Raw genomic sequence first — 43,013 nt, forward strand, 5'->3', positions numbered from 1 at the left:
GTAACAGATTGCTGCTGGGCGTGCGATGAAGTGTATTTTAGACCTAAAATCCAGAAAATTTGCTGGGTAATTGCTTCATATTGTTCAATGGAAATCAAATCTTTTTTCTGATGTAAAAGAATCAGCCGACTCAATTGTTCAGTGACGGTGGCCAACTCCTGTGGGTCAGGGTAAAGACTCTCCAGTACAGCGTATAAATCTGCTTCTGCATTTGCCACTAGCCCCGCACCCTCATAAATGACAGGCTTGAGAAGTGGCTCGTATTGCCGCAACAATCGCCGCAGGTAATAGATCATTGAAATTGATAAGCCGGGAATTGCCACTGAACCAATCTCCTTAGTTCTGAGTTAGGGAACAGGAAAATTACTGACTAATCCTTGAGTCAGCAATAATTACAACAATTAAATCTTGCACCTACGCCGATAGTTGTTACCTAAGCTACAACTCCCCCCCATACTATCAACTGACTCACAGCCTAACCTTGAACTCAGGGAAGCCATTTTTAGACTAACCTCGATAATTGTTCAACGACAATAGTCTAGGAATTTCCTATAGTTCTGTCAATTAGTTTTTGTGTTAGGGAATACCAAGCAACTCTACTTTTAGAAAGCTTAAGATTTAATTAATATTCTATAGGTGGCTTAATTGACATTCATTAATTGATCCGAAAAATATCCATTAAATGATCTAAATAATTAATTTTGAGATGTTTGAGTCTCACCTTGAGATTAATGATCATTTATTACTCCCCTCGCTAAAGCATAAATTTAATCTCGACAGAAAATTTATCAATCCAAAGCTGGCCAAAAGAGCACTTCAACTTTGGGATTGTTTCTAAATTATCCTAGAACTTTGATCACTCATTCTTCAACACTGCACGGCCATTCTTGTTTTTTAATTAATAACTGAGATAAGTGAGCGGTTAAATAATTCAGAATTATTTAAGCTTCCTAGGATCCTTAACTATCTTCCTTCCGCGAATATTCCACCGCCAAGGAGAGGTCTTAAATTTGGCTGAGACCTAGCGGCAAAGTCTGCCGAGCAATCTAGCTCACTTTAGCTTTCAATTGGTGGCCAGAAGAGAAAAGCTTTCTGGCTCTCTGCTGTATCCATAGCCATTTACGTTAAATTTTGGCAGGGCACACTAGTGTACAAAAAAGCCCACAATTAGCAGCGGAATAAAAAGACTCAGCGCCACAATCAGCAGTAAATTTTCTGGCTCGACATTGATGATCATGGGTTGATTGTTCTTTTTTTGGGGGTCAAGATCAGTCATCGCAGGATACCCAAGGGATACCCCTACCCTAACAAACGCTGTCGCAGTCTTTGCAAATGTTAAGCAGCCCTTGCAAATGTCAATCACTCGCAAGAATCCGCTATGATACTGTCAGGTGCCTAAATAAGCGGGGATCCCTATGCAGTGTCCCTATTGTTGCCATACGGATAGTCGCGTTCTGGAGTCTCGATCGGCAGAGGGGGGTCAAAGTATTCGACGGCGTCGGGAATGCCTTAAGTGTGGCCGTCGCTTTACCACCTACGAGCGGATTGAGTTTGTACCCATCACGGTCATTAAGCGCAATGGCGATCGCGAGTCCTTTGATCGCTCGAAATTGTTGCGGGGGATTATAACTGCCTGTGGCAAAACAAACATTCCCCAGCAAAAAATTGAAGCTCTGGTGGATGATATTGAAGCAGATTTACAGTTGCGATCGCGCCGCGAGGTCACGAGCGCAGAAATCGGGGAGGCAGCACTCCAGCGGCTGCGCCATCTCAGCGAAGTGGCCTATGTCCGTTTTGCCTCTGTTTATCGCCAGTTCCAAGGGATTAGTGATTTTGTTGCCGAATTAGCTCATCTGCAACAAACACCCGCCTCTCCAGAGTTGGTGACGGCCTCCCGCTCCTAGAGAGACTTCATGGGTAAATCGGCATTGATGGTCTCAATGAGGCGTTGTTCTTCGTTATTGATTTCGCCAATGTAATGATCAAAAATTTGGGCTAGGCGCGGTTCATAAAAGCGGTGCAGGCTATAGTTGGGGGTAGCGGGGAAGCCTCGCCGTTTTTTATGTCGTCCTCCTGCGCCGGGGTCAAAGCACTGAATCCCCTGGGCGATCGCCCACTCAATGGGTTCGTAGTAGCAGGCATTAAAGTGAAGGCAATCAATTTCACGGGCACTGCCCCAATAGCGACCGTAAAGATTAGTCCCCTTGGTAATACAAAAGGACATGGCAATGGGGTGCTGAGCACCGCCGTTGGGATAGGCAGCAAAGAGCACCACTCGATGGCGATAGCGATCGGCGAGAGCCTCAAAAAACTGCCGTGTCAGATACTTGCTCCCCCACCAGCCAAATTTGTCGCAGGTATCGGCATAGAAATCGTACATCTGTCGCAGGAGGCTGCGGCTCACCTCCTCTCCCTGATGCACCCGAAACGTCAGATCCGCTTGGGCAACGGCCTTGCGTTCCCGCTTGATGTTGCGGCGTTGGTTAGCATTGAAATCCGCAAGATAATCGTCAAAGGTTCGATAGTTACGATTGCGCCAAATGTAGCTGTGGTGTAACCACGCCCGATAGCCATAGGCTTCCACAGCAGGCTGCCATTGGGGATCAACGTAGAGAAAGTGGCAACCGGAAAGGTGGTGACGCTGGCAAAGGCGATCAATTTCATGCAGCATCACCCTTGTGATCAGGTCTGCGTCCACATCCTCTGCCATGAGAAAGCGATAGCCGACCGCCGGCGTAAAGGGCGCCATCCCTAAGAGTTTGGGGTAGTAGCGAATGCCTAGCCGCAGAGCCAGATCCGCCCACTGGTGATCGTAGACAAATTCCCCCTGACTGTGGCCTTTGATATAGAGGGGAGCAGCGGCTACCAGTTCCCGCTGTCCTTGGCGATCGCGCCAAACCAACAGATGATGGGGGAGCCACCCCGTTTGCGGTGTAGCGCTGCCGGAAGCCTCAATTTGATGCAGCCATTCCCATTCAAAGAAGGGGGTTTCTAGAGGTAGAGCCAGGGCATCCCACTGCTGTTGGGGCACGCTGGCGATCGCATTTACCCACTGAATCGTTAGCTCTGGTGCCAGTGTCGCTGCAAATTCTGCCATGGTTCTCAGGGAAACCGCGCCTCTGTTGTACTATAGCAAGCCCTTTATAGAAAGACACTGCCATCGGGCATAACAGCCTCCTCCAAGCACGCCCCCAGCAACAGCGCACTACTGAGATCGGCGCGCATTAGGTTGGCTTGGCGCAAATTGGCGCCCTTGAGATTCGTGCGGGCAAGGTAGGCATCAATGAGGCGAGCCTCCTGTAGATCAGCCCCTGTTAAATCCGCACGCCGCAAATCCGCCTTATTCAGCACTGCTTCCCGCAGGGTTACCCCTTGGGCCTGAGCATCATCAAGCCGTGCCTCTGAGAGAATTGCTTGACTTAAATCCGCTTGATTGAGAATTGCTCCCCGCAGATCCACTTGAGCCAGCCGTGACTGCCGTAAATTACTGCCCACCAGATTCGCTTGATAGAGAATGGCACGTGTGAGAATGGCTCCCTGAAGATTGGTATTTTCTAGATTCCCTTGGGCAAGGCTGACGCTGTTGAGGTTGGCCTCCTTGAGATTCGCCCCCTTGAGGTTAGCCCGCGATAAATTGGCTCCCGCCAAGTTCGTTCCCTGCAGATCCGCTTGGCGTAGGTCGGCACCCGCCAAATTTGCCGCTTCCTGGTAGTTCTCTTTGCGAAAATTCGCGCTGCGCAAACAAGAGCCGGCCAAAACGATATGACTTAAATTCGCTTGTCGCAAGTCACTGCCGAGGAAGTTGCAATCTCGAAAAACTGCTAACGTGAGATCCGCTCCCTGTAAATCGGCGCGATCAAACACGCAGCCATGACATTGGGCCTCATGAAAATGACTGTCCTGAAAAGTTGCTTGGGTAAAGTTACACCCCTCCAGCCGTGCGCCGGTCAACAGGGCATAGCTAAAGTCCGCACGGCCAAAGTGACAAAATTGGAAATGTACCCCCTGCAAACTGGCGCCTCGTAAATCAATGCCAATCAAATCAACACCTACAAGACGAACGCCCGCCAGATTTACCGTTTGAAAATCGGTTTCGCCCTTGGCATAGCGAGCGAGCAACTCTTCAGCGTCCATGTCAATCTCAAGTAGGGAGCAACGCTGTTATTCCAGAAACGCCTATGATTAACATTGCCAGCCACCATGCTGGAGAGCGTAATAGTGCAAAATTTCCTCAAGTCGTGTTTGCGTCTGTGGCGAAGAAGTGGGGGACACGGTCACGGCAATCCCTTCAATTTGACTCAGATCATAGTCAAAGTGGGAACAGGTTTGGGGTAGCAGCCGCACAGACACCCCCTCCAAGAGCTGCAGGTGAGCCGCCAATTCGCGATAGACGGCTAAGGGCATCCGCGGGTTATAGTACACCTGTTCACTCATGGGGTTGCTTAGGGGGGGTGGGCAACGCACAACAATTGACATCATTCAAGCAAACTTTACCCCATGCTAAAGCCCAACGCACGAGTGCCACGCGATTCTCCGATTTTGTTTTCATCAGAATATTACTGATGTGGTTATCTACCGTGCGCTTACTGATGTCTAGTTTGGCGGCAATATCCTGGTTGGTTAGTCCCGCTGCCACCAGTTCTAAAACCTGTAGCTCACGCTCCGACAGCAGTGAATACTCCAGTCGATCGTCTTGCGGTATAGACATCCCTGAATCCGTATAATTACTTAGACCCCTCTATTAATTGTAGTTGACAACTTCTCTCCTTGCTGCTCTTTTAGCCCAAAACCACACAATTCCCTTCCACGTGCCCGGCCATCAACGGGGTCGAGGCATGGAGTCGCTACTGCGCGCCCTTTGGGGAACGGCCTTAGCCCAAGACTTGAGTGAATTGCCTGCTCTCGACAACTTGGCTCAGCCCACGGGCGTGCTGCGGGAGGCACAGGCGGCGGTGGCGGCTACGGCGGGGAGCGATCGCGCTTGGTTTTTGGTGAATGGAGCCACGGGTGGTCTTTTGGCGGCACTGTTAGCGACACTGCATCCCGGCGATCGCGTTCTTGTGGGTCGCAATGTGCACCGCTCGGTGATTGCAGGACTGGTGTTAACGGGGGCCAAGCCCGTCTATTTGGGGGTGAGGGTTGATCCGCAGTGGGGGCTGCCACTGCCGGTGACTAGGGAGGTGGTTGCCGCCGGTTTGGCCGCCTATCCCGACGCTAAGGCGGTTGTGCTTGTCAGTCCCACCTATGAAGGGCTGTGCTCACCCTTGCGAGAGATTGCCCAGTGCGTCCATGAGCACGGCCTGCCTCTGATTGTGGACGAGGCCCACGGCAGCCATTTTCGTTATCATCCGGCATTTCCCGTTGCCGCGTTGGCGGCGGGAGCCGATGTGGTTGTGCAATCGTGGCACAAAACTCTGGGAACCCTAACCCAAACGGCTGTCCTCCATCTGAAGGGGGAGCGGATTGCCCCTGAGCGCCTAAGTCAAGCCCTAAACTTGGTACAAACCACCAGCCCCAGCTATTGGTTTCTGGCGGCGCTTGAGCGGGCGGGCTATCAGATGGCTCAGCAGGGACGGGAAATTTACGAAAGGCTTCTCCAGTGGGTCAACCGCTATGAATGGTGCCTGCCCCGTTGGCAGCCCACAGGCATCCCTCAGGATCCGCTGCGATTGACCCTAGGGACTTGGCCAATTGGTCTGACGGGCTTTGAACTAGATGAGTTGTTGCAACCCCAGATTATGGCTGAGTTCCCCGCTGGGCGATCGCTCACCTTTTGTCTGGGGCTTGGCACCACACAGGCCATGCTTGCAACTTTGGCCGATCGCCTGAACACCATTTACACCGAATACCGCCACCATGCGCCTCTGGCGCCCCTGTCTCTGCCGCCGAGTTCCAGCCTTCAAGAAAGCCCCTGCTCACCACGGGACGCCTACTTTTGTCCTCAGGTCTCGGTTCCCCTCAAGTCGGCTTTGCATCAGATCAGTGCCGAGACCATCTCTCCCTACCCGCCGGGAATTCCCACTGTGATTGCGGGCGAGGAAATCACGGAGTCAGTTATTGAAAACTTGCAATACCTCAAGGAGCTTGGTGCAGAGATGGTAGGGGCTGCCGATCCCACCCTACAAACCCTGAGGGTCTGCAAAGTCTAATCTTCCCAGTCCTCCTCTTCCAGTAAATGGCTCACCAGGTGCTGCTCCAAGAGGGGTTGCAGGTGCTGAAAGTCTTGAGGGGAGAGAAGTTCCGGTTCTTGGCCAGGCACTAGCCGAGCAACGTAAAGGGTGGGACTCAGGGGCGTATAAACGCTGTATTCCCGTGTCCCACAAAAGAAGCTACTGCCGAGGGGTTGATACTCCTCAATGTCTTCGTCGGCTTCCACCTCCACCCTGAGAACGTCCTCTTCATCGAGATCAGGGAGGTCACCGGACACGGTTAAGGTCAACGCTGTGCGCTTGAGGGTGAGGTTTTGTTCTTCAAGGATGGCACGGGCTGTATCAAAGACCGCATCAATTTCATGCTCCTCTAGGGGCATCAGGGTTTCTTCTTCGTCGTTTTCCGCCACAACCGTAAAAATTTCGACGGGATAGTCTACCGGACGCAACAGCGCATAGGTTTCCCCTTGGACATTCAGGCGGAACTCGATGTAGCAGTCTAAGAAGCGACCTGCCTCATCGTAGAGGCGAAGCTGCTCCATCTCTTCTTCAAAGTCTTCGTCCTCCCAGGGCTGCTCATTACTATTTTGCTGGTTTTGATAGTTTGAACCCATGCTGCTTCAGGAAAAACTACTTGGGAAAGATTCCCTATGGCATTGGAGCATACCATGCAGCGGGTCATCGTGGGGCATTCCTTGGGGCAGCTTTGGCTGATTTTTCTCCAAAAACCTAAAATTAGGGGGTCTCCAAAGCGGCAAATAGTGCTGCCACTACCTGTGCTGCCTTCTGATCCAACTTGTGCCAGTCCACTTCCCCAGCAGCATCAAAGAGGCTGAGATCCGCTTCCACCTCCCCCACCTGAAAGTCATGGATGCCGCTGTAGTCGAGTTGGGGAGTGTACTGCTGAAAACAAATTTGGTAGCACAGCTCCCACAGGTTTACCCGCTGTTGGCGATCGCCCTGCCGTAAATGCAACCAGTAGAGAATTTGGGGTTCTGCGTCCCCGCAGGGAATCTCAACGGTTTCATAGCTACCCTGCCAAGGAGAGGTTTCCAGCGATCGCCGCAGATGATCTAAAAGGCGAATCAGCGCCGGTTGCATCAGTTGCGCCGCTGCATACCAAGGGTGGTCAGTGTTGGCAGTCATGGGGTTAGGCCTTTGGTTTCTTCACATTGTAGGCTTCGTGGGACAGGACGCTGCGGGGTTCAATGCGATCGCCAGTGTCGTAGCAAATGAGACGGTAGTGATAGTTGAGGGGAATACTAATGACACGGCGATCGTGATTGAGGCGCTTGCCCTTGAACCGGCGATAATCAGCGCCCGTAAGAATCTCGGCAATCACTTGGCGTGCCTTAAGCACAATTGACTTGGGTAATCCCTCCAAATCAATCACATCTTGGGCAAAGGAGGCTGCCCATTCCTGTCGCGCTGCGCGCGCTTGCTCGCGAACCGTTACTTCTGGCGTCTTTGCCTGCAGCTCCTGAGCGCAGCGATGACATGTCTGACCATAGCCTTGATGACCGCAGGGAAATCGTTTCCGACGACGGGACATAGGGCATTCCCCAAAAAACAAAATAGGGCAGAAAGTTGTACCCCCTGCCCTGCTCATCTAGTTATATTCTGTGCCTAAAGAGGTAGCCTGAGCAAGTTAGCCCAGAAGGGCATTGGCCTTGGCCACCACATTCTCCACAGTGAAACCAAATTTCTCCATGAGGACATTGCCCGGCGCCGAGGCGCCAAAGCGGTCGATTGACACTGTGGCATCGGCATAGCGACACCAACCAAAACTGGTGGCCGCTTCCACCGCAAGCCGCTTAACCCCCGTCGGCAGCACACTGGCTTTGTATTCAGGGGACTGCTCCTCAAAAAGTTCCCAAGAAGGCATGGACACCACTCGCACTTTCTTGCCGTTGGCAGTCAGTACTTCGGCGGCTTTGACACAGAGGGAGACTTCTGAACCTGTGCCGATCAGGATCAAGTCGGGGGTACCTTGGCAATCCACCAGTGTGTAGGCTCCCTTGGCCACATTGGCGGCAGAAGTACCGGCCAAGTTAGGCACATTTTGGCGGGTAAGCGCGAGGAGGGTCGGCTGCTTACGCCGTTGGATTGCCACTTGGTAGGCACCCGAAGTTTCATTGCCATCGGCAGGGCGGATCACCAAAAGGTTAGGAATTGCCCGCAGGGAAGCTAAGGTTTCTACGGGTTGGTGAGTGGGGCCGTCTTCGCCAAGGGCAATGGAATCGTGGGTCATGACATAAATGACCCCTGCTCGGGAGAGGGCTGAGAGGCGTAGGGCAGGCCGCAGGTAATCGGCAAAGACCAAGAACGTAGCACAGTAGGGAATCAAGCCGGAATTGTGGAGGGCAATGCCATTGCAGATGGCGGCCATGCCGTGCTCGCGCACCCCAAACCGAATGTTGCGATTTTGGTACTGGCCTTTTTGGAAGTCACCGGAGCACTTGAGTTCCGTGAGGTTGGAGTGGGTCAGATCCGCAGACCCACCGATGAGTTCCGGCAGCTTAGGGGCGATCGCATTTAGGCAAATTTCCGAATGCTTGCGGGTGGCCACAGCCTTGTCTTCGGGCGTATAGCTCGGCAGATCGGCATCCCAATTGGCGGGCAACTCCCCGCGCAGTAGCCGTTCAAACTCGGCGGCCTCCTCAGGATATTTCTGGCGATAGGTGGCCAAAGTTTGGTTCCATTCGGATTCATAGCTAGCACCCCGCTCAATGGCTTTGCGGAAGTGATTCAGCACCTCTTCAGGAACCACAAAAGGCTCATAGGGCCAACCGAGGTTTTCGCGGGTGAGCTTGACTTCCTCAGGCCCTAGAGCCGCGCCATGCACTGCGGCAGTATTGGCTTTGTTCGGAGAGCCATAGCCAATGGTAGTGGTGATCTTGATGAGGGAAGGTTTGTCGGTTACCGCTTTGGCGGCTTCAATGGCTTTGGCAATGCCTGCGAGATCCGTATTGCCATCGGCCACGTGCTGCACGTGCCAACCGTAGGCCTCAAAACGCTTGCAGACATCCTCCGTAAAGGCAATGTCGGTGGAGCCGTCAATGGAAATATGGTTATCGTCGTAGAGGGCAATGAGTTTACCCAGACCCCAGTGACCGGCGAGGGAGCAGGCTTCACCGGAAATGCCTTCCATATTGCAGCCATCGCCGAGGATGACATAGGTGTAGTGATCCACTAGTTTGACATCGGGCTTGTTGAAGCGAGCCGCCAAATGCGCCTCGGCCACTGCTAAGCCAACGGCATTACAAATCCCTTGACCGAGAGGACCTGTGGTTACTTCCACACCGGGGGTTTCAAAGTTTTCGGGGTGACCGGGTGTGCGCGACCCCCATTGGCGAAACTGCTTGATGTCCTCAATCGTAACACTGTCGTAGCCCGTAAGATACAGCAGGGCATACTGCAACATACAGCCATGACCCGCTGAGAGGACAAAGCGATCGCGATTGAACCACTGCGGATTTTTGGGGTTATGCCGCATGAACTGGTTCCAGAGCACATAGGCCATGGGTGCTGCCCCCATGGGCAGACCGGGGTGCCCAGAGTTGGCCTTTTGCACCGCATCGATCGCTAGGAACCGAATGGCATTAATACAGAGTTCATCAAGGGATTGAGTCACCGCAGGCATTGCTTCCTCTCTCTAATTGGGTTTGCAGCAGAAGTTAACGGTCGGGAGTGTATTTGCGGAAGGCCAACGTTACGTTATGCCCACCAAAGCCAAAGGAGTTGGACAAAGCCACCGTCACCGGACAAGCCCGGCTCTGATGGGGAACATAGTCCAGGTCGCAAGCAGGATCTGGCTGTTCCAAGTTAATTGTAGGGGGGATGCGATCGTGGGCAACTGCCATCACCGTAGCGATCGCCTCAATGCCCCCCGATCCCCCCAAGAGATGCCCCGTCATGGATTTTGTCGAACTCACAGGAACACGACGGGCATTTTCCTCCCCAAGGGCGCGCTTAATGGCGGCGGTTTCCGTACTGTCGTTGGCGGGGGTACTGGTGCCGTGGGCATTGATGTAGCTCACCTGATCCGGGGTAATTCCCCCATCCTTAAGGCAGGCTTCAATGGCACGGGCGGCCCCTTCGCCCCCCGGTGAGGGAGCGGTCATGTGGTAGGCATCACAGGTGAGGCCATAGCCCACCATTTCCGCATAAATGCGTGCCCCGCGGGTCAGGGCAAATTCCAATTCTTCCAGAATTAGGATGCCGGCTCCTTCGCCGAGGACAAAGCCATCACGGCTGAGGTCAAAGGGACGACTGGCATGCTGGGGGTCATCGTTGCGGGTGGACAGGGCACGCGCAGCCGCAAAACCGGCCACTGACAGGGGCGTGATTGCTGCCTCCGTACCACCGCAGATCATTGCCTTAGCATAGCCATGTTGCACCATGCGGAAAGCATCGCCGATGGCATTGGATCCCGCTGCACAGGCAGTCACGGCACAGGAATTAGGCCCTTTGGCACCGGTGTGAATGGCGGTGAGTCCAGCAGCCATGTTGGCAATCATCATTGGAATCATAAAGGGACTGCAGCGACTGGGCCCCTTGGTGAGATAGATCTCCTGCTGCTCCTCCATCACCTTGATTCCCCCCACACCAGTGCCAATAATGATGCCAATGTCCGTGGCATTGCTGTTGTCAATGGTTAACTGGGCATCCGCAAGGGCTTGCTTGCTGGCAGCCACGGCAAATTGGGCAAAGCGATCCATACGCTTGGCATCTTTGCGATCCATGTAAAGGGTGGGGTCAAAGCCCCGCACCTCACCCGCTATGCGGCACTCATGGTGACTGGCATCAAAGGCCGTGATGTAGTCAATGCCGTTGCGACCGGCCATTAACCCTTCCCAATACTCCGCAAGGGTGTTCCCGAGGGGGGTAATTGCTCCCATCCCCGTGACAACTACCCGTTTTTGGTGCGCCTTTGCCATGGACCTATGCAGCTACCTTACTATTGATAAAGTCAAGGACATCTTGGACGGTTTTGAGTTTCTCTGCCTCTTCGTCCGGAATCTCTACGCCGAAGGCTTCCTCAAGGGCCATGATCAGCTCCACAGAATCGAGGGAGTCGGCATTGAGATCTTCGGCAAAACTGGCTTCGGGCACAACTTTTTCTGGATCAACACTCAGTTGATCGGCAACAATTGCTTTGACCTTTTCGAGAATTTCAGATTGATTCATAGATGCCTGAACTGATGGACAACGATGGAGAACAGGAATTGATGCGGGCGATCGCCATTCCTCAAATCTAGGATGTTTCGTGCCCAGAATCAACGCGCCACAATTATAGGACAAAATGGGGATCCCCTAAGAGACTTCTGCAACTGTGATAAGCTACAGTTTGGATACTTGATACCAACAACGCTACATCCGCTGTTGCCCTTCCTTCACCGAGTTACCGATGCATTTTACGATTGCGAGTCTGCTTGCCAACTTTAGCGAAGATAAATTCGTTGCCCCCAAAGTTCTCGAAAAAAAGCTCGGCTGCGATGATCCTGAGAGCCAGCGAGAACTGGAAATTGCCCTTGATGCCCTAGAACGCATTGGCCTCCTGATCAAAGAACGGGGCAAGTATCGCCGTGCCGGTGATGAGGGCTTGATTGAAGGGCGGCTGCGCTGCTCCAGCAAGGGCTTTTGCTTTGCTATTCAGGAGACCGAGGGCGCTGAAGATATTTTTATACGCGAGCATCAACTCAGTACTGCTTGGAATGGCGATCGCGTGCTGGTGCGGGTCACCCGTGAGGGCCGCCGCAAGAAATCTCCCGAAGGGGAAGTGAAGCTGATTTTAGAGCGGGGAAATCCCTCGGTGATTGCCCGGGTTAAACAGACGGAAGACGGTTTTCGGGCTATCCCCCTTGACGATCGCCTGCTCTTTGAAATTGCCCTTGAGCCAAATGACCTCGTGCCCGATCTATCCACCGTCGTGGATCAACTGGTGCATGTAAACATTCGCCGCTATCCCTTGGGGGGATACTTGCCCATAGGAGAAATTGGCCAGATTTTAGGCACGGATGCCCAATCGGCCCCTGTCTTAGACCTGATTTGCTGCAAGCATAACCTCGTGCGGCAATTTAGCCCAGCGGTGCGCACAGCGGCAGCAACGTTGAATGCCCAGTTGGCGGATTTGGATTTAAGCGATCGCCAAGACTTGCGGGAGTTGGTCACCATTACCCTAGTTGCCCCCGGTCAAGAACCCCAAGTCGCTTTTTCCCTTGATCCCCTCACGCCGAACCTCTGGCAGTTGGGAATTCACATCAGTGATGTGGGAGGTCTGCTCCCCCGCGATGAATTGCTGGATCGGACGGCACGGCGACTGGGCATGACCTTGGCCACCCCTGAACTGAGTCTGCCCCTCCTCCCCCAGGAGCTGGAGATGCTGCGCCTCCTGCCAGGGAGCGATCGCGCGGCAATTTCCCTCCTAATTGCAATTGACAACAGCGGCACCGTCCAGTCCTACAAGATGTACCGCAGTCGTATCCGCGTGGATGCCTGTGTTACCAGTGAGCAGGTCGCGGCCACCCTTGCCTTGGGAGATAGTTCGGGCGATTGGCTGCGTGCCCTGATTCACCTTGCCCAGGCCGTCAGTCAGCAACGCCAGCAACGGGGCAGTATTGAAATCCCATTTGCGGATGCCTTGAGTCTTGCCTATGCAGACGAGGGTCTAGCACCCGCTATTTCCCTACCCCAGGTTACCCCTTGGACAAGTTTAGTCGTTCTTGCCAATGAATTAATTGCCCGTCATCTAAGGAAGTTGGGTGTGCCTGCCCTCTACCGCATCCAGCCTGTCCCCGAACTCTACGCAGTGCAGGATTTTCTCAAGCTCTGCCAAAATCTGGGCTTGCCCTTGAGTCTAGAGAATCCCTCCCAAGTTACCCCACGCGACTGTCAGCGCTTTATGGCCCAGTTGGCCACCTCAGATTTGGCACCGCTGTTGCAAGAACTCTTACTGGATAAACTCAAACCCGCCAGTGATGCCAGTGTGCCACTACCCCACTTTAGCTTGGCCACTGGGGAAGGCTATGGCCACTTCTGCTCTCCTTTGCAACGCTACACCGACATTGTCAATCAGCGCATTTTGCATCTTCTGCTCACGGAGGGGCGCGATCGCCGCGGTCCACGGGCCAAGGAGCGCGTTAATCTCGGTGACTCCGCTTGTTTAGAGCAAGTGAACTGGTCGGTTTTCACCACCGATGTCCAGCGCGAGGTGGATACCCTCCTGAACGAACTGGTTCCCCACCTCCAAGAGCGGGAGCGGCAAACCTACACGGCTTGGAAAGATTTGGTGGGTCTGCAACGGGTGCGTCAAGTCCAAGCCTGCATCGGTGAAGTGCGTCCCGGTATTATTACGGGGGTACAGTCCTATGGCTTCTTTGTCGAACTGATTGATTTTAATGTTGAGGGCTTAGTTCATGTCAGTTCCCTCAAAGATGACTGGTATGACTACCGCGCCCTTGCTCAAACCTTGACGGGCCGACGCAACCGATTGCGTTACCGCTTGGGCGATCGCGTTGAAGTGCTGATTAAAAATGTGGACTCCTATCGTCAGCAGGTGGACTTGATGGTAATTAGTGGTGGCTCCCAAGCCTCAGAAGAAGACCTCAACGGCAGCGGTGATGTTGGGGAAACCGCTATCCCTCCCGAAGCAGAAGCCCCTGACGATCTCTAAACCAGCAGTGGATGTTTCGCAGGGAGTGGGCAGCGGTTGAAAATCGTCTATTTTGGCACACCAGAGTTTGCCCTTCCGCCCCTACAGCGGCTGCTGGAAACGGAGGCCCATCGGGTCTTGGGGGTGGTCACCCAGCCTGATCGGCGGCGGGGACGGGGCAATCAAGTGTCTCCTTCGCCGGTGAAGACCTTAGCCCTCAACCACGGCTTAGCGGTCTGGCAACCTGAGCGGCTGCGTCGAGAGGCAGAGTTGCCTGACATCCTGCGATCGCTGGCCGCCGATTTCTTTGTGGTGGTTGCCTACGGTCAACTTCTGCCCCCGTCAATCCTTGAGATTCCCCGCTACGGCTGCCTCAATATCCACGGCTCACTGTTGCCCAAGTATCGCGGTGCAGCTCCCATTCAGTGGGCACTCTACTACGGTGAACGGGAAACCGGTGTAACCACAATGCTCATGGATGCCGGCATGGACACAGGCCCGATGCTCCTGAAGCGAACAGTGACCATTGAGCTAGGGGATAACGCCGCTACCCTCAGTAGGAAGCTCAGCCACATTGGTGCCGATCTGCTGCTGGAAACGTTGCAGCAATGGGGGCAACTTCACCCCGAACCGCAAAACGAGGCTGAGGCCACCTATGCTCCCCTCATCCAAAAAAGTAACTATGCCATTGATTGGCGGCGATCTGCCCTCGCCCTCCACAACCAAGTGCGCGCCTTTTATCCCTATGCCTACACTCAGTGGCAAGACACCCCCTTGAAACTGCTACAAACGTGGCCGTTAGTACCTGAAGTTGCTGCGGAATTACCCGAACCCTTACGGTCTTTTGTCGGTGCGCCCGAGGTGTCCGCTGCTCCTGGCACCGTGGTGGAGCTGATTAAGGGATGGGGACCTGTTGTCCAGACGGGAGAGGGGCGGCTGCTGTTGAGTCAAGTGCAGTTGAGTGGCCGCAAGGCCCAGTCAGGGTGGGATTTTGTCAATGGTGTGCGGCTGGCGATCGCCACCCAGTTCGGGACGGCACCATCACTCCTGTAACTGAGTTTTAAGCAAGCGGGGCTTAATGTAACTAAATATTACGATTTTGCCGTTTTGACAGCACTGTGCCTTGACACCCCTTGGAGTGGCTCACTACACTGACACACATACCTAGGTACGTCTCTAACCCCTATGGAAGATAAGCAAAAGGTTACGTTGTATCTGTCCCCCGATGTGCACCGCCAGCTAAAAATTGCCGCTGTGATCGAGCAGGAAACGATGTCTACCCTTGCGGAACGTGCCATTGAATTTCTGCTGGCTCACCCAGAAGTCTTCGCGGAATACGCAGAGCAAAAGCACGGTAATGTGCATCGGGTCTATCACTGCCCAAAATGCGCCAGTGCCCTTGTCCTACGGGGGGATGAGCTAACGGCCTTGGTCGATCAGCCGACGGTGATTGATGAAGATAGCCTCAGTGTTCCCTCGCTCTCCGTGGAGTTGGTGTCTGCCCGCTAAGCTAAGGGCGGGGGTATCGGGTCAACCTTGAAAAAAGGAGGTGATGGCTGTGCAAGAAGAGTTGAGTATCCTAATCCAAGCGCAATATCCACTGATCTACCTCCTGACCTCCGAAGAAGAGCGGGCTGAGCAGGCGATCGCCAGCATTGCCCAAAGCCAAGTCGGGTCTCAAGGGCGGTCTCCCCGCAAGCTCTACATCTGGACGGTGACCCACGGCATGGTTGAGTATGGTCATCCCCGCAACAACAGCCACCATAACACTGTCTCACCGGAGGCCGCGATTCAATGGGTTGTTCACCAACGGGAACCGGGCATCTACGTCTTTAAGGATTTGCACCCCTTCATTGATTCACCCCCTGTAACTCGCTCCCTGCGGGACGCGATCGCCAGCTTCAAGAACAGCCACAAAACCATTATTCTCATGTCCCCGGAAGCGGCGCAGCGGATTCCCGTCGAACTGGAAAAAGAAATCGTCGTCGTTGACTATCCCTTGCCAAGTATCAACGAACTGGATCAAGTCCTAGGGGAGCAACTAGATCCTCGCAGTCGTCGCCTCACCCCCGAAGCCCGCGAAAAACTGGTTAAAGCCACCCTTGGCCTGACGCGGGATGAAGCCGAAAAAGTCTTTCGCAAAGCCAAAGTTACCGCCGGTCGCCTCACCGAAGCCGAGGTGGACATCATCCTTTCCGAGAAAAAGCAACTCATCCGCCGCAACGGCATCCTGGAATACATGGAAGTGGATGAAACCATTGATTCTGTGGGCGGTCTAGAGGAACTCAAAACTTGGTTGCGGCAACGCGCCAATGCCTTTAGTGAAAAAGCGCGGGAATACGGCCTACCCCAACCCAAGGGGATGCTCATTTTGGGCGTGCCCGGCTGCGGGAAGTCCCTCATTGCCAAAACCACCTCTCGCCTTTGGGGTCTACCGCTGCTGCGCTTGGATATGGGGCGGGTCTATGACGGGTCAATGGTGGGACGCTCCGAAGCAAATTTACGCAACGCTCTGAAAACTGCTGAATCCATTTCCCCTGCCATTCTCTTTATTGATGAAATGGACAAGGCCTTTGCCGGTGGAGCAGGCTCTTCGGACTCCGATGGCGGTACCTCTAGCCGTATCTTTGGCTCCTTCCTGACTTGGATGCAGGAGAAAAAGTCTCCCGTCTTTGTCTTGGCGACGGCCAATCGCGTCGAGCGCCTCCCCGGTGAATTCTTACGCAAAGGCCGTTTTGATGAAATTTTCTTTGTGGATTTGCCCAATGCCGAGGAGCGCAAGGAAATCTTTCGCATTCACCTGAGCAAGCGTCGCCGTGATATCGATCGCTTTGATCTAGAGCAACTGGCCAATATCTGTGATGGCTTTTCCGGTGCCGAGATTGAGCAGGCCATCATTGCCGCCATGTACGAAGCCTTTGCTCAAGGGCGCGAGTTTACCCAGTTAGATATTATTGCCGCCAGCCGTGCCACTCAACCCCTTTCCAAGACGATGCAAGAGCAGGTCACGGCACTTCGCGATTGGGCACGCCAACGGGCGCGTCCGGCGGCTGCTTCAGTGGCTGAATACCAGCGACTGGAGTTCTGACAAGCTTCCTTCTGTCTGCCCTATGCAGACGGGAGAAAGACCCGACCACAGGGGTTTGGTTCGCCATAAATTGTGGTTCATTCAGTCCAATGTTTCTGTCTCAATCTGGAGGAAATCCACATGTCTCACTTCAGCACCCTGCGTACGAAAATTACCGATGCTGAAATCCTAAAAGCCTCTCTGCGCGATTTGGGCATTGCGGTGAAAACCGATGCCGACGTGCGGGGTTACAACGGCCAACGTGTGCGCGCCGACATCGTCGCTGTTCTTGACGGCGAGTACGATCTGGGCTGGTCCCGCAACGCCGATGGCACTTTTGATCTGATTGCCGATCTCTGGGGTGTGGCCAAAAAACACAACCAAACTGAGCTAATCAACTCGATCAACCAAAAATATGCCATCAACAAAACCTTGGCTGAGGTGAAGCGCCCTGGCCTTCAGAACGCCAACGTCAAGCTCGTGGTGCATAGCTAATCCTGTTGCCAATTGCTTTGTACGGTCTAGCGCGCGTTCCCAAGTAATCCGCCGGCCGACTCCCCAGGGGTCGGCCTCTTTTTTATCTCCATTTGGATTCATGTTGCATTCATGAACTGGCGATCGCCCGCTTGAGATGATTTTGCAGGGTTTGGCTGGGCAGGCCACTCTCCAGATGCTGCCACGGTAAGATAGTCTCCACTGGCCAATTGGCAGTGACGTAGGCTTCAAAGTCCGGCAACTGTCCCCGCAGCTCCTTAAAAGCACGGCGATAACTGCCGAGGGAAGTGCCATAGTGGCGAACCCGCTCTAGGAGGGGAGCCAGCCGGCGATCGCCCCGCGAAATTAAAGCTTGAATCAGCGAGTCACTATAGGATTCGGGACGAAACTCTACCCCCAATTTGGCCAACTCTTTTTTTAGAAACTTGAGGCGTTTTTCGGCCACAGGTTGAACGCCCCACCACTGAAAGGGAGTGTGGGCTTTGGGCACAAAGGTACTACAGCCTAGGGTGAGTCGCAGTCGCGGCGCTATTTTTTTCAATTGGCGAAAGAGATCCACTGTGGCTGCAACATCGGCATCAGTCTCTGTGGGCAGTCCCACCATGCCATAGAACTTCAGCCCCTTGAGGCCACCGGCTTGGGCATGGCTGGCGGCAGCAAGAATCTCATCGGTCTCAAGCTTTTTGTTAATCACTTGGCGTAGGCGTTCAGAGCCTGTTTCAATAGCAATTGTCAGTGACTGACTGCCCCGTTGACTCAAGAGTTGGGCAAGGGATTCCGTGACCGTATTTGTGCGCACAGAGGCCAAACTCACCCGCACATGGTCAAACTGCGGCTGACGTAAATATTCCATCAAGGCGGGAAATTCGGGATGTTGGGTAATGGAGGCACCCAAAAGTCCTAGGCGATCGGTGACCGCTAGCCCCTGCTCAATGGCGGGAATCAGGGTTTCTAAGCTCGGTGTGCGAAAGGGCAACGTCAAATAGCTGGCCAAGCAAAAGCGACATAGCTCTGGACAACTGCGCACCACCTCCACCATGTAGATCTTTTCCCAAGCCGCAAGGGGGGTAACCACTGTGGAGGTGGCAAGGCTCTGGCCGCGATGCACTTGTTTGGCCACCGTAGGGGGTACCGTGGACTTTAGCGGTTCAATTCCCTGAAGGGGGCCGGTGGCACTGGCATAACTGACCGCATAGAGACTGGGGACATAGAGGCCGGGCAATTGGGCAAGGGCTTCCAGCCGTTGCGATCGCGGGGCAGTGCGCACCTGAGCCACAGTGTTCAGAAACGGCTCTAGGAGTGGCTCCGCATCCCCCAGTAAAATCACATCAAAGAAATCCGCAAAGGGTTCAGGGTTGGCCGTCAGGACAGAACCACCGCCAAAGACAAGGGGGTGGCTCTCTTGGCGATCGCGCTGCCAAATCGGAATGCCCAGCCGCTCTAAGAGCGCCAACAGATTGCCGTAGTCCAACTCCCACGAGAGGGAAAACCCCACCAACTCTGGATCCCGCGGCAGTGGCTCCTGTACATCCGTAAAGAGACGGCTTATCGCCACATCGGCACGGCTGGCCAGTTGCGCCCACACCAGTTGATACCCCAAGCTAGTAATGCCAACGCTGTAGGTATTGGGAAAGCCGTAGATGATGCGCAGCGCCTCTGGGCGGGGGCGCGATCGCTCAAAGAGAAGGGTTTCAGCGGCAAAGGGGGAATTCATCTAGGTTGGCGTTGACTTACGACGGCTGGTTTTTGTGGTCTTAGTGGCCGCCTTTGCAGTAGCCTTTTTTGTTGTTGATTTTGTTTTCGGGGCGGTGGCCGTTGACGTGCGGCGGGTTTTCTGGGGGGCTTTTTCCGCCAACAGGGAGAGGGCTTGCTCAAGCGTCATTGTCTCTGGCGTCACCCCCTCCGGCAGTGAGACATTCACCTTACCGTGGTTGACATAGGGACCATAGGGACCATCTAGAACTTGCACCGGCTCCCCATCCTCGGGGTGGTTCCCCAAAATCGCTAGCACCTGTTTCTTGGCACGGCCGCGACTGGATTTTGGAGTTGCCAGTAGCTCTAGGGCACGCTCCAGCGTAATCGTATAGACATCATCCTCCCCCTTGAGGGAGCGATAGTCCTTTTCACCTTCAGGGTCATGGACAATGTAGGGGCCAAAGCGGCCTTGATTGGCTTGAATCAGTTTGCCGGTTTCGGGATGAACTCCCAATGTGCGGGGCAGTGACAAGAGGGTAATTGCTAAGTCGAGGGTGACTTCATCGGGACTCACTCCCTTGGGTAGGGAAGCCCGTTTTGGTCTTGGATTGGCCTCGGTGGCTTCCCCCAACTGCACATAGGGACCAAAGCGCCCCGTCAGCAAGAAGATCGGTTCCCCAGTCTCAGGATGCACCCCCAGCTTGTCCGGACCTTCTAGTTTCTGGCGAATGAGTTGCTCTACCTGTTCACGGGTAAGGCTACCGGGCGTGGCGTCTTGAGGCAAGGAGGCCTTAATGGGTGGACTGCCGTTGCCATTCCGATAGACAACAAAAGGCCCAAAGCGCCCCACCACCACTTCCGCATTCAGTTCCGGCAGGGGGATTGCTCTTGCTTCCGTGGCCTCAATCGTGCGCTCCCGCTCTTTCACCTGCTGCTCAAGACCATTTTCACCTAGGTAGAAAGATGCAAGGTAGGGCTGCCACTGCACCTCCCCCGTGGAAATATCATCGAGGGCTTGCTCCATCCGCGCCGTGAAGTTAATGTCCACTAAATCGGGAAAGTATTTCTCCAGCAGAGCGGTAACGGCAAAGGCGGTAAACGTGGGTTCAAGGGTATTGCCGCGGCGAATAGCATACTCGCGGTCTTGGATCGTGCTGATGATTGTGGCGTAGGTGCTGGGGCGCCCAATGCCGGCTTGTTCGAGGGCTTTGACAAGGCTCGCCTCGGTGTAGCGCGGCGGCGGCTGCGTTTCGTGCCCAACACTTTCAAGGGCTTGGCAGCGGAGAATATCCCCCACCTGCATTTGCGGCAGAATCACCTCTTGACTTTCAAGGGCGGCATCGGGATCATCGGATCCTTCCACATAGGCACGGAAAAAGCCCGGAAAATCAATGCGCTTCCCGTGGGCACGGAAGAGGGCATCCCCGGCCGTAATTGAAACCGTTAGCAGGGTCACACGGGCATCGGCCATTTGGGAGGCTATCGTGCGCTTCCAAATCAATTCATACAGTTCCAGTTCCCGATCCTTAAGTCCTGTTTCTTGGGGGGTCTGAAACCGGCTGCCGGCAGGCCGGATTGCTTCGTGGGCCTCTTGGGCACCCTTGGTTTTGGTGGTGTACCGGCGCGGCTGCGGCGACAAAAAGGCTTTGCCGTACATCGCTTCCACACAACTGCGCGCAGCAGCGATCGCCTGCTCCGACAGATGCACCGAGTCGGTGCGCATATAGGTGATATAGCCCTCTTCGTAGAGCTTTTGGGCAATGCGCATTGTCTCTTGGGCCGAGAGGTGGAGTTTGCGGTTGGCCTCCTGTTGCAGGGTCGAGGTGGTAAAGGGGGGAGCAGGTTTGCGCGTCTGTTGGCGTTCCTCTTGCTCCGTCACCGTCCATGTTTCTGTTAGCAGGCGATCGCGCAGGGCATTGGCCGCCGCCGCATCTAAGAGCAAGACCGCTTCGGGATTGCGCACCTGTCCCGTGGCCGGATCAAAGTCACTGCCTGTGGCCAAGCGTTGACCGCCGACACTCACCAAACGGGCTGGAAAAAGCGTGCCCCGTTGATCTAAGGTGGCTTTGAGATCCCAAAATTGCCCCTTACGGAAGGCCAGTCGTTCCCGCTCTCGTTGCACTAATAGGCGCACGGCCACCGACTGCACTCGTCCGGCTGAGAGGTGGGGGGCAATCTTCCGCCACAGCAGGGGTGACAGGGTATAGCCCACCAAGCGGTCGAGGATGCGCCGCGTTTCTTGGGCACGCACCAGTTGTTGATTGACATCGCGGCAATTGCGCAGCGCTTCTTGGATCGCCTCTTCCGTAATTTCATGGAAGACCATCCGCCGCACCGGCACCTTTGGCTCCAATAGTTGCAGCAAGTGCCAACTAATACTTTCCCCTTCGCGGTCTTCATCGGTTGCCAGCAGGAGTTCGTCAGCAGTTTTTAGGGCAGTTTTCAGGTCTTTGACAACTTTTTGCTTGTCTTTGGGGACAATGTAGAGGGGTTCAAAGCCGGCAGCAACATTCACCCCGAGGGTTGCCCACTCTTCCCCCTTGAGTTCGGGGGGCACATCGGCCGCGCTGCGGGGCAGATCACGGACATGACCCATCGAGGCTTCCACGCGATAGTCCGGGGGCAAAAATTTGCGAATGGTACGGGCTTTTGTCGGAGATTCAACAATGACAAGGGTGGACATAGCAGATGCTGCGGGATGGGTTTTTCGGCACTCTCAAGTTTAGCGATCGATCATAGAACTGTGTTCTCCCACCGTATCATGGGGAGCAAGGAGAAGTATTTCCCCACTATTGATAACCCTAGCCCAACCAATTGGCGATGGGGAGAATCTGTTTAGTCAGCATAGCGGTTTTTAGGAAGCAGCGATGACTCAGCGTGGGGCAGCCCCAGAAATCGTGATCCAAACACGCCACCTCAATAAATATTTTGGCGATCGCCATGTCCTCAAGGACATTAACTTCACGGTTGCTAAACAAGAGGTGGTCGCCCTCATTGGCCCCAGTGGTTCCGGCAAAAGCACCTTACTCCGCTGCTTGAATGGATTGGAGACGTACCAATCGGGAGAGATTTTCATTCTCGGCCATTACCTGCCGCCGACACCAACCCCTCAGCAACTGAGAAGAATTCGCCGTCAAGTGGGCATGGTCTTTCAGAGCTTTAACCTCTTTCCCCACATGACGGTTCTGCAAAACATTATTGAAGCCCCCATCCTTGTGCGCAAACTCCCCCGCCGTGTGGCTATCGAAATGGCCGAACGTTTATTGGCGAAAGTGGGTTTGCTGGACAAACGGGATGCCTATCCTCGGCAACTCTCCGGGGGACAACAACAGCGGGTGGCGATCGCCCGCGCCTTGGCCATGCAGCCGGAGATTCTCCTCTTTGACGAACCCACCTCTGCCCTTGATCCGGAACTGGTGGGGGATGTCCTCGCTGTGATGCGACAACTGGCTGAAGAAGCCATGACCATGGTGGTGGTCACCCACGAGATGCAGTTTGCCCGTGAAGTCTCTTGCCGCGTCGTGTTTCTTGCCGATGGCCAAATTATTGAGGAAGGGTCGCCCCAAGAACTGTTTCGTCGTCCAAAACAGGAGCGAACCCGCGTTTTTTTAGAGCGTGTGCTGGTTAGGCACTAACCCTTGTAGGCCTTGATGCATTTTTCCACAAGGGCCTGCACGGCATCCACATCCTGCCAGCCGAGAATTTCAGTCACTTTTTTTTCCAGATTTTTGTAGGTGCGGAAGAACTCGGCAATTTCTTCAAGGCGGTGGGGCGCAATGTCCTTAAGGGATTTCACCTCAGCATAGCGAGGATCATCAGCAGGCACACAGAGAATTTTCTCGTCGCGATCGCCACTGTCAATCATCTCCAGTAAGCCAATGGGGCGGGCAGGAATCACACACCCCGGAAATGTCGGCTCATCCATGATCACTAAACCGTCGAGGGGATCGCCATCCTCCGCCAACGTATTGGGAATAAACCCATAATCATAGGGATAGGTCACCGCTGAATAGAGGACGCGATCGAGGGCAAAGACATTCATTTCCTTATTAAACTCATATTTATTGCGGCTGCCCCCCGCAATTTCCACCAGCACATTGACAATACCCGGCTTAGGTTGGGCAGGAATACGGCTTAGATCAATACCCATAGTAACGATGTCCACGCAACAAGTCTCCATTTAACCGACTTGCGGACCCTGAGGCAAGGATCCGATAGAGAGGCTACTCCTAAGGCCGTCGGAGCTATGCAGACGGAGCACTTCCCTTGGAAGGATTTTGCGCAAGTAACACCGGCCATAGCCCCCAAAGGGCAAAGAAAAGGAACAGAAGGCCATAGCGATGGGATAGGAAACGGAAGTCTAGCTGCTGGTTAAGAATACTCATCAGAAGCACACCACACACCATTGGCAGAGTCTGAACCGCTGCACAGCAGATCATGAAAGAACGTAGTAAATTTGCCGTAGGCACCTTGACTAAGTGAAGTGATAGGAAAAGAGATACAAGTAATGTCAAGAGAATAATTCCAGTGCTGACAAATGGCAGGGAAGCATTCAGCTCATTTAATTTATTACCAGCAAAAAAAGGCGGAAATGAATTGGGCAAAACAAGATAAAATGGCATTACAATAGATATAAATGTCAGTACAGAAACAGATAAGTAAGTCAGAGTGACTGCTAGTCTTCGGCCACTAGCGCGCCAGAAAAGAATGAATATCAATGGTAGTAGTGTTAGAAAATTACTGCGCGAAGCTAGGGCAATTCCTGTAAAAAGACTCGTGCTAATTTTTGCAGAAAGTGACGCAGAGGGTAAAGCTTTCATTTGTAGAAAAATTGCTGTTAAAACATAGATACTATTTGCAATCAAATCGCCACCTGAAATATACTCGTACTGAAATGCCGGTGATAAAACCGACAAGAATATGAGCATTATAATAGCTGATACATAACTTTCTAAGTATATGGTTGTCAAAACAATGAATACCCCTAGCCAAAATAGATTTTGATAGGCGCTGTTACCCAGTAAGATAAATGGTGAAGCGATTAGTATAGCTCCGGGTAGAGGTGTTATCTTTCCACCTAAGTGAGTGTTTGCAAAATAGGGGTATCGTCCTTGCATCAACTCCCCAAAAGCAATATTCAATGCTTCATCGCGATCGCTACCAATTCCAAGAAGACCTTCGTTTTCTATCGGATAGAGAATCCAAAAGCAAGCAATCCCAAAACCAATCACACAGATAAGAATAGCAAAGTAAAACTTAGAAACAAAAGAGAAAATTTGAGATCTGAGTTTGAGAAGGGACACCAAGGTCACTGTAATAATAGTGAGATAACTCAAAATACCAATTAAGCCAAAATATTTTTGCACCAATGCTGTGGAGGGAAGAGAAAAAAGGAATACAAAAGAGACGCAAGCAATTGCCAAGGATACTTTGGAGTCATTGTTACTCATGGCATTAAACTGAAATACAGCTCCGTGTCTAAAATGACACAAAAGGAGGATCACTCGATTGATCTATTAGGTCGCTTTCCGCTAAGGTTTTGGGAAGTCCTTTGTCAGCTTTGCCCTATGTCTCTCAAACGGTTGGTGCTTGCTGCCCTCAGTGTGGTAGTGGCTGCCCTGATTACGGTGTCGTTGGTTGGGAGTTACCTCGAACCCCAAACCCAAGGGCAAATTAACCTCTTACAAACCAATTTGTCGCTACAAGCCCACGAATGGCAGGAGTTAGGGGATGTGGCCACCCGCGATCGCCTGATAGGGAATGTGCAAAGCGCCATTGAAGCCTACGAACAGGTACTGGCCACTCCCACGCCCCAAAACCAACGGCTGCGTCTTGAATTAGGACTCCTCTATGCCGATGCCGGCCAGCGCGATCGCGCCTTTGACACCTGGCAACACCTGATCAACGAGGCGCAAGGGGCAACCCACAGTACCGCGGAGGTGCTGATGGGGTTATGGGCAGATCCGCCCCAATTGCTGCCCGATGCTGAAACATTGATTAAAAATGCTCTCCAGGGCTGGTTTCGCGATCGCGCCCTTAAACGCCTGTATGAACTGCAACAGCGACCCGATGCCCTTACTGCCTTGACCACCGCAGTCCAAAACCGCGCCCAAGCCGCCTTCTATCGCCTTGTCCTCATTGGTACCACCCCTCTCCTAGGCAGTTTAATTGGCATTGTTCTTTGGATTGTCTGGATCTATCAGCATCTGCGGCGCCGCCCACAGGAGCAGCCGCTACCTCCACTCACGGCAGTGCCTTGGGGTTGGGAAACCCTTTGGGCAGGCATGGTGATCTGGTTTGCCCTCTTTTTTGCCATTAGTTTAGTGCTCATGCCCTTGGTGCGCTCCTTCATCGGTATGGCGTTGCCGCTGCGCTCTGCCATGGCACAAACCCTCTATGCCTTGCTGACTTACGCCCTGATGACCTTGGCGGGGTTGAGCTGGCTCTGGTACTTTCTGCGTTCCTTTGGTAAGCGCCCTTCGGATTGGTTACGCTGGCAGGGGGGAGTAGGGGGTGCCCTGCGTTGGGGTGTTAGTGGCTATCTGGCTGCCCTGCCGCTTGTGCTCTTGAGTTCATTGATTAGTCAAGCACTGCTGAAAAACCAAGGGGGCGGCAATCCGCTGCTAGAGATCATTTTGCAAAGCCGCGATTACACCACGTTTGCCCTGCTCTACGTCATGGTGGCAGTGATGGCTCCCTTCTTTGAGGAGATTCTCTTTCGGGGGTTCTTCTTTCGTTCGGTGCAATCCTATCTGCCCTTGGGAATGGCCATGGGTTTAACGGGGCTGCTGTTTGCGATCGCCCATCTCAACCTAGCCGACCTGTTGCCCCTGACGGTTCTGGGGACAGTGCTGAGTTACATCTACTGGCGATCGCAAAACCTCGGTGCCGCCATGGTGCTCCACAGCCTCTGGAACAGTGGCTCCTTTTTGGGCTTGCTCCTATTGAGCGGGGGGACGGAAGCGGGGTTCTAACTGCTGCACCAACCACTGACGCGGCACCAGCCGACTGGCAAAGGCAAGGAAGCGATTGGCAGGCTGACCGGGAATGATCGTGGCCACATCGGTTGGCAAAGCGGCAAGGGTTTCGGCAACTACCTGTGCAGGGGTATCCTGCTGGGCAATGAGGGCCGGATTGCGGAGCATATCGGCGCGCTTAAAGAATTGCGTAGCCGTAGGCCCAGGGCAGACGGCCAGGACACGAATTCCTAGGGGTTTAACCTCTGCCCAGAGCGCTTCGCTAAAGTGGCGCACAAAGGCTTTGCTCGCGGCATAGACGGCAAGATAGGGCAGCGGCTGAAAAGCGGCAATGGAGCTAACGTTAATGATCGTGCCCTGGCGCCGCGGGCGCATTTCTTGGAGCACCAGATGGGTGAGTTCTACCAGTGCCGTGATGTTCACTTGGAGCATGTCGGTTAATTGCTGGCGATCGCGCTCCCCAAAAGCCCCATAGTCCCCAAAACCGGCGTTGTTAATCAGCATATCTACGCTTAGCCCCAAGGCTTGAATCTGCCCATAGAGCTGGACAGCAGCACCGGGTTCACTTAAGTCTTGGGGGATACACACGACCGGTACCTGTTGGCTAAGGCGAGCCTTGAGCGCCTCTAGGGCGTCGAGGGAACGACCCGTAAGGATGAGATGATGCTGGCGATCGGCCAACGCTTGGGCAAAGGCTTGCCCCAATCCCCCCGTTGCCCCCGTGATCAGTGCAGTGGTCATAAAATTGTTACGAAAAGTAAAGATCGCTATCTTAAAAGTAATACATACTCGATTAGGGAAGAGGCAGCATGACCTCCACGCTCTCAGCCACCGCAGCTTTTCCCACCGCAGAGTGGATGTGGCGCGGCCATCGCATCTGCTACAGCGTCAATGGCAGTGGTGCTCCCGTCGTTTTGGTGCACGGCTTTGGCGCCTCGATTGGTCACTGGCGCAAAAATATCCCTGCCCTTACCGCCGCCGGTTACCGTGTCTATGCCCTTGATTTGCTGGGATTTGGTGCTTCGGCAAAGCCGGATTTAACCTACAGCTTGGATTTGTGGGCAGAACTCCTGGCAGACTTTTGGCAAGCCCATATTGGTGAACCCGTAGTTTGGGTGGGCAACTCCATTGGCGGTCTGCTGTGCCTGATGATGGCCGCTCGCTATGGCCACACCTGTCGCGCTGTGAGTGTCCTCAACTGTGCCGGGGGACTGAACCACCGTCCCAATGAATTGAATTGGGCGCAGAGCCTCTTTACGGCCATTTTTCGCACCTTGGTGGCCTCTCCCGTCATCGGCCATTTGATTTTTCATCAGATTCGACAACCCGAGCGCATTCGTCAAACCCTGACGCAGGTCTATGCCAATCCCGAGGCCATTACCGATGAATTGGTAGAACTGCTGCATCGCCCGGCTATGGATGCCGGCGCCAAGGAAGTGTTTGCCCGCGTGATTTCAGCCCCGCCCGGACCAAAAATTGTGGATTTGCTTCCAGAAATCCAAGTGCCGATTCTCGTGCTCTGGGGGGAGGTGGATCCCTGGACACCGATTTCAGGGGCAAAGCACTTTGAAGCCCATCAAGATCGGCTACCAATTCGCATTGAACGGTTACCGAATACAGGTCACTGTCCCCACGACGATCGCCCGGAGTTGGTGAACCCAATTTTAATTGAATGGTTGCAGCAGTTGGCGCAAGCTTAACTCAAGAGGCAAGCAAGGAGATCGAGACTTTCGGGCAAGTGGGGCAATAAAATGCGATCGCCCACCATGGCGGCACACAGCAGCATCAGGTAGAGAATCGAGAACTTAAAGAGATTACGTGCCTGTTCTTTGTCCTCTGGAGTCTGGGTTAACTGCCATGCGCGGTAAATAAACCAACTGCCTAGGGCGATCGCCACCCCACCATAGATCCAACCCACCACACCACAGGGGTAAACCAACAACAGGCTGGTGGGTACCAGCGCCAAGGTGTAGCGGAAAATTTGCTGTGCCGTCACGCGATCGCCATCCACCACTGGCAGCATCGGCACTCCCACGCGGGCATAGTCCTCTTGAATCAGCATTGCCAACGGCCAAAAATGGGGCGGCGTCCAGATAAAGATAATGGCAAACAGCACCCAAGCTGCCCAACTCAGTTCTCCTGTGACTGCTGCCCAGCCCACCAGAGGGGGAATCGCCCCGGCAGCACCGCCAATAACGATATTTTGCGGCGACAAGCGCTTCAGCCAGTGGGTATAAACCCCCACATAAACCGCAATTCCCACCATGGCAAGGCAGGCACTTAGAAGATTGGCAAACACCGCCAAAAGACTAAAGGCCGTTGTTGCCAAGAGCACTGCCAGAAACCCGGCTTCCCAAGGAGTAACTCGACCTGCCGGCAAAGGGCGATGGCGCGTCCGCTCCATGATGGCATCAATGTCGCGGTCATAGAGACAGTTAATCGTATTCGCTGCTGCCGCCGCACAGGCACCACTGACAAGGGTAATCAGGAGCAGTTGGGGAGCCACCCGACCTTGGCTTGCAACTTCCATGGCCGCCGCAGTCGTAATCAAAAAGAGGAGAATTAACCGAGGTTTGGTGAGTTGGACATAGTCCAGTAATTTTGTTGAAAGATCTCCCGTTGAGGAGGAAAGTCTGGCTAGGAATGTCATGGGAGCCTCAAGATTTCAAAACCTATGCTTCAGGGAAGCGGGTTGGCGATCGCAAGGCCTGCTGTAAGCAATCGCGCCACGCCAATGCGGAAATGGCAACCAGCAACCCCAAGAGGGTGGCGCCAATCACTTGATGGGCAACGGTGAGTGCTGGGACTTGTAGCTTCAGTTGTAAAGTGCTCCACCCCAAGGCCACTTGCAGACCCACCAGCGGCAGGAGCAAGAAACTCAATTGCCGCAACAGGGGAGCCAAAGCTGGGCTGCGCCACGCCACAATCACAACGCTGAGGACGCTCAGGGTGGCCGGGACAACGCCTATTAGATGGCTATTGAGCACTCCACACAGGCGATCGCCATAGAGGCACTGATGTACTGCCCACTGCGACGACACCAAGCCGCCCAACAAGCTTTGGCCATAGACACATATAGCGGCGATCTGTACGACAATCCGCAACCAACGGGCGCTACCCGTACCACTAAAGGGAGCCAAGCCAACGGTGATTGCCGTTAAAAGACAAAAGAAGAGCAAGCCTGTACCAAGGTGAGCGGTGACAATTTCAAAGCGCAGCAACTCAGTCACCGTGAGTCCGCCGAGAATCCCCTGCACAATCACAAGGCACAGTGCCGCCCCAGCAGCGTAGGGTACCCAAGGAGACAACGCCTGTCGCCAAGCCACGCTCAATCCTGCAAAGGCGATCGCCAGCAGGCCTAAACTCGTGGCCAGCAGACGGTGAAACCACTCTAGAAAGATCTGCAGATCCATTTGCGGCACCAGCGTGCCAAAGCAGAGGGGCCAATCGGGACAGGCTAAACCGGCATCCATTACCCGTGTGGCACTGCCCACCGCCATCAAAAAGAGGGTAAAGACCGTCATCAGCAGAACGAGGCGAAAAATCCACTGGCGACGGACACTGGGATCACTGCCTAGGGTCAAGGGTGGAACATCAAAAGGACCCAGCACAGATGTTTCCTCGACAGCAACAACTCCTTCATGGTAAAGAAGCTAAAGGGGGGATCACGGCCAGGGTGAAAATCTATAGCTTTTCTTTAAGTTTTCGCTAGAGTATAAACTTTTCTTGCAATTTTTTGCTGAGTTGGGCTATCTAGAACGATGGCTCGCTGGCACTGGGTTGGCTGCGCAAAAAGTGGAGAAAATCCAAGAGTTCTTCATCGGTGAGTTGCTGGCGCGATCGCTTACCATAGCGTTCGAGTAAACAGGCACGGCCTTGGGCTTCTGTCCATCCCAAGCGTTTCATTTCCGCGGTGGTTTGGGCAATTTCATCCGCCAGATCCACAGGCTCGCGCTTGGTGGGCGGCTTCTCGCTCGCTGACTTACTACGGCGGGGGCTGGGAGGGGTGGTGGGTTCTAGGAGCAGCTCGGTATTGCTGGCCTCTGACCAAGGAGCCGCCTCCAGGGCTGCAGGGGGGCGGGGAATCAGTTCTGCTTCCGTTTGCACAGGCAGGTGAATTCCCAAAAGTTGCAGGGCGCGCTGGCGGGCGCTATCTTCCGCCTGTTCTAGGGTCGGGGCAGCGGCCATCCCCGTAGCTAGAACGGTGTCCCCCACTAAGAGGGTCGTTTTGACAATGAAGAGACCGTCATGAATTTGCAATAAATCGCTAACAATGCTGCCGGTGGGATAGCGGCGATAGAATTCGTTCATGGGGGGCCGCAACAAAACGACGCATCGAGTTAATCTTATCCTATCCTTGCTGGTGGGCTGGCCTAGAGCAGATTCAGCACTGCCCGGTGAACCGCCGCCGACCGCAGGTAGGGTTGATAGTCGGGCAGGGGGGCTGAAAATGTCTGCTGCCATTGCTGAACCAAGGCAGTGGGGTCAGGGGGTAATGCCTCCAGTTCAACGCCGGCCATACCCGTATCGGCCATTAAGTAACTCACCTTGGGATCGTAGCTGAGGGCAAAGCAGCGACAGCCAACACTGGCCGCCATAATCAAGGCATGCAGGCGCATGGCGATCGCCCCTGCCGTTGTCGCCAGGAGTCCCTTCATCTCGCGGGGATCTTCACAGGACACGAGTTGCGTCTGCTCAGGAACCAATGCCCCATAGAGATCCTCAGCCAAGGGCAAATCCTGTTGAGGTTGAAAGGGCAACAGCAAAAGCGGCACACCTGTTTCTTGCTGCCACTGACGCAAGGCCATTTTCAACAACTGCCAGCGATCGCCCGTCAGGTGCCGATGGGGACGCAAGCAAACTGCAATCGCCCTCTTTTCCTGAGGGGGCGCAACAGGACGCGCCGACAGCAGCCACACGGGATCAGCTCCCTGTTGATGGGGAATCCCCCACTGCCGCAGGAGGGCGGCTGATCCGGAATCCCGCACCGTGACGGCCAGACAGCGGCGGAGAACTGCCCGTGTCCACCCCCGATAGACTGGCGATCGCAGCGGTCCAATCCCCTGTGCCCAAGCAATCGTGCGACAGCCAAACCGCTGTGCAAGGGTCATTAAGCCCAAGTAGTAGAGGGGACTCCGCCAACTGGTTACATCCTGAATGAGGCTGCCGCCGCCCCAAATAAAGGCTTGGCTCTGTTGGAGGGTGCGCAGTACCTTGCGCCACCGGCGGCGATCGCAGGTGGCAACGCCATAGCGGGCTGCCGTGGCTGCCGCATTGCCGCTGAGAACCACGGGCGAAACGTGGGGCGGCAACTGTTCCAAGAGCGTCGCCAAGAGGGCTTCATCCCCGGCATTGCCATAGCCGTAGTAGCCACAGAGAAAGACTTGAGTCATCCCACAGGCTCCACCAGCGGCACCGCTTGTAGAATCTGTTGCAGCACGTTGATCAAGGCGCGGGTGGGCTGAATGGCGGGCACCCAAGAAATGGAGTGATGGGGATACCTAACTTGCAGCCTTGCCACTTGCTGGTGCACTTGGTTGACGGTTTTCCCGCCAAAGAGAAAGTAGCCATAAATTTTGCTACTGGTGTGGCCTTCGGCTATCCGCGCCTCAATGGCCTGATCTAAACTTGTTGCTTGCGTCAGCAGTGCTGGCAGCACCCCACAGGTCTGACACAGCGCCTCAAACCAAGGGAGAACCTCAGGCCGACGACTGCCGTGGCCAAGGAGAATGTGGGCGGATTCATGGGCGATCGCCAATTGTAACCACGCCTGAAAGAGGGGCTGTCCCCCCAAAAAAGGAAGCAATTCGATGGGAAGCACAGCGTTGGCTGCTGCGATCGCCGGCGGCAGATCCACCACCACATGGTTGCCCGGCAACAAAAAGAGGGGCAGGATCACCAGTCGCTCCGCTCCCTGACACTGTGCCTGCTGACTAAACTGGCGAATCTGCTCAGGCAGCGGTGCCCCTTCTAGGGTGCCCCATCCCACCTTACCTAGGCCGGCCAATTGCTGGCAGAGAAATGCCAGTGCCTGCTGCGGCACCGGGTCAGGACTGCCGTGGCTAATGAGGAAGTAGGCCGTCATGCCGAAGCAAAGAAGCGCGATCGCCAGTTCTCGCCCAAGAGTTCCTGCTGCGGGACTAAGACTTGCTCGCCGGAGGCCAACCACTTCACCTGTACGGTGCGCTCCGTAGCTTCACTCTCGCCAATGACCAGACACACCGTGGCACCGACGCGATCGGCACGTTTCACCTGCTTAGCAAAGGCGCTGCCGCTAAGATCCACTTCTACGGTGTACCCTTGACGGCGCAACTGCTGGGCTAAAATCAGCCCCTGCCGTTCGGCGGCTTCGCCGCGCGTCACCATATAGAAATAGGGTTCCGCCCGTGGCGGTAAAGGGTGCTCCCGCAGGAGTAAAATCAACCGTTCTAGTCCCATGGCCCAGCCAATGGCAGGGGTGGCAGGTCCTCCTAACTCCTCCACCAGGTGATCGTAGCGACCCCCCCCACAGACCGTTCCCTCATTGCCCAAGCTTAAGTCCTGAAATTCAAAGGCAGTGTGGGTATAGTAATCCAGACCCCGCACCAGGGCAGGGTTAATCTGGTAGCGAATGCCGAGATCTTGCAGAAGGGATTGCACCTGCTCAAAATGGTGGCGGGATTGCGGACTGAGATAGTCCAATAGACGAGGGGCTTCCTTGACAATGGCTTGGGTGCGCGGGTCTTTGCTATCGAGAATGCGCAGCGGGTTGCGGTGCAGCCGGTCTTGGGAATCGGGGTCTAAGTCGGCTGTGTAGGGCGTGAGGTAATCCACGAGGGCTTGGCGGTACGCCCTGCGATCTTCGCGATCGCCCACAGAGTTGAGCATGAGGGTTAACTCTTTTAGTCCCAAAGCCTGCAGGATCTCTAGGGCCACGGCAATCACCTCCGCATCGGCGCGGGGATCAGCACTCCCGAGCACTTCTACCCCCAACTGGTGAAACTGGCGATAGCGACCTGCTTGGGGGCGCTCATAGCGAAACATCGGGCCTAGGTACCACAGGCGTTGCACGCCCCCTTGGCTATGGAGGCCATGCTCGATATAGGCGCGAACCACCCCTGCTGTGCCTTCGGGGCGCAGGGTTAACGACCGCTGAGCGCGATCGCTAAAGGTGTACATTTCCTTGCTGACAATATCGGTGGCTTCCCCAATCCCCCGCTCAAAAAGAGACGTGTACTCAAAAATGGGGGTGCAAATTTCGCGGTAGGCGGCGCGATCCAGAATCTGGCGAGCAGTGGTTTCCAAGTACTGCCAATAGACCCGCTCGGCGGGCAAAATGTCGCGCGTTCCTCGGGGTGCTTGCAAACCCATGGGGCAGGAGTGAGCAAATGAAACAGACGTATTATACCTGCCTAGCTCCCCAGTAACTTCTCCACTCGCTCCAGAATCTCGCGCATGTGCCTTAATTCCTCTAAAATCTCCCTCAGGAGGTCGGTGGTGGGATTGGGGGGAATGGTTTTCAATTCCACATGGAGCGTGGTAATGCCCATGACATCGCGGGCAAAGCGCGCCACTTCGTTGGGGTGAAACAGCAGCGGTTCGCGGCGAGTTTTGCGATGCTCTGGGTTGAGGCGTTGGGGATCAAAGGGGGGATTGAGGGTGTCTTTACTGGTATTAACGTAGCGGTAGATGGAGGCACGGGAGCGGCGGAGAATTTGCTGTACCTGATCCATGGTCATTAGCTCATCCCCCTCCCCCCAGTGGGCAGAATACTGCATTGAGCATGACCAAAGGGTAATGGGGCTATCAAATTTACTCTAGATAACGCAGAAATGACTCTGTTAAGTTTTCATTGTTACTTCTTCTGAGTCTAGGGTAGTGGAAGAGGGGCGATGTTGCTGCGCCAACAAACCACTCGCAAAAGAGAGTGCCACAGTGGAGCGATCGCCCCCCGCCAAATCCGCAAGAGCTTGGATACGTGCCTCATCGGTTAAGTAGTGTACAGCGATTGTCGTTGTTGAGGTGGTTGAATCAATATCCTTGTGCACCAGATAGTGGTGATCAGCTGCTGCTGCAATTAAGGATTGATGGGTAACGCACAACACTTGATGGGTTTGACCCAAGCGGCATAAGCTCTCGGCAATTGCCGCCGCCACTCGTCCAGAGACGCCCGCATCAATTTCATCAAAAATCAATGTCTTTGGTGTTTGTTGGGTCGTCAGACAGGTCTCCAGCGCCAGTAAAAAGCGACTCATTTCACCGCCAGAGGCAATCTCCCCAAGGGGTTGCAGGGGCTGGCCGGGGTTGGCGCTCCAGAGAAAGGTAATCTCGTCGGCACCGGCGCTAGTCACCTCCGTGGGTGTAAGCTGAACCGCAAACCGGGCTTGGGGAAGGCCAAGGGGTTTGAGGTGCACTAATAGGTCTTGCTGTAGCTGCTCGGCTGCCTGTTGCCGCAGCTGGCGGAGTTGGGCGCTGGCTGCTTCAAGGGCCTGTCGCAGTTGGGTAACTTCTGCTTCTAAAGACTCTTGGCTTGTGGATTCTTGACTCAGGGCTGCTAATTCTGCTTGGCTGCGATCGCGATAGGCAATGACACTGGCCAAATCAGGGCCATACTTGCGGCACAACCGTTGAAGTTGGTGAATCCGCTGACCTAGGGCTTCCAGGGTGGCCGGATCGGCGTCAAGGCGATCAGCATAGCTGCGCAGTTGGCGGGCGGCTTCCGTCGTGTGGGCGATCGCCCCCTCCAACAATTCGCCAATGGGCTGAAGCTCTGCATCCCAGTCGGCAATCGCTTGCAATGCCCCTTGGGCTTGCGCCAGCAGGGTCACCACACTGGGTTCCCCTTCGTAGAGAAGGTGATAGGCCCGCTGACTTTGAGCTTGCAGTTCCTGCACATGGCTGAGGCGTTGATAGTCCTGTTGCAACTGGGTCAGTTCCTCAGGATCGTTTAGAGCAGCAGGCAGCAGTTCTTGGAGTTGAAGGCGCAGCAAGTCCAGGCGTTGGAGGCGCTGCTGTTCTTGAGCAGCAAAGTCTTGCCATTCTCGCTGCCGCGCCTGCCAAGCACGATAGGCTGCTGCCACCCGCTGCCGCTGAGCTATTAAGGCCTCGCCACCATAGCGATCGAGCCAATCCCGCTGTTGGGCAGCACTGGCCAGTTGCACCGCCTGTCCCTGGGCAGTAAGGCGCACAAGGTGTTGCCGCAGTTCCTGAAGTTGTTGGCGATTCACCAGCACACCGTTGACTCGACTGCGACTGCGAAAGGTCTCTCCCCTAAGGCTAAACTCGCGGGTGCAGATTAATTCATCGCCTTCAGCATCAATTTCTAGGATGGACAGCCACTCTCTGACCGGGGGGGTAATGGTGAAAATGGCCTCAATACAGCCCTGCTCTGTCCCCGATCGCAACTGCCGTGCCGAGAGCTTGCCCCCCAGAAGGGCATCAATCGCATCAAGGAGAATAGACTTGCCTGTCCCTGTTTCCCCTGTGAGGACATTCAAGCCCCGCTGAAAGGTCACCTCTAGCTCTGCAATGAGGGCAAAATTCCGAATCCGCAGCGTTTGTAGCATTGTGGCTCCACGAGAGCAACAGTTCTAGGGCAATCCTTGGGAAAAGAGCTGCAACCCACTTTTAGGATCGTGCGACTTGATTTTGTACCGCTGATTAGCCTACATAGTAGAAGGTAACATTTTGCAACAATGTGAGGAGCAACCGCGCGGATGATCACGGAGGTAGCCATCCCGACCACGGTTCCCAAGGAATTTTTAGGTCCCCCGCTGGGCTTTAATCCCACACTGGTGATGTTTTTTGCGGCATTTGCGATCGCCCTTCTCTCCACTTGGGGTCACTTTCAAGGGCATTGGCCGGGCTGGATTTCCTTTGGGGCAAATATGTTGGCCTTGCACTTGATGGGCACAGTGATTCATGATGCCTCCCACAATGTTGCCCACAGTAACCGGATTATGAATGCGATCATGGGTCATGGCAGTGCTCTGATGTTAGGGTTTGTCTTCCCTGTCTTTACCCGCGTCCACATGCAGCACCATGCCCATGTCAATGATCCCGAAAACGATCCTGACCATTACGTTTCCAAAGGGGGGCCGTTGTGGCTGATTGCTCCTCGCTTCTTTTACCATGAGGTTTTCTTTTTTAAGCGGCGACTTTGGCGAAAATACGAACTTCTAGAGTGGTTTCTCAGTCGCCTAACACTGGCAGGGATTGTCACCTTGGCGGCGGTCAATGGCTATTTAGACTACGTGCTCAACTACTGGTTTTTGCCGGCGGGGGTCGTGGGTCTAATGCTGGGTCTATTTTTTGACTATTTTCCCCATCGCCCCCACATAGAGCGCGATCGCTGGCACAATGCGCGGGTTTATCCCAGTCGCCTTCTAAATATCTTGATTTTCGGCCAAAACTATCACCTGATCCATCATCTCTGGCCGAATATTCCCTGGTACAAACTGCAGCCGGCCTACTATGCCACCAAACCCCTGTTGGATGCCCACGGCTGTAAGCAGACCCTTGGTATATTTGAACCGGGGAATTTCTTGCCCTTTCTCTACGATGCGTTGGTGGGCTTGCACTTCCATCGCCCCCGTTCTTCTTGAGGTCAATCTCGCCTATGGTAACTGAGGCTGCGGGCGATCGCCCCCTCGTGGTGGCGGTCGAGAATTTACGAAAGTCCTATCGTAGCGGCTTCTGGCTGCGCACCGTGCTCACCCCCTTGCAGTCCGTATCCCTAGAGGTACGCCAAGGGGAAACTTTTGGTCTGCTGGGTCCCAACGGTGCAGGCAAGACCACCTTCCTCAAGATTCTCCTGGGGCTTGTGAAACCCAGTGGCGGTCAGGGCACGCTGCTGGGGCATCCCTTGGGCGATCGCGCCGTGCGGCAGCGGATTGGCTACCTGCCGGAAAACCCCTACTTCTATGACTATCTGACAGCTTGGGAATTCCTAGAGTTTACGGCGGGACTCTTTGGCCTCAGTGCCGCTACCCGCAGAGAACGTATTCCCCTGCTTTTGGAGATGGTTGGCCTCAACCTCAAGGACGCCCGCAAAAAACAAATGCGCCGCTATTCTAAGGGGATGGTGCAGCGGGTCGGCTTGGCGCAAGCCCTGATTAACGATCCTGAAGTGGTGTTTTTGGACGAACCCATGTCGGGTCTCGATCCCCTTGGCCGCTACCAAATTCGTGAGATTATTCTTTCCCTAAAACAGCAGGGCAAGACCATCTTCTTCAACAGTCATGTCCTGGCGGACGTGGAGGCCATTTGCGATCGCGTTGGCATTTTGGCCCAAGGGCAATTAATTTGTGCTGGCAGCGTGGATGAACTGCTCGGCAGTAGCGAAGCTTACCATGTGGTGGGCAAAGGAGGTCATGTGGATGGCCTTCAGGAATGGCTCTATTCCCTAGAAATTCAGGGCGATCGCTGGCAAGGGGTGATCAAAATTCCCCTGCCCCGGTTTCTAGCCTTGGTTGAAGAAATGGGGGGCAAAGTCCTACAACTGCGCCTTGCTCGCCCCACCCTTGAAGAGTTTTTTGTGGAACAACTGCGCCAACAGGGGATTCAAGTGACCCATTAGGGACGCAATCCCTCTGAAGTCCTCGTCACAACAGGTCATCATCCATGCTGAACTGGCGCCGTTTTCTCTGGTTAAGTTGCCTTGCGGCTCTTTTGGGGATTTCCTGTGGCACCTCTTTTTCTTCTAACGCCACCGATGCCCTCGGCCAACAGATTGAGCAATTGCGCCAAGCGCCCCTCATGGTCATGGTCGAGAACTCCCAAGGCCGCCCGATTCCCAATGCCCGCATCGAACTGGTGCAACAGCGCCATGCCTTCCCCTTTGGCGTTGCCCTCGATACGCAGATGTTTCGCCCCAGTCCACCGCCGGCTGCCCCTTGGTACAAGCAGACAGCTCAGGAAAACTTCAATGCGGCTGTCCATGAAAATGCCCTCAAGTGGTACGAGTTGGAGCCAGAGCAGGGCAAGCTGGACTTTACCCTCGCTGACACCATCTATCGTTGGGCGCAAGCCCAGGGCTGGTCAATGCGCGGCCATACCCTCTTTTGGGAAGTGGAGCAGTTTAATCCCCCCTGGCTAAAAACCCTGCCACCAGAGCAATTGCGCGCAGCGGTGAAAAACCATGCCATTACGGTGTGTCGCCACTACCGCGGTCGCATCAATGAATTTGATGTCAACAATGAAATGCTCCATGGCAACTTTTTCCGCAGTCGCCTTGGTGAGGGTATTGTCAAGGAGATGTTTGCATGGTGCCGTGAGGGGAATCCTGACGCGATTCTCTATGTCAATGACTACGGCATCATTGAGGGCGATCGCCTGAACGACTATGTAGAGCAGATTCGCAGTCTCTTGGCCCAAGGGGTTCCCCTAGGCGGGATTGGCATTCAAGCCCATCTGGAATCTCCCTTGGACGAGGCCAAAATGCAGCGTGCCCTCGACACCCTTGCCCAGTTCAATCTGCCCTTGAAAATCACGGAAGTGAGTGTAAGTTTGGCCGACGAGCAGCAGCAGGCACAGACCCTGCGCCAAATTTACCGCATTGGTTTTGCCCATCCCGCCGTGAAGGGAATTTTGCTCTGGGGCTTTTGGGCGGGGAACCATTGGCGCCCCCAAGCCGGACTCTATCGCCAAGACTTTTCCGCCAAGCCGGCAGCGATCGCCTACCGCAAACTCCTCTTTGAGGAGTGGTGGACAAAGGCAAATGGCCAAACGAATGCCCAGGGGCAATGGCAAGGACGGGGTTACCTAGGGCGCTATCGTTTGACAGTGACTGCCCAAGGCCAAACCCGCACCCAAGAGTTGGAACTGCCCCCAGGGGGGACAACGGTAACCGTGCGGCTGTGAGCCTAGCCCTGCATCGCTGCTCGCAGGAGGGAAAGCCACGCCAAGGGACGACCCGTGTAAATGTCCATAACCGCCTTGGCCAGTTGGGGGAGGGTGCGGTGGCCATAGAACCAAGGGGGGGTCACCCCTAACTGGAAGGGAACGCGAATCACGGCCTTTGCCGGATAGTCAAACAGGAAACTGTTGTGCACTACTCCCACCCCAGAGCCGATGGCCGCCGGTGTATGGCCGGGAAAAGCCCCCCAAGGAGTACAGCCTAACCCATAGGCCAAGGAAACCCAGGCATTAATGGCAATAGAGCCGTAGCGCAGTTGGGCGATCGCCTGCTCCAGCACCTCTGGATGGCCGGCCTCCGTGCGCGGGTCAATGATCACGCTACACCCCAAGGTTCCCCAGAGCCGCTCATTCACAAAGGGCACCGCCGTGGCCAGATAGGTCGCGGCATCGTTTACGGGCAGGGTCACCTCTGCCAACAGACCGCAAAAGACCTCCTCTTGGAAAATGCGGGGATTGGCGGTGGGGGTGAGGCTTGGAATCAGCGTCCAAGGGATCGTGCCCTCCACAGCAGGGCTGAGGACGATGGCTTGGGGATAGTCGGCCACAAAAGACCGGTAACGGGCGATCGCCCCCGGATAGTAGGCAGGGCGGGGCGGAATCTCTTGCAGTTGTGCCTTGAGGGCATTCAGGAATGCCTCCCGCTGCGGCCATCCTGCAGCCGTGACAAGGATTTGCGCCCCAATGCAGTTGAAGCTGGCGTTATGCACCAAGGCACTGGCCACCTGGCGGGCTTGGTACCTCAGTTCTGCCTCTGTCCATTCCCCAGGAACCATTAACAGGGGAGTAACATTGCCCAATTCCGCCGTGATGGGCTTAAGCAGTTTGCGCTGTTGGCGGGCTTTGCGAATCGCCTGCTCAGCTGCTGTTTCTCCCCAGACAAGGCGATTGTAGGTATGGTGGGAACCGGTGATGTGAATGTGCTGCGTCAACGGATGGTGGCAGAGGGCTTCCCCCATCGCAGCATCTCCCTCAACAATCTCAAGGAACCCCGCTTCAATCAGAGGCGCACAAATCTTGCGAAAACAGGCCGTCAAGGGAGCCAAGAGGGGATTCATCTTCAGCAGTGCCACGCGATTGGCCACCACCAGTTGATAGAGGGCATCCGCCAAGCACAACGATGTGATATTGCCGGCCCCTAGCACCACAGCAACTCCCGGTGGCGGTGGGTTCCGGTAGGCATTCCCCTGGCTAGGGGGTTGATTGGGTTGGATCCAAACTTCGGCTTTAACTCCAAACCAGAGTAAGCGCTCTTGCCAATTGCGCGGCAGAATCTCAGCAATGGCCTGACCGGTGGGAGTAGTTCGCCAGCGGGGCACTGGGGGGGCTGCCTCGTGACGGAGGGCATGGAGATAGTGATCCAGCTGGAGAATGAGTCCCAGAGGGCCTGTTGTCCACTCTTCCCCGGCCCAAACGCCTTGGGGATCAATGCCTTTGATTTGACAGGCTAAGTGCACCCATTCTGCGGCGTGGCGACGGACAAGGGCTTTGATGGGTTCGAGGTAGGGAATCCGTTGACGGGGAGAGAGATTCTGCCAATCGCTGGCCTGCCGATGGAGGCGTTCGAGTTCGGGAATCGTTGCGGTTGAAAGGGTCATAGCAGTTGGTTGCTTTGTTCCTGTAAGCACGGGGGGACAGCGGTGCCGGTTCTGGGTGTGCTGCTACTCTCAATACTCCTCTGCCAAGAAACTCAATCGCGATCGCCAGCCCGCTGCGCTACATTAAAAAATTATGAACGATGCAAGGGAGGTAAGGCGTGATTCGTCCCGACAGCGAAGTCATTTTAGAAGTTCGAGAACTGACGGCCAGTGTAGAGGACACCCCCATTCTCAAAGGCCTGAACTTGACCATTCGCGCGGGAGAAATCCATGCCATCATGGGACCCAATGGCTCCGGCAAAAGCACCTTCTCCAAAATTCTCGCGGGTCATCCCGACTACACCGTAACGGGTGGCGAAGTACTTTACAAAGGCAAAAATCTCTTGGCATTGCCCCCTGAAGAGCGGGCGCGCGAAGGTGTCTTTTTGGCGTTTCAATACCCCCTTGAGATTCCAGGGGTGAGCAATCTTGACTTTTTGCGGGTGGCCTACAATGCCAAGCGTCAGCACCAAGGCCTCGATGAACTGGATGCCTTTGACTTTGATGATCTGGTGCGGCAGAAAATTGAACTGGTGAAATTAGATGAGGGCTTCCTCAATCGCGGGGTAAATGAGGGCTTCTCCGGCGGTGAGAAAAAGCGTAACGAAATTCTGCAAATGGCACTCTTGGAGCCAACCCTTGCCATCCTCGATGAAACGGACTCTGGCTTGGATATTGATGCGCTGCGGATTGTGGCCAATGGCGTTAATCAATTGAGCCGCCCCGATAACTGTATTCTCCTGATTACCCACTATCAGCGGCTGCTGGATTACATCGTGCCCGACTATGTGCACGTTATGGAGGGGGGAAGGATTATCCTCACCGGGACGAAGGAACTGGCGTTGGAACTGGAAGCGCGGGGCTATGACTGGGTGCGCGAAGAGGAGGTTGCTACACCATGACAATTACGGTCAACGCCAATTCCGATCAAGCGGATCTGCCCAAAGCTAGTCGCGCCAATGAACTCAATGATCTGTTGACCTTAGCACCGCCGCCGCGCCACGCTGAGCTGGAACCTTTACGCCAAGCCGCCCGCGATCGCCTCCATGAGCAAACGTTACCTACCCCCCGCGATGAGGACTGGCGCTTTACGGATTTAGGGGCTTTGCGCAGGCGCTCGTTCCAAGCTCCTATTGCCCCTCTCCATCCAGAAATTGTTGCCGAAGTAGGGCATCTGTTGGGTGAGCGCAGTTTTCCCACTGTTGCCCAAATTGTCCTGATTGACGGCTATTTCTGTGGGGAACTTTCCCGCGTGAATGCCACTGGAGTTGAGTTATTGCCCCCTTCAATGCCAGCGATCGCCCCCGCGGAGATTTTTAGCGATCTCAACAGCGCTATGCTGGCGGATCGGGTTTGTCTGCGCCTAACGGGACACTTGGCTGAACCTGTGGAAGTGTTTTTTGTCAGTAGTCGGCAGCAGCAGAGTGTTGTTTCACCGCGCCTTTCCATTGAAGTGGCAGCCCAGGGCCAAACTACCCTGGTTGAGCACTTTTTGTCTCTAACGGGCGATCAACAGTTTACCAATAGTGTCACGGAACTTTCCCTAGGTACCAGTGCCCATCTGCGCCATGTACGGATTCAACACCAATCACCCACAGCGATTCACATTGGCTGTACGACAGTTTGCCAAGCCCAAGACAGTCACTACGAAGGACACGCCATTGATTTGGGGGGATGCCTGAGCCGCCACAATTGGCAGGTGCAGATCTACGGCAGTGGTAGCCAGACAATCCTAAAGGGACTGGCGATCGCCAGGGACAGTCAAATTATGGACACCCACTCGGCAGTGTTCTTTAATGCGCCCCACAGCAGGAGTGAACAAATTCACAAGTGCATCGTTGGCGATCGCGCCCACGGCATCTTTAATGGCCGCGTAGTTGTGCCTCAAGTGGCGCAACTGACAGATGCCAAGCAACTCAGTCGCACGCTGCTGCTTTCCGACAAAGCCCGTGTGGATACCAAACCGCAACTGGAAATTGTTGCCGACAATGTCAAGTGCTCCCACGGTGCCACCGTTAGTCAACCGGCGGCCGATGAGCTGTTTTACCTCCGCAGTCGCGGGTTAGATGAGCAGGAAGCTAAGACCCTCATTGTCAAAGCCTTTGCCCTTGAGCAGCTAACGGGTATTGAGCCGCAGATTCTGCGACAGGAGTTAGAAGGAGTACTATTAGCCAAATTACATTGAGTCTGCCGCAGCAGCACTCTTGCACCGCCCTGCGAAAAGCATATTCACTCCAGTCCAACGGAGGACGCCGACCCCTGTCCCCAACAGCAAGACATACGGCGGTCTTAGGGGGCGTCCTAGAAATCCCCCTTGGTGGAGCATCATTAAAATATCGGCCACCTCTTTGGGCAGGCCTAGGTAATAGTAACCAATATGGAATAGCACACCTGTGGCCGCAGTCATGACCTAGGGCGCGGCAAGCCTCGCCGTACCACTGCGCG

41 protein-coding genes are annotated in these 43,013 nt (G+C 54.7%); 15 read left to right on the top strand and 26 right to left on the bottom strand.

Annotated features, from left to right (window positions below):
- Together Q0711_RS02625 and Q0711_RS02630 are read right to left on the bottom strand one after the other, a co-directional pair.
- On the bottom strand, positions 1-323 hold a 323-nt coding region (locus tag Q0711_RS02625; protein WP_298618020.1), incomplete at its 3' end, for a hypothetical protein.
- Positions 324-1,144: 821 nt separating this feature from the next.
- Positions 1,145-1,276, bottom strand: coding sequence for a hypothetical protein (locus tag Q0711_RS02630; RefSeq protein WP_298615535.1), 132 nt, complete (start codon positions 1,274-1,276; stop codon positions 1,145-1,147).
- A 139-nt stretch (positions 1,277-1,415) separates the two neighbouring features.
- Between Q0711_RS02630 and nrdR the strand changes: the two genes are divergently transcribed.
- Positions 1,416-1,904: a transcriptional regulator NrdR gene (gene nrdR, locus Q0711_RS02635; RefSeq protein WP_298615538.1), complete on the top strand. Its 489-nt coding sequence runs from the start codon at positions 1,416-1,418 to the stop codon at positions 1,902-1,904.
- Here the strand turns inward: nrdR and Q0711_RS02640 are convergent.
- Genes Q0711_RS02640 through Q0711_RS02655 form a run of 4 tightly spaced genes read right to left on the bottom strand, consistent with a single transcriptional unit; the run spans position 1,901 to position 4,708 of the window.
- Complete coding sequence (locus tag Q0711_RS02640) at positions 1,901-3,097, bottom strand: GNAT family N-acetyltransferase (RefSeq protein ID WP_298615540.1); 1,197 nt, start codon at positions 3,095-3,097, stop codon at positions 1,901-1,903. The two genes, nrdR and Q0711_RS02640, sit on opposite strands and share 4 nt — an antisense overlap.
- 44 nt (positions 3,098-3,141) lie before the next feature.
- On the bottom strand, positions 3,142-4,134 hold the full coding sequence (locus Q0711_RS02645; protein ID WP_298615542.1) for a pentapeptide repeat-containing protein: 993 nt from the start codon (positions 4,132-4,134) through the stop codon (positions 3,142-3,144).
- 48 nt (positions 4,135-4,182) lie between these two features.
- Positions 4,183-4,434 carry a hypothetical protein gene (locus Q0711_RS02650; protein WP_298615545.1) on the bottom strand — a complete coding sequence of 84 codons (252 nt, stop codon included), beginning with the start codon at positions 4,432-4,434 and terminating at the stop codon, positions 4,183-4,185.
- Positions 4,427-4,708, bottom strand: coding sequence for a helix-turn-helix transcriptional regulator (locus Q0711_RS02655; protein ID WP_298615547.1), 282 nt, complete (start codon positions 4,706-4,708; stop codon positions 4,427-4,429). The genes Q0711_RS02650 and Q0711_RS02655 overlap by 8 nt, the downstream gene beginning before the upstream one ends.
- Before the next feature lie 43 nt (positions 4,709-4,751).
- On the opposite strand from Q0711_RS02655, the gene Q0711_RS02660 reads away from it, so the two are divergent.
- Complete coding sequence (locus Q0711_RS02660) at positions 4,752-6,149, top strand: aminotransferase class I/II-fold pyridoxal phosphate-dependent enzyme (protein WP_298615549.1); 1,398 nt, start codon at positions 4,752-4,754, stop codon at positions 6,147-6,149.
- Here Q0711_RS02660 and Q0711_RS02665 read toward each other — a convergent pair.
- From Q0711_RS02665 to acpP, 6 genes are all read right to left on the bottom strand, one after another.
- Positions 6,146-6,763, bottom strand: a complete 618-nt coding sequence (locus tag Q0711_RS02665) for a DUF3727 domain-containing protein (RefSeq protein ID WP_298615552.1) — start codon at positions 6,761-6,763, stop codon at positions 6,146-6,148. The genes Q0711_RS02660 and Q0711_RS02665 overlap by 4 nt on opposite strands.
- 121 nt (positions 6,764-6,884) lie before the next feature.
- Complete coding sequence (locus tag Q0711_RS02670) at positions 6,885-7,295, bottom strand: hypothetical protein (protein WP_299041499.1); 411 nt, start codon at positions 7,293-7,295, stop codon at positions 6,885-6,887.
- Between the two features lie 4 nt (positions 7,296-7,299).
- Positions 7,300-7,701, bottom strand: coding sequence for a hypothetical protein (locus Q0711_RS02675; RefSeq protein WP_298615558.1), 402 nt, complete (start codon positions 7,699-7,701; stop codon positions 7,300-7,302).
- Between the two features lie 96 nt (positions 7,702-7,797).
- Positions 7,798-9,792, bottom strand: coding sequence for a transketolase (gene tkt / locus Q0711_RS02680; RefSeq protein WP_298615561.1), 1,995 nt, complete (start codon positions 9,790-9,792; stop codon positions 7,798-7,800).
- Positions 9,793-9,826: 34 nt separating this feature from the next.
- The gene (gene fabF, locus Q0711_RS02685; protein ID WP_298615564.1) at positions 9,827-11,089 is read right to left on the bottom strand and encodes a beta-ketoacyl-ACP synthase II; all 1,263 of its coding nucleotides are present in this window, start codon (positions 11,087-11,089) and stop codon (positions 9,827-9,829) included.
- 4 nt (positions 11,090-11,093) lie between these two features.
- Positions 11,094-11,339, bottom strand: coding sequence for an acyl carrier protein (gene acpP, locus Q0711_RS02690; RefSeq protein ID WP_298615567.1), 246 nt, complete (start codon positions 11,337-11,339; stop codon positions 11,094-11,096).
- Between the two features lie 220 nt (positions 11,340-11,559).
- Between acpP and Q0711_RS02695 the strand changes: the two genes are divergently transcribed.
- From Q0711_RS02695 to Q0711_RS02715, 5 genes are all read left to right on the top strand, one after another.
- A complete protein-coding gene (locus tag Q0711_RS02695) occupies positions 11,560-13,824 on the top strand; it encodes a ribonuclease R family protein (protein WP_298615570.1) in 2,265 nt (754 codons plus the stop codon).
- Positions 13,825-13,860: 36 nt separating this feature from the next.
- Positions 13,861-14,856 (top strand): methionyl-tRNA formyltransferase, encoded by a 996-nt coding sequence (gene fmt, locus Q0711_RS02700; protein WP_298615571.1) that lies wholly within the window; start codon positions 13,861-13,863, stop codon positions 14,854-14,856.
- Between the two features lie 132 nt (positions 14,857-14,988).
- Positions 14,989-15,312, top strand: a complete 324-nt coding sequence (locus tag Q0711_RS02705) for a ribbon-helix-helix domain-containing protein (protein ID WP_298615573.1) — start codon at positions 14,989-14,991, stop codon at positions 15,310-15,312.
- Between the two features lie 49 nt (positions 15,313-15,361).
- Positions 15,362-16,891 carry an AAA family ATPase gene (locus Q0711_RS02710; RefSeq protein ID WP_298615607.1) on the top strand — a complete coding sequence of 510 codons (1,530 nt, stop codon included), beginning with the start codon at positions 15,362-15,364 and terminating at the stop codon, positions 16,889-16,891.
- A 120-nt stretch (positions 16,892-17,011) separates the two neighbouring features.
- A complete protein-coding gene (locus Q0711_RS02715; protein ID WP_298615575.1) occupies positions 17,012-17,365 on the top strand; it encodes a DUF1257 domain-containing protein in 354 nt (117 codons plus the stop codon).
- A gap of 109 nt (positions 17,366-17,474) precedes the next feature.
- Here Q0711_RS02715 and Q0711_RS02720 read toward each other — a convergent pair whose 3' ends face one another.
- On the bottom strand, positions 17,475-19,079 hold the full coding sequence (locus tag Q0711_RS02720; protein ID WP_298615577.1) for a radical SAM protein: 1,605 nt from the start codon (positions 19,077-19,079) through the stop codon (positions 17,475-17,477).
- Positions 19,080-21,743 carry a type I DNA topoisomerase gene (gene topA / locus Q0711_RS02725; RefSeq protein WP_299041502.1) on the bottom strand — a complete coding sequence of 888 codons (2,664 nt, stop codon included), beginning with the start codon at positions 21,741-21,743 and terminating at the stop codon, positions 19,080-19,082.
- 184 nt (positions 21,744-21,927) lie between these two features.
- On the opposite strand from topA, the gene Q0711_RS02730 reads away from it, so the two are divergent.
- Positions 21,928-22,695 (top strand): amino acid ABC transporter ATP-binding protein, encoded by a 768-nt coding sequence (locus Q0711_RS02730; protein ID WP_298615582.1) that lies wholly within the window; start codon positions 21,928-21,930, stop codon positions 22,693-22,695.
- On the opposite strand, the gene Q0711_RS02735 is transcribed toward Q0711_RS02730, so the two are convergent.
- Both Q0711_RS02735 and Q0711_RS02740 read right to left on the bottom strand, forming a co-directional pair.
- On the bottom strand, positions 22,692-23,204 hold the full coding sequence (locus tag Q0711_RS02735) for an inorganic diphosphatase (RefSeq protein WP_298615609.1): 513 nt from the start codon (positions 23,202-23,204) through the stop codon (positions 22,692-22,694). The two genes, Q0711_RS02730 and Q0711_RS02735, sit on opposite strands and share 4 nt — an antisense overlap.
- Before the next feature lie 100 nt (positions 23,205-23,304).
- Positions 23,305-24,510, bottom strand: coding sequence for a hypothetical protein (locus Q0711_RS02740; RefSeq protein ID WP_299041504.1), 1,206 nt, complete (start codon positions 24,508-24,510; stop codon positions 23,305-23,307).
- Positions 24,511-24,627: 117 nt separating this feature from the next.
- Here Q0711_RS02740 and Q0711_RS02745 point away from each other — a divergent pair, with 117 nt between their 5' ends.
- Positions 24,628-26,034, top strand: coding sequence for a type II CAAX endopeptidase family protein (locus tag Q0711_RS02745; RefSeq protein ID WP_298976466.1), 1,407 nt, complete (start codon positions 24,628-24,630; stop codon positions 26,032-26,034).
- Here Q0711_RS02745 and Q0711_RS02750 read toward each other — a convergent pair.
- Entirely contained in the window at positions 26,002-26,778 is a 777-nt protein-coding gene (locus Q0711_RS02750) for an SDR family oxidoreductase (protein ID WP_298615588.1), read from the bottom strand. The genes Q0711_RS02745 and Q0711_RS02750 overlap by 33 nt on opposite strands.
- Before the next feature lie 68 nt (positions 26,779-26,846).
- Between Q0711_RS02750 and Q0711_RS02755 the strand changes: the two genes are divergently transcribed.
- Positions 26,847-27,737 (top strand): alpha/beta fold hydrolase, encoded by an 891-nt coding sequence (locus Q0711_RS02755; RefSeq protein WP_298615590.1) that lies wholly within the window; start codon positions 26,847-26,849, stop codon positions 27,735-27,737.
- Here Q0711_RS02755 and Q0711_RS02760 read toward each other — a convergent pair.
- The 8 genes from Q0711_RS02760 to recN form a co-directional block, all read right to left on the bottom strand.
- Positions 27,734-28,687 (bottom strand): heme o synthase, encoded by a 954-nt coding sequence (locus Q0711_RS02760; RefSeq protein ID WP_298615593.1) that lies wholly within the window; start codon positions 28,685-28,687, stop codon positions 27,734-27,736. The two genes, Q0711_RS02755 and Q0711_RS02760, sit on opposite strands and share 4 nt — an antisense overlap.
- 22 nt (positions 28,688-28,709) lie before the next feature.
- Positions 28,710-29,648: a COX15/CtaA family protein gene (locus tag Q0711_RS02765; RefSeq protein WP_298615596.1), complete on the bottom strand. Its 939-nt coding sequence runs from the start codon at positions 29,646-29,648 to the stop codon at positions 28,710-28,712.
- A 142-nt stretch (positions 29,649-29,790) separates the two neighbouring features.
- The gene (locus Q0711_RS02770; RefSeq protein ID WP_298615598.1) at positions 29,791-30,348 is read right to left on the bottom strand and encodes a hypothetical protein; all 558 of its coding nucleotides are present in this window, start codon (positions 30,346-30,348) and stop codon (positions 29,791-29,793) included.
- Between the two features lie 62 nt (positions 30,349-30,410).
- Positions 30,411-31,430, bottom strand: coding sequence for a polysaccharide pyruvyl transferase CsaB (csaB, locus tag Q0711_RS02775; RefSeq protein ID WP_298615601.1), 1,020 nt, complete (start codon positions 31,428-31,430; stop codon positions 30,411-30,413).
- On the bottom strand, positions 31,427-32,122 hold the full coding sequence (locus Q0711_RS02780; protein ID WP_298616978.1) for a CbiX/SirB N-terminal domain-containing protein: 696 nt from the start codon (positions 32,120-32,122) through the stop codon (positions 31,427-31,429). Before Q0711_RS02780 ends, csaB begins: the two co-directional genes overlap by 4 nt.
- Positions 32,119-33,387, bottom strand: a complete 1,269-nt coding sequence (gene hisS / locus Q0711_RS02785; protein WP_298616979.1) for a histidine--tRNA ligase — start codon at positions 33,385-33,387, stop codon at positions 32,119-32,121. The genes Q0711_RS02780 and hisS overlap by 4 nt, the downstream gene beginning before the upstream one ends.
- 41 nt (positions 33,388-33,428) lie before the next feature.
- Positions 33,429-33,755 carry a resolvase gene (locus Q0711_RS02790; RefSeq protein ID WP_299041509.1) on the bottom strand — a complete coding sequence of 109 codons (327 nt, stop codon included), beginning with the start codon at positions 33,753-33,755 and terminating at the stop codon, positions 33,429-33,431.
- A gap of 102 nt (positions 33,756-33,857) precedes the next feature.
- Positions 33,858-35,582 carry a DNA repair protein RecN gene (recN, locus tag Q0711_RS02795; protein WP_299041512.1) on the bottom strand — a complete coding sequence of 575 codons (1,725 nt, stop codon included), beginning with the start codon at positions 35,580-35,582 and terminating at the stop codon, positions 33,858-33,860.
- Positions 35,583-35,732: 150 nt separating this feature from the next.
- Between recN and crtR the strand changes: the two genes are divergently transcribed.
- Genes crtR through Q0711_RS02810 form a run of 3 tightly spaced genes read left to right on the top strand, consistent with a single transcriptional unit; the run spans position 35,733 to position 38,877 of the window.
- Entirely contained in the window at positions 35,733-36,620 is an 888-nt protein-coding gene (gene crtR / locus Q0711_RS02800) for a beta-carotene hydroxylase (RefSeq protein WP_298611606.1), read from the top strand.
- Positions 36,621-36,634: 14 nt separating this feature from the next.
- Positions 36,635-37,594, top strand: coding sequence for an ABC transporter ATP-binding protein (locus tag Q0711_RS02805; protein ID WP_298611603.1), 960 nt, complete (start codon positions 36,635-36,637; stop codon positions 37,592-37,594).
- A 44-nt stretch (positions 37,595-37,638) separates the two neighbouring features.
- The gene (locus Q0711_RS02810) at positions 37,639-38,877 is read left to right on the top strand and encodes an endo-1,4-beta-xylanase (protein ID WP_298616980.1); all 1,239 of its coding nucleotides are present in this window, start codon (positions 37,639-37,641) and stop codon (positions 38,875-38,877) included.
- A gap of 2 nt (positions 38,878-38,879) precedes the next feature.
- Here the strand turns inward: Q0711_RS02810 and Q0711_RS02815 are convergent, their stop codons facing one another.
- Positions 38,880-40,529 carry an aldehyde dehydrogenase family protein gene (locus Q0711_RS02815; RefSeq protein WP_298616981.1) on the bottom strand — a complete coding sequence of 550 codons (1,650 nt, stop codon included), beginning with the start codon at positions 40,527-40,529 and terminating at the stop codon, positions 38,880-38,882.
- A gap of 158 nt (positions 40,530-40,687) precedes the next feature.
- Here Q0711_RS02815 and sufC point away from each other — a divergent pair, with 158 nt between their 5' ends.
- Together sufC and sufD are read left to right on the top strand one after the other, a co-directional pair.
- Positions 40,688-41,470, top strand: coding sequence for a Fe-S cluster assembly ATPase SufC (sufC, locus tag Q0711_RS02820; RefSeq protein WP_298611594.1), 783 nt, complete (start codon positions 40,688-40,690; stop codon positions 41,468-41,470).
- Entirely contained in the window at positions 41,467-42,753 is a 1,287-nt protein-coding gene (sufD, locus tag Q0711_RS02825; protein ID WP_298611591.1) for a Fe-S cluster assembly protein SufD, read from the top strand. The genes sufC and sufD overlap by 4 nt, the downstream gene beginning before the upstream one ends.
- Positions 42,754-43,013 lie beyond the last annotated feature (260 nt).

This window comes from uncultured Thermosynechococcus sp., from assembly GCF_937958135.1.
Classification (GTDB): Bacteria; Cyanobacteriota; Cyanobacteriia; order Thermosynechococcales; family Thermosynechococcaceae; genus Thermosynechococcus.

Bases quoted from the DNA above. Each gene is read 5' to 3' on its own strand.
- Q0711_RS02695 (WP_298615570.1), top strand. From the start codon at position 11,560: ATGCATTTTACGATTGCGAGTCTGCTTGCCAACTTTAGCGAAGATAAA.
- tkt (WP_298615561.1), bottom strand. From the start codon at position 9,792: ATGCCTGCGGTGACTCAATCCCTTGATGAACTCTGTATTAATGCCATT.
- Q0711_RS02815 (WP_298616981.1), bottom strand. From the start codon at position 40,529: ATGACCCTTTCAACCGCAACGATTCCCGAACTCGAACGCCTCCATCGG.
- recN (WP_299041512.1), bottom strand. From the start codon at position 35,582: ATGCTACAAACGCTGCGGATTCGGAATTTTGCCCTCATTGCAGAGCTA.
- Q0711_RS02770 (WP_298615598.1), bottom strand. From the start codon at position 30,348: ATGAACGAATTCTATCGCCGCTATCCCACCGGCAGCATTGTTAGCGAT.
- Q0711_RS02810 (WP_298616980.1), top strand. From the start codon at position 37,639: ATGCTGAACTGGCGCCGTTTTCTCTGGTTAAGTTGCCTTGCGGCTCTT.
- Q0711_RS02645 (WP_298615542.1), bottom strand. From the start codon at position 4,134: ATGGACGCTGAAGAGTTGCTCGCTCGCTATGCCAAGGGCGAAACCGAT.
- Q0711_RS02740 (WP_299041504.1), bottom strand. From the start codon at position 24,510: ATGAGTAACAATGACTCCAAAGTATCCTTGGCAATTGCTTGCGTCTCT.
- Q0711_RS02675 (WP_298615558.1), bottom strand. From the start codon at position 7,701: ATGTCCCGTCGTCGGAAACGATTTCCCTGCGGTCATCAAGGCTATGGT.
- Q0711_RS02630 (WP_298615535.1), bottom strand. From the start codon at position 1,276: ATGACTGATCTTGACCCCCAAAAAAAGAACAATCAACCCATGATCATC.
- Q0711_RS02655 (WP_298615547.1), bottom strand. From the start codon at position 4,708: ATGTCTATACCGCAAGACGATCGACTGGAGTATTCACTGCTGTCGGAG.
- Q0711_RS02760 (WP_298615593.1), bottom strand. From the start codon at position 28,687: ATGACATTCCTAGCCAGACTTTCCTCCTCAACGGGAGATCTTTCAACA.
- acpP (WP_298615567.1), bottom strand. From the start codon at position 11,339: ATGAATCAATCTGAAATTCTCGAAAAGGTCAAAGCAATTGTTGCCGAT.
- topA (WP_299041502.1), bottom strand. From the start codon at position 21,743: ATGTCCACCCTTGTCATTGTTGAATCTCCGACAAAAGCCCGTACCATT.
- fabF (WP_298615564.1), bottom strand. From the start codon at position 11,089: ATGGCAAAGGCGCACCAAAAACGGGTAGTTGTCACGGGGATGGGAGCA.
- sufD (WP_298611591.1), top strand. From the start codon at position 41,467: ATGACAATTACGGTCAACGCCAATTCCGATCAAGCGGATCTGCCCAAA.
- Q0711_RS02730 (WP_298615582.1), top strand. From the start codon at position 21,928: ATGACTCAGCGTGGGGCAGCCCCAGAAATCGTGATCCAAACACGCCAC.
- Q0711_RS02665 (WP_298615552.1), bottom strand. From the start codon at position 6,763: ATGGGTTCAAACTATCAAAACCAGCAAAATAGTAATGAGCAGCCCTGG.
- Q0711_RS02705 (WP_298615573.1), top strand. From the start codon at position 14,989: ATGGAAGATAAGCAAAAGGTTACGTTGTATCTGTCCCCCGATGTGCAC.
- Q0711_RS02780 (WP_298616978.1), bottom strand. From the start codon at position 32,122: ATGACGGCCTACTTCCTCATTAGCCACGGCAGTCCTGACCCGGTGCCG.
- Q0711_RS02790 (WP_299041509.1), bottom strand. From the start codon at position 33,755: ATGACCATGGATCAGGTACAGCAAATTCTCCGCCGCTCCCGTGCCTCC.
- nrdR (WP_298615538.1), top strand. From the start codon at position 1,416: ATGCAGTGTCCCTATTGTTGCCATACGGATAGTCGCGTTCTGGAGTCT.
- Q0711_RS02745 (WP_298976466.1), top strand. From the start codon at position 24,628: ATGTCTCTCAAACGGTTGGTGCTTGCTGCCCTCAGTGTGGTAGTGGCT.
- csaB (WP_298615601.1), bottom strand. From the start codon at position 31,430: ATGACTCAAGTCTTTCTCTGTGGCTACTACGGCTATGGCAATGCCGGG.
- Q0711_RS02750 (WP_298615588.1), bottom strand. From the start codon at position 26,778: ATGACCACTGCACTGATCACGGGGGCAACGGGGGGATTGGGGCAAGCC.
- Q0711_RS02805 (WP_298611603.1), top strand. From the start codon at position 36,635: ATGGTAACTGAGGCTGCGGGCGATCGCCCCCTCGTGGTGGCGGTCGAG.
- Q0711_RS02650 (WP_298615545.1), bottom strand. From the start codon at position 4,434: ATGAGTGAACAGGTGTACTATAACCCGCGGATGCCCTTAGCCGTCTAT.
- Q0711_RS02640 (WP_298615540.1), bottom strand. From the start codon at position 3,097: ATGGCAGAATTTGCAGCGACACTGGCACCAGAGCTAACGATTCAGTGG.
- crtR (WP_298611606.1), top strand. From the start codon at position 35,733: ATGATCACGGAGGTAGCCATCCCGACCACGGTTCCCAAGGAATTTTTA.
- Q0711_RS02715 (WP_298615575.1), top strand. From the start codon at position 17,012: ATGTCTCACTTCAGCACCCTGCGTACGAAAATTACCGATGCTGAAATC.
- Q0711_RS02755 (WP_298615590.1), top strand. From the start codon at position 26,847: ATGACCTCCACGCTCTCAGCCACCGCAGCTTTTCCCACCGCAGAGTGG.
- Q0711_RS02720 (WP_298615577.1), bottom strand. From the start codon at position 19,079: ATGAATTCCCCCTTTGCCGCTGAAACCCTTCTCTTTGAGCGATCGCGC.
- Q0711_RS02670 (WP_299041499.1), bottom strand. From the start codon at position 7,295: ATGACTGCCAACACTGACCACCCTTGGTATGCAGCGGCGCAACTGATG.
- hisS (WP_298616979.1), bottom strand. From the start codon at position 33,387: ATGGGTTTGCAAGCACCCCGAGGAACGCGCGACATTTTGCCCGCCGAG.